The 56,840-nt window shown below is 45.0% G+C and carries 59 protein-coding genes and 2 pseudogenes (1 of these 61 running past the window's edge); 32 read left to right on the top strand and 29 right to left on the bottom strand.

The window, feature by feature from the left end; all coding sequences use genetic code 11:
* The 4 genes from fghA to H6F77_RS16650 all read right to left on the bottom strand — a co-directional run.
* Positions 1-794, bottom strand: partial view of an S-formylglutathione hydrolase gene (gene fghA, locus H6F77_RS16665; protein ID WP_190489672.1) — the 5' portion only. The gene continues 64 nt to the left of window position 1, outside the view; the window shows 794 of its 858 coding nt (coding positions 1-794); the start codon lies at positions 792-794; its stop codon lies beyond the left edge, outside the window.
* Positions 795-842: 48 nt separating this feature from the next.
* Entirely contained in the window at positions 843-1,952 is a 1,110-nt protein-coding gene (locus H6F77_RS16660) for an S-(hydroxymethyl)glutathione dehydrogenase/class III alcohol dehydrogenase (RefSeq protein ID WP_190489747.1), read from the bottom strand.
* A gap of 74 nt (positions 1,953-2,026) precedes the next feature.
* A complete protein-coding gene (locus tag H6F77_RS16655) occupies positions 2,027-3,682 on the bottom strand; it encodes a dynamin family protein (protein WP_190489671.1) in 1,656 nt (551 codons plus the stop codon).
* A gap of 155 nt (positions 3,683-3,837) precedes the next feature.
* Positions 3,838-5,910, bottom strand: coding sequence for a dynamin family protein (locus H6F77_RS16650; RefSeq protein WP_190489670.1), 2,073 nt, complete (start codon positions 5,908-5,910; stop codon positions 3,838-3,840).
* Between the two features lie 120 nt (positions 5,911-6,030).
* Between H6F77_RS16650 and H6F77_RS16645 the strand changes: the two genes are divergently transcribed.
* The 3 genes from H6F77_RS16645 (at position 6,031) to H6F77_RS16635 (ending at position 9,682) form a co-directional block, all read left to right on the top strand.
* Positions 6,031-6,750: a cyclase family protein gene (locus H6F77_RS16645; RefSeq protein WP_190489669.1), complete on the top strand. Its 720-nt coding sequence runs from the start codon at positions 6,031-6,033 to the stop codon at positions 6,748-6,750.
* A 68-nt stretch (positions 6,751-6,818) separates the two neighbouring features.
* Positions 6,819-8,009: a low temperature requirement protein A gene (locus H6F77_RS16640; protein ID WP_190489668.1), complete on the top strand. Its 1,191-nt coding sequence runs from the start codon at positions 6,819-6,821 to the stop codon at positions 8,007-8,009.
* A gap of 203 nt (positions 8,010-8,212) precedes the next feature.
* On the top strand, positions 8,213-9,682 hold the full coding sequence (locus tag H6F77_RS16635) for an RtcB family protein (protein WP_190489667.1): 1,470 nt from the start codon (positions 8,213-8,215) through the stop codon (positions 9,680-9,682).
* Between the two features lie 61 nt (positions 9,683-9,743).
* On the opposite strand, the gene H6F77_RS16630 is transcribed toward H6F77_RS16635, so the two are convergent.
* From H6F77_RS16630 to H6F77_RS16625, 3 genes are all read right to left on the bottom strand, one after another.
* Complete coding sequence (locus H6F77_RS16630) at positions 9,744-11,120, bottom strand: cytochrome P450 (RefSeq protein WP_190489666.1); 1,377 nt, start codon at positions 11,118-11,120, stop codon at positions 9,744-9,746.
* A 244-nt stretch (positions 11,121-11,364) separates the two neighbouring features.
* On the bottom strand, positions 11,365-11,499 hold the full coding sequence (locus H6F77_RS28470; RefSeq protein ID WP_255515777.1) for a hypothetical protein: 135 nt from the start codon (positions 11,497-11,499) through the stop codon (positions 11,365-11,367).
* Positions 11,500-11,527: 28 nt separating this feature from the next.
* Positions 11,528-12,106, bottom strand: coding sequence for a pentapeptide repeat-containing protein (locus H6F77_RS16625; protein WP_190489665.1), 579 nt, complete (start codon positions 12,104-12,106; stop codon positions 11,528-11,530).
* Here H6F77_RS16625 and H6F77_RS28910 point away from each other — a divergent pair.
* From H6F77_RS28910 to H6F77_RS16605, 4 genes are all read left to right on the top strand, one after another.
* Positions 12,069-12,452, top strand: a complete 384-nt coding sequence (locus tag H6F77_RS28910; RefSeq protein ID WP_190489746.1) for a WD40 repeat domain-containing protein — start codon at positions 12,069-12,071, stop codon at positions 12,450-12,452. The two genes, H6F77_RS16625 and H6F77_RS28910, sit on opposite strands and share 38 nt — an antisense overlap.
* Positions 12,453-12,626: 174 nt before the next feature.
* Entirely contained in the window at positions 12,627-12,845 is a 219-nt protein-coding gene (locus tag H6F77_RS16615; protein WP_190489664.1) for a hypothetical protein, read from the top strand.
* A gap of 99 nt (positions 12,846-12,944) precedes the next feature.
* Complete coding sequence (locus H6F77_RS16610; RefSeq protein ID WP_190489663.1) at positions 12,945-13,796, top strand: Npun_R2479 family HD domain-containing metalloprotein; 852 nt, start codon at positions 12,945-12,947, stop codon at positions 13,794-13,796.
* Positions 13,797-14,176: 380 nt separating this feature from the next.
* Positions 14,177-14,896: an SDR family oxidoreductase gene (locus tag H6F77_RS16605; protein WP_190489662.1), complete on the top strand. Its 720-nt coding sequence runs from the start codon at positions 14,177-14,179 to the stop codon at positions 14,894-14,896.
* A gap of 10 nt (positions 14,897-14,906) precedes the next feature.
* On the opposite strand, the gene H6F77_RS16600 is transcribed toward H6F77_RS16605, so the two are convergent.
* Entirely contained in the window at positions 14,907-15,353 is a 447-nt protein-coding gene (locus H6F77_RS16600) for a hypothetical protein (RefSeq protein WP_190489661.1), read from the bottom strand.
* Position 15,354: 1 nt separating this feature from the next.
* Between H6F77_RS16600 and H6F77_RS16595 the strand changes: the two genes are divergently transcribed.
* The 4 genes from H6F77_RS16595 to H6F77_RS16580 all read left to right on the top strand — a co-directional run bounded on the left by H6F77_RS16595 (position 15,355) and on the right by H6F77_RS16580 (position 19,274).
* Positions 15,355-15,549: a hypothetical protein gene (locus H6F77_RS16595; RefSeq protein ID WP_190489660.1), complete on the top strand. Its 195-nt coding sequence runs from the start codon at positions 15,355-15,357 to the stop codon at positions 15,547-15,549.
* A gap of 254 nt (positions 15,550-15,803) precedes the next feature.
* On the top strand, positions 15,804-16,877 hold the full coding sequence (locus H6F77_RS16590) for a threonine aldolase family protein (RefSeq protein ID WP_190489659.1): 1,074 nt from the start codon (positions 15,804-15,806) through the stop codon (positions 16,875-16,877).
* 81 nt (positions 16,878-16,958) lie between these two features.
* Positions 16,959-17,864: a glutaminase A gene (gene glsA, locus H6F77_RS16585; protein ID WP_190489658.1), complete on the top strand. Its 906-nt coding sequence runs from the start codon at positions 16,959-16,961 to the stop codon at positions 17,862-17,864.
* Between the two features lie 180 nt (positions 17,865-18,044).
* Positions 18,045-19,274 (top strand): damage-control phosphatase ARMT1 family protein, encoded by a 1,230-nt coding sequence (locus H6F77_RS16580; RefSeq protein WP_190489657.1) that lies wholly within the window; start codon positions 18,045-18,047, stop codon positions 19,272-19,274.
* Between the two features lie 134 nt (positions 19,275-19,408).
* On the opposite strand, the gene rbp is transcribed toward H6F77_RS16580, so the two are convergent.
* Positions 19,409-19,762, bottom strand: a complete 354-nt coding sequence (gene rbp, locus H6F77_RS16575; RefSeq protein WP_190489656.1) for an RNA-binding regulator — start codon at positions 19,760-19,762, stop codon at positions 19,409-19,411.
* A gap of 251 nt (positions 19,763-20,013) precedes the next feature.
* Between rbp and H6F77_RS16570 the strand changes: the two genes are divergently transcribed.
* Genes H6F77_RS16570 through H6F77_RS16560 form a run of 3 tightly spaced genes read left to right on the top strand, consistent with a single transcriptional unit; the run spans position 20,014 to position 22,552 of the window.
* Positions 20,014-20,631, top strand: a complete 618-nt coding sequence (locus H6F77_RS16570) for a class I SAM-dependent methyltransferase (RefSeq protein WP_190489655.1) — start codon at positions 20,014-20,016, stop codon at positions 20,629-20,631.
* 52 nt (positions 20,632-20,683) lie between these two features.
* Positions 20,684-21,070: a RidA family protein gene (locus H6F77_RS16565; RefSeq protein WP_190489654.1), complete on the top strand. Its 387-nt coding sequence runs from the start codon at positions 20,684-20,686 to the stop codon at positions 21,068-21,070.
* 45 nt (positions 21,071-21,115) lie between these two features.
* Entirely contained in the window at positions 21,116-22,552 is a 1,437-nt protein-coding gene (locus H6F77_RS16560; protein WP_190489653.1) for a bifunctional orotidine-5'-phosphate decarboxylase/orotate phosphoribosyltransferase, read from the top strand.
* Positions 22,553-22,853: 301 nt separating this feature from the next.
* Here the strand turns inward: H6F77_RS16560 and H6F77_RS16555 are convergent, their stop codons facing one another.
* Complete coding sequence (locus tag H6F77_RS16555; protein ID WP_190489652.1) at positions 22,854-23,237, bottom strand: hypothetical protein; 384 nt, start codon at positions 23,235-23,237, stop codon at positions 22,854-22,856.
* 270 nt (positions 23,238-23,507) lie between these two features.
* Between H6F77_RS16555 and H6F77_RS28465 the strand changes: the two genes are divergently transcribed.
* Positions 23,508-23,633 (top strand): hypothetical protein, encoded by a 126-nt coding sequence (locus H6F77_RS28465; protein ID WP_255515775.1) that lies wholly within the window; start codon positions 23,508-23,510, stop codon positions 23,631-23,633.
* 91 nt (positions 23,634-23,724) lie between these two features.
* On the opposite strand, the gene H6F77_RS16550 is transcribed toward H6F77_RS28465, so the two are convergent.
* Positions 23,725-25,191 carry a DHA2 family efflux MFS transporter permease subunit gene (locus H6F77_RS16550; protein ID WP_242022210.1) on the bottom strand — a complete coding sequence of 489 codons (1,467 nt, stop codon included), beginning with the start codon at positions 25,189-25,191 and terminating at the stop codon, positions 23,725-23,727.
* Between the two features lie 564 nt (positions 25,192-25,755).
* Between H6F77_RS16550 and H6F77_RS27955 the strand changes: the two genes are divergently transcribed.
* A complete protein-coding gene (locus H6F77_RS27955; RefSeq protein WP_190489651.1) occupies positions 25,756-28,188 on the top strand; it encodes a sensor histidine kinase in 2,433 nt (810 codons plus the stop codon).
* A 225-nt stretch (positions 28,189-28,413) separates the two neighbouring features.
* On the opposite strand, the gene H6F77_RS16540 is transcribed toward H6F77_RS27955, so the two are convergent.
* From H6F77_RS16540 to H6F77_RS16490, 11 genes are all read right to left on the bottom strand, one after another.
* Positions 28,414-30,891, bottom strand: a complete 2,478-nt coding sequence (locus H6F77_RS16540) for an ATP-dependent Clp protease ATP-binding subunit (RefSeq protein ID WP_190489650.1) — start codon at positions 30,889-30,891, stop codon at positions 28,414-28,416.
* Between the two features lie 163 nt (positions 30,892-31,054).
* On the bottom strand, positions 31,055-31,663 hold the full coding sequence (locus tag H6F77_RS16535; protein ID WP_190489649.1) for a response regulator transcription factor: 609 nt from the start codon (positions 31,661-31,663) through the stop codon (positions 31,055-31,057).
* Between the two features lie 51 nt (positions 31,664-31,714).
* Positions 31,715-32,716, bottom strand: coding sequence for a S1C family serine protease (locus H6F77_RS16530; RefSeq protein WP_190489648.1), 1,002 nt, complete (start codon positions 32,714-32,716; stop codon positions 31,715-31,717).
* 279 nt (positions 32,717-32,995) lie between these two features.
* Positions 32,996-34,336: a TldD/PmbA family protein gene (locus H6F77_RS16525; protein WP_190489647.1), complete on the bottom strand. Its 1,341-nt coding sequence runs from the start codon at positions 34,334-34,336 to the stop codon at positions 32,996-32,998.
* 75 nt (positions 34,337-34,411) lie between these two features.
* A complete protein-coding gene (locus tag H6F77_RS16520) occupies positions 34,412-35,884 on the bottom strand; it encodes a TldD/PmbA family protein (protein ID WP_190489646.1) in 1,473 nt (490 codons plus the stop codon).
* Between the two features lie 264 nt (positions 35,885-36,148).
* Positions 36,149-36,538, bottom strand: coding sequence for a nuclear transport factor 2 family protein (locus H6F77_RS16515; RefSeq protein WP_190489645.1), 390 nt, complete (start codon positions 36,536-36,538; stop codon positions 36,149-36,151).
* A gap of 36 nt (positions 36,539-36,574) precedes the next feature.
* Entirely contained in the window at positions 36,575-37,594 is a 1,020-nt protein-coding gene (locus tag H6F77_RS16510; protein WP_190489644.1) for an aldo/keto reductase, read from the bottom strand.
* A 110-nt stretch (positions 37,595-37,704) separates the two neighbouring features.
* Positions 37,705-39,582, bottom strand: a complete 1,878-nt coding sequence (locus H6F77_RS16505; protein ID WP_190489643.1) for a tetratricopeptide repeat protein — start codon at positions 39,580-39,582, stop codon at positions 37,705-37,707.
* Positions 39,583-39,619: 37 nt separating this feature from the next.
* Entirely contained in the window at positions 39,620-40,585 is a 966-nt protein-coding gene (locus H6F77_RS16500; protein WP_190489642.1) for a coiled-coil domain-containing protein, read from the bottom strand.
* A gap of 69 nt (positions 40,586-40,654) precedes the next feature.
* On the bottom strand, positions 40,655-42,973 hold the full coding sequence (locus tag H6F77_RS16495) for a helicase domain-containing protein (RefSeq protein ID WP_190489641.1): 2,319 nt from the start codon (positions 42,971-42,973) through the stop codon (positions 40,655-40,657).
* A 185-nt stretch (positions 42,974-43,158) separates the two neighbouring features.
* The gene (locus H6F77_RS16490) at positions 43,159-44,556 is read right to left on the bottom strand and encodes a helix-turn-helix domain-containing protein (RefSeq protein ID WP_190489640.1); all 1,398 of its coding nucleotides are present in this window, start codon (positions 44,554-44,556) and stop codon (positions 43,159-43,161) included.
* 256 nt (positions 44,557-44,812) lie between these two features.
* Between H6F77_RS16490 and H6F77_RS16485 the strand changes: the two genes are divergently transcribed.
* Together H6F77_RS16485 and H6F77_RS16480 are read left to right on the top strand one after the other, a co-directional pair.
* On the top strand, positions 44,813-45,322 hold the full coding sequence (locus H6F77_RS16485; protein ID WP_190489639.1) for a hypothetical protein: 510 nt from the start codon (positions 44,813-44,815) through the stop codon (positions 45,320-45,322).
* A gap of 115 nt (positions 45,323-45,437) precedes the next feature.
* Positions 45,438-45,629: a hypothetical protein gene (locus H6F77_RS16480; protein WP_190489638.1), complete on the top strand. Its 192-nt coding sequence runs from the start codon at positions 45,438-45,440 to the stop codon at positions 45,627-45,629.
* 18 nt (positions 45,630-45,647) lie between these two features.
* On the opposite strand, the gene H6F77_RS16475 is transcribed toward H6F77_RS16480, so the two are convergent.
* Complete coding sequence (locus H6F77_RS16475) at positions 45,648-46,034, bottom strand: type II toxin-antitoxin system VapC family toxin (protein ID WP_190489637.1); 387 nt, start codon at positions 46,032-46,034, stop codon at positions 45,648-45,650.
* The gene (locus tag H6F77_RS16470) at positions 46,031-46,276 is read right to left on the bottom strand and encodes a type II toxin-antitoxin system Phd/YefM family antitoxin (RefSeq protein ID WP_190489636.1); all 246 of its coding nucleotides are present in this window, start codon (positions 46,274-46,276) and stop codon (positions 46,031-46,033) included. The genes H6F77_RS16475 and H6F77_RS16470 overlap by 4 nt, the downstream gene beginning before the upstream one ends.
* Before the next feature lie 475 nt (positions 46,277-46,751).
* Here H6F77_RS16470 and H6F77_RS16465 point away from each other — a divergent pair, with 475 nt between their 5' ends.
* Together H6F77_RS16465 and H6F77_RS16460 are read left to right on the top strand one after the other, a co-directional pair.
* Entirely contained in the window at positions 46,752-46,976 is a 225-nt protein-coding gene (locus H6F77_RS16465; RefSeq protein ID WP_190489635.1) for a DUF433 domain-containing protein, read from the top strand.
* Entirely contained in the window at positions 46,973-47,305 is a 333-nt protein-coding gene (locus H6F77_RS16460; protein ID WP_190489634.1) for a DUF5615 family PIN-like protein, read from the top strand. Before H6F77_RS16465 ends, H6F77_RS16460 begins: the two co-directional genes overlap by 4 nt.
* A 182-nt stretch (positions 47,306-47,487) precedes the next feature.
* Here the strand turns inward: H6F77_RS16460 and H6F77_RS16455 are convergent, their stop codons facing one another.
* Positions 47,488-47,835: a DUF5615 family PIN-like protein gene (locus H6F77_RS16455; RefSeq protein WP_190489633.1), complete on the bottom strand. Its 348-nt coding sequence runs from the start codon at positions 47,833-47,835 to the stop codon at positions 47,488-47,490.
* A 3-nt stretch (positions 47,836-47,838) separates the two neighbouring features.
* Positions 47,839-48,180: a DUF433 domain-containing protein gene (locus H6F77_RS16450; RefSeq protein ID WP_190489632.1), complete on the bottom strand. Its 342-nt coding sequence runs from the start codon at positions 48,178-48,180 to the stop codon at positions 47,839-47,841.
* A gap of 139 nt (positions 48,181-48,319) precedes the next feature.
* On the opposite strand from H6F77_RS16450, the gene H6F77_RS16445 reads away from it, so the two are divergent.
* From H6F77_RS16445 to H6F77_RS16410, 7 genes and pseudogenes are all read left to right on the top strand, one after another.
* On the top strand, positions 48,320-48,685 hold the full coding sequence (locus H6F77_RS16445; protein WP_190489631.1) for a helix-turn-helix domain-containing protein: 366 nt from the start codon (positions 48,320-48,322) through the stop codon (positions 48,683-48,685).
* Between the two features lie 25 nt (positions 48,686-48,710).
* Entirely contained in the window at positions 48,711-49,016 is a 306-nt protein-coding gene (locus H6F77_RS16440; protein WP_190489630.1) for a transposase, read from the top strand.
* Complete coding sequence (locus H6F77_RS28905) at positions 48,991-49,224, top strand: transposase (RefSeq protein WP_375335945.1); 234 nt, start codon at positions 48,991-48,993, stop codon at positions 49,222-49,224. The genes H6F77_RS16440 and H6F77_RS28905 overlap by 26 nt, the downstream gene beginning before the upstream one ends.
* 120 nt (positions 49,225-49,344) lie before the next feature.
* Positions 49,345-50,026: pseudogene (locus H6F77_RS16430) on the top strand (IS1 family transposase).
* A gap of 111 nt (positions 50,027-50,137) precedes the next feature.
* Positions 50,138-50,940 (top strand): annotated as a pseudogene (locus H6F77_RS28900) (IS630 family transposase); the annotation flags it as partial.
* A 189-nt stretch (positions 50,941-51,129) separates the two neighbouring features.
* Positions 51,130-52,084, top strand: a protein-coding gene (locus H6F77_RS16415) for an IS630 family transposase (RefSeq protein WP_190489626.1) whose coding sequence is annotated in 2 segments (ribosomal slippage) — positions 51,130-51,473 and positions 51,472-52,084 — 957 coding nt in all. Because the reading frame shifts where the segments join, the coding sequence is not laid out codon by codon here.
* 280 nt (positions 52,085-52,364) lie between these two features.
* On the top strand, positions 52,365-52,814 hold the full coding sequence (locus tag H6F77_RS16410; protein ID WP_199321373.1) for a hypothetical protein: 450 nt from the start codon (positions 52,365-52,367) through the stop codon (positions 52,812-52,814).
* Here the strand turns inward: H6F77_RS16410 and H6F77_RS28895 are convergent.
* The 3 genes from H6F77_RS28895 to H6F77_RS28890 form a co-directional block, all read right to left on the bottom strand.
* A complete protein-coding gene (locus H6F77_RS28895) occupies positions 52,792-53,058 on the bottom strand; it encodes a transposase (protein ID WP_375335947.1) in 267 nt (88 codons plus the stop codon). The genes H6F77_RS16410 and H6F77_RS28895 overlap by 23 nt on opposite strands.
* 75 nt (positions 53,059-53,133) lie before the next feature.
* Positions 53,134-53,280, bottom strand: a complete 147-nt coding sequence (locus tag H6F77_RS27460; protein ID WP_199321372.1) for a hypothetical protein — start codon at positions 53,278-53,280, stop codon at positions 53,134-53,136.
* Entirely contained in the window at positions 53,246-53,596 is a 351-nt protein-coding gene (locus tag H6F77_RS28890) for a transposase (RefSeq protein WP_190489744.1), read from the bottom strand. Before H6F77_RS28890 ends, H6F77_RS27460 begins: the two co-directional genes overlap by 35 nt.
* 134 nt (positions 53,597-53,730) lie before the next feature.
* Between H6F77_RS28890 and H6F77_RS28730 the strand changes: the two genes are divergently transcribed.
* The 5 genes from H6F77_RS28730 to H6F77_RS28445 all read left to right on the top strand — a co-directional run bounded on the left by H6F77_RS28730 (position 53,731) and on the right by H6F77_RS28445 (position 56,723).
* Positions 53,731-54,153 carry a transposase gene (locus H6F77_RS28730; protein WP_309228867.1) on the top strand — a complete coding sequence of 141 codons (423 nt, stop codon included), beginning with the start codon at positions 53,731-53,733 and terminating at the stop codon, positions 54,151-54,153.
* A 161-nt stretch (positions 54,154-54,314) separates the two neighbouring features.
* Positions 54,315-54,641 carry a hypothetical protein gene (locus H6F77_RS16390; RefSeq protein ID WP_190489625.1) on the top strand — a complete coding sequence of 109 codons (327 nt, stop codon included), beginning with the start codon at positions 54,315-54,317 and terminating at the stop codon, positions 54,639-54,641.
* Positions 54,642-54,978: 337 nt separating this feature from the next.
* Positions 54,979-55,182, top strand: a complete 204-nt coding sequence (locus H6F77_RS16385; protein ID WP_190489624.1) for a hypothetical protein — start codon at positions 54,979-54,981, stop codon at positions 55,180-55,182.
* Positions 55,157-56,590 (top strand): P-loop NTPase family protein, encoded by a 1,434-nt coding sequence (locus H6F77_RS16380; RefSeq protein WP_190489623.1) that lies wholly within the window; start codon positions 55,157-55,159, stop codon positions 56,588-56,590. The genes H6F77_RS16385 and H6F77_RS16380 overlap by 26 nt, the downstream gene beginning before the upstream one ends.
* A 4-nt stretch (positions 56,591-56,594) precedes the next feature.
* The gene (locus tag H6F77_RS28445; RefSeq protein WP_255515770.1) at positions 56,595-56,723 is read left to right on the top strand and encodes a hypothetical protein; all 129 of its coding nucleotides are present in this window, start codon (positions 56,595-56,597) and stop codon (positions 56,721-56,723) included.
* The last annotated feature ends 117 nt before the right edge of the window (positions 56,724-56,840 follow it).

The raw sequence follows: 56,840 nt of genomic DNA, 5'->3' as shown, positions 1-56,840 counted from the left end.
ATAAAATAGTAACCGTGATTGTAACCCTCCTGGTAGCGCAAAGTTAGCGGCTGTCCAGCCTTTGCACACGCTTCTTCAAACGCCTCTGGAAGCAGTTGATGGGCTAGAAACTCATCAGCCGTGCCTTGATCGATGAGGATATTACGGTTATATCTGGCACTCAGTACCAATTCGCACGCATCGTATGCACGCCAAGTCTCCTTATTAGTACCGAGGTAATTGGTGAACGCTTTCTGACTCAACCCGCAGCGCATTGGCGCTGCAATGGGTGCAAAGGCTGAAACCGATTTGTACTGTTCGGGGTTTCTCAAGGCACAAACTAGCGCCCCGTGACCGCCCATTGAGTGACCGAAAATACCTTTATTTTCAGGTTGCACGGGGAAATGCTCTGCAATCAAAGCGGGCAACTCGCGGACAACATAGCTATACATTTGATAGCGCGATCGCCAAGGCTCTTCAGTAGCATTGACGTAAAACCCAGCACCAGTACCTAAATCCCAGTCTCGATCCTCACCCTCAATCCCCGTGTTGCGAGGGCTGGTGTCAGGTACTACAAGCATCAAACCGTACTTGGCGGCAAATTGTTGCGCCCCCGCTTTCACCATAAAATTCTCTTCGGTGCAAGTCAAACCAGAGAGATAATAAAGAACTGGAACTGGCTGCGATTTCGCTTGCGGTGGCTGATAGATGGAGAAGCGCATTTCGCCTTTACAACTATCAGATTGATGGCTATAAAATCCGACTTTACCGCCAAAGCAAGAATGTTCAGAAACGAGGTTTGGAGACACTGACATAATATTAATTCCTACTTTGTAGGGTGGGCATCGCCCACCTTACTAATACTAAAATGTGACGACGCTGCGAATAGATTCGCCTTTGTGCATCAAATCTAAAGCATCGTTGATGCGTTCAATGGGCATTACATGAGTAATCATGTCGTCAATATTAATCTTCCCTTCCATATACCAATCAACAATTTTGGGTACATCCGTGCGACCTCTAGCACCGCCGAAAGCCGAACCTTTCCACACGCGCCCGGTGACAAGTTGGAAGGGACGGGTGCTAATTTCTTGACCTGCACCAGCAACGCCGATGATAACACTAACTCCCCAACCTTTATGGCAGCATTCCAAAGCTTGACGCATGATATTAACATTGCCGATGCACTCGAAACTATAATCAGCACCGCCTTTAGTTAAATCGACGAGATAGGCAACTAAATCGCCCTCGACTTCGTTGGGATTTACGAAGTGAGTCATGCCAAACTTTTCAGCAAGCGAGCGCTTGCTGGGATTAATATCAACTCCCACGATCATATTAGCGCCAACCAGCCGCGCCCCCTGGATAACATTAAGCCCAATGCCACCCAATCCAAAAACTACAACATTAGCCCCAGGTTCAACTTTGGCGGTGTTGATGACAGCACCAATACCAGTTGTAACGCCGCAACCGATATAACAAACTTTATCGAAGGGAGCATCTTCACGAATTTTTGCTACAGCAATTTCTGGCAATACCGTATAGTTAGAAAAAGTCGAAGTTCCCATGTAATGATGAATTTTTTGCCCATCAATTGAGAAGCGACTCGTACCATCAGGCATGACGCCGCGTCCTTGGGTTGAACGAATGGCTTGACAAAGATTAGTTTTGCGACTGAGACAATATTCGCATTGGCGACATTCTGGAGTATAGAGAGGAATTACGCGATCGCCCTCTTTCAAACTCGTCACGCCTGCACCAACTTCTACAACAACTCCCGCACCTTCGTGTCCCAAAATTGCTGGGAATAAACCTTCAGGATCGGCACCAGAAAGCGTGTAGGCATCAGTATGGCATACCCCACTCGCCTTAATTTCGATTAATACTTCTCCCTCTTTGGGGCCATCCAAGTGGACCGTTTCAATGCTTAACGGCTGACCCGCCTCAAATGCCACTGCTGCTTTTACTTCCATTACCGCGATTTTGTAGGTTAGGGGGTTCATTGCTCATTGGCTAGAGAACCATGAACAATGAACCATTATATCGCCTACCCTAATTCTGCATTCAAATTATCCAAGCAAGCGTTTAATAAACTCAGACGATGACACTTCTCTGTCACTTCTAATGGCTCTTTAGGTACTTGAAATTTAATTACTTTTTTTGCTTCTTCTTCATATGAATTGAGTTTTGAAATAGCTTGGGCACTGAAGCGATTTAGATAGTCATAAGCCGCTTTAGCATAAGCTTGCGCCACCTGATTTTCATAGGATATTTGCGATGGCTCTTGCTTGTCGTCTTCTGAATCTCGACTTAAAAGATAGCTAGCACCAGCGCCAACTGCTGCTCCTACTGGGCCACCCAACAACCAACCAATTCCAGTTGCTAAAACAGCTTTTTCAGCATTACTGCTGCCACTATCTGAGACTTTTGGTTTCTCTGGCAGTAATACATCTGGCGGACTGGGGAATGTTATTAATAGCCGTTCAGGTTGAGGGCGATCGAAAAATTCACAAGCTTGAATAATCCATTTTACAACTGCCTCTTGAAGATCTGCGATCGCTTGCCTAAAAGCACCATTTTGCCAACTGCTAAATTGATTGTTTTGGAGTGCAGAGGCTACTTCAGAGTGATAGCGTTCTATGAGTTTTGGCTCTTGCAGCCAATTTCGCAATTCAGCAATGCTAGCAGCAAAACCTTGTTTAATTAGTGTCTCGGCTCTTTGTTGGATATCAATTTTAGCTTGGTGCTTGGATTGGGCAGTTTCTAACTCCGTAGCGATCGCGCTTGATTTTACTTGCAAAGCTTGCTTAATTTGCATGGCGATCGCATTCACGCGAGGAAGACGAGTATCCCCCCTCTTTTCCTGTTGAAATGCAGAAATACTTTGCAACGCCGACTCAAAGCTAGAAATTCCTGTAGTTTGTGCAGCCGCCGCATCACCTTTTAGTCTAGCTCTCAAAGCAGGCAGAGCATCAACGCGGTATAAATTACTAATTCCTGGAGGTAAATCTGCGCGGAAACTTTCTGCTACAAACCGCAAGCGATTTTGGACTTCTTTCTGGTCTTCAGGTTCTAATAAATTGACAAAATTGACCACAAATACAATAGTTTTAATCCCGCGATCTAGCAGCCAATCGCGTAATTTTTCCCGTTCAACTAAAGTCATTAACTGACGAGCATCCAATACTTGAACAATAAGATCCGCCGTCAGCAGCTTGTCGCGTACCAAATCATCCTGCGCTTCCCTGTCATTAGTTCCAGGCAAATCTAGCAACTCAACACCATTTTGTAAGAATGGATGAGGGCAAGTTACCTCTACAGAAGCGACATCGCCACGCATGCGGCGATCGCCATCTAAAATAGCAAATTGCTTGAGAACATCAGTGCCAAGTTCATTAATTTCCGTTCCATCCGACATGGTAATGCGGGTTCTTAGCTCCTCACCATATTTGACAGCGATCGCCGCCCCCGTAGTGGGAATAATATCTATTGGTAAGGCACGATTTCCCATCAAAGCATTTAGTAGCGTTGACTTGCCGTAATTAAAAGGGCCAAATACAGCAATGCGAAAAGTAGGATTATCGAAATAGTCGCAGATAGATATTACATCCCGATAAAGTTGCGAATTCTTATCAAGTTCCAGCACGCCTAATGACGACCTAACACTCTTTAAAATACCCGAATAATCTTCACGATCTTTCATACTATTTCCCTACTCATCTATCTTTTTTACATTCTGACCTCTCGTTCCCTGGCTCTGCCAGGGAATGCAGTACGAAAGGGCTGCTGCCTCGATCTTTTTTAAACGAGGCAGAGCCTCGCTCAGGGCATTCCCAGGCTGGAGCCTGGGAACGATACTTAAGGCACAAGCAAACTCTCATAAACAGACTCAACACTCTGCCATTCAGATAAAACATCCCCTTGCAACTGTTTTAATCGCTTTAATTCAGTATCGCGATTAATTTCATGGGACTCCTTTTGCTTCAACAAATTATCTAATTCAGCCTTACGCGCCTCAATATCATCATTCACGCGCAGGCTAACTTCGCGATCGTAAGCATCAAAACACTCTTTCACGCCTTCATAAATCGGCGTCCATTGCTCGTTTGCTACCTGGGGCAGATATTTTATTAGCTCTTTTTTCGCAGCTTTTACCAGTTCTTGTCGCGCTTGATCTGCTTGGAAAACCCCCACGCCTAAACCCAACAGCGCGATACCTATTGGCCCGAGAAAAACACCAGTAACCGTACCAATAATGCCGCTAATTCCAATCACGGTGAAATAGTTTAGGAGGATGTTTTTCCAATCGAAACCTGCTCCAGCCATTGCAAAGCCAGCAAAGTTACCCCCAGTTAATGAAACAAGACCCATCGCCCATTTAGCCCATCCCGGTGAGTTATCTTCAGGCGTGTTGCTTGCAGGAGTTTGTACCTTTTGCCCTGTTAACTTCTCTGTAATTTTATCTGTCACCTGAGTGTAAGAAGCACCATATTGTGCAGCACTCCTTGATAGTTGGGAAAATGCTGCATCTATTTTTTGTTCGGCTTCACGTCCCCACGCGGAAAGTTTATCATTAATATACTGTTCAAAACCTTGTTGGAGCGCCGCATTAAATGCTTCTCGCTTACCCGCGTTTAGGAAATCAAACAAGTTTAATGCAGGCTGATAGCGCAAGAAATCTGTTTCAAACGTGTTTCCCAAGTTAAGAACGTAGCTGCGGAAGTAATCAGCGATCGCTTTAGCTTGATAGTCGCGGGTGTTCCTAATTTCCTCCTTAAATTGATCGCGGATATTCGTTAATTTGACAAATTCCGGTTCAACTGAACTAATCCGGCGCTTTAATTCATTAACATCCTGCTCTAGCAAGGGGATGCGTCGTTCAATTGCTTCTGTTACGCGAGTCGAAGTTTGACGCGCCAAAGTTCTAGCTTGTCGCATTTCTGCGATCGCTCTTTCCTGAGTTAAAAATGTATTCAATGCCCCCATGAATTCTCTAAACCCAGTTCCTTCTAAAGTAGCACTGGGGTTTTTCAGTCGCCGCCGCAGCGCTTTAATTGCCGAAACCTCAAAAACTCGCTCGTCATAAATATCCATCCCATCCACCTGACAATATTCAGATAAATTGGCTTTGAATACTCGACGCACTTTATCTTCCGCTTCTTTCAATTCTTCTTCGTCATCCGGATCGAGCAACCCTTCACGAATTTGATCCCAAGCATTAATCAGAAAGAAAACAGACAAACCCCGGCCTTTGATATAATTTTCTAAATAGCGACGCTCGCCAAGGGTACAAGGCTGCGATGCCCTAAGTACGAAAAGTATTGCATGACAATTATTGATATATCCTAAAGATAGTTCATTCCGCGCTTCTGTATCGTTTAACCCTGGGCTATCCACTATTTCAATTCCCTTTTCCAGAAGTGCTAAGGGATACTCTACGACAGCATAATCAACGCCTGGAAATGCTTCCTTCTTCTCTTGTTCTAGTTTCTTTGCTTCGGCGGGGTCTATAGTGTAACGCTGCTTAAAAGCTGTAAAATCTAAAGTTTCCGGATCTTTCCCATTATTAAAATAAACAGTAACTTGCTTTTCTGGGCCGTAGCGTAAAACAGTTAGCACTGCTGTACAAGGATTAACATCGCTGGGTAACAAATTTTCGCCAATTAAGGCATTAAGGAAAGTGCTTTTACCCCGTTTCATATCGCCTAAAACTAGCAGCCTAAATACACCTTTGCGAAAATTATTACTAGCAATGTTTATATCTTCTATATCTCTATCTAAACCCAATCCCCCAGAAGTAGATTCTCCTTCTGACTCTGCTTCTTTAAGCGTTTCAGCCATGCGGGAGAGAGAACCTGCAACCTGATGACGCGCTTTGACGACTTTATCTAAATCGTTAAGAAAACTTTCAGTTTCAATTTTGTAACTCATGTTTATTTTTCGGTAAATTCTTTACAACCTTAACTTCCTCACCTCGCAACTGCCTAGATAAATGTCTAGAAATTTTGATACCACGCGATCGCACCATAAAAACAAACTCACCCCAAGATAATGCACATACCATCCCAGAAAACCATTACCTACTCGCGGGTCGTTCACCTAAGCCATGTAATTGACCCCAATATCCCACAATGGCCGGGAGATCCGCCTGTAGAATTTGAGACTGTCGCAGAGTTAGATAAAGATGGCTACTATATGCGGCGTTTCTCGTTAGGCGAACACAGCGCCACGCACATGAACGCGCCTAACAGCTTTTATGCTTCTGGTGTAGGGATTGACCAATATTCTGCCGAGTCGCTTGTTGTACCTGCAATAGTGATGGATGTTCGGGAGCAATGTGCAAAGAATGCCGATTATGCACTCGCTATTTCAGATATTTTCGCTTGGGAACACCAACACGGCCAGATTCCTTCTGGCTGCATAGTGCTGCTTTACACGGGATGGCAAGAAAAATGGCAAAACGAAAATGCATTTCTCAACCCGGATGCTGACGGTAACTTACATTTCCCTGGGTTTGGCGAATCCGCCACTCAATTTTTGTTGCGCGATCGCCACATTGCAGGAGTTGGAATCGATACTCACGGCGTAGACTCCGGCATAGATTGTACCTTTGCTACCAACCGCCTGGTATTGCAACAAAATGGCATCGTCCTCGAAAACCTCACCAACTTAGATCGCTTACCGCCGATAGGCACTACATTAATCATCGGTATCCTCCGCCTGCGGGGTGGTTCTGGTTCTCCCGCCGCCGCGATCGCCCTAGTTCCGTGAAATCGACTTTTTGAAGCAATAAATAAATCGCCTACACTACAAATAATTCAATTTCAGGAGTTCCTGAGATGGCAAAAAGTTTGTGGCAACCCCCCCGCCTGCGTACCGCTGAAGAAAATGAAGAAGAAAGACGCGCTACTTGGCTGGAACTATTCTACGACTTGATCTTTGTGGCGGCGATCGCTGAAGTATCTCATTACCTTAACGAGCATGTCTCCCTCGCTGGCTTCTTCGGCTACGTGCTGCTGTTCGTGCCGATTTGGTGGTCTTGGGTTGGGGCAACTTTTTACGCCACTCGCTTCGACACCGACGACTTAGGACACCGACTGCTGACGCTGCTGCAAATGATAGCGATCGCAGTCCTTGCAGTCAACGTGCATCACGGATTAGGAGAAAGTTCCGTTGGCTTCGCCCTCTCCTACGTCACCGTCAGGGCTATTTTGATCGTTCAATATCTCGTTGCTGGCTACCATATACCAGCAGCGCGGGGATTAACAACTTGGTACGCCACAGGTTTTAGCATCGCCGCCGCCATCTGGTTGGTGTCAGCCTTCCTACCACTTCCTTGGCGTTTTGCCGTTTGGTTGTTGGCGTTCATCATCGACTTCGGTACGCCCCTAACAGCAGGCAAATTAGTTGCCCAAATACCCCCCTCCTTTTCCCACATTCCAGAGCGTTTGGGATTATTTACCATCATCGTCTTGGGCGAGGCGGTAATCGCTGTAGTCAGAGGAGTCGCCAAGTTGGAATGGGGTGCCTCATCTGCCATTGTCGCTGTCCTGGGTATGATCGTCGCTTTTAGCCTGTGGTGGATCTACTTCGACAGCGTGGATGGCTCTCCCCTACGGGCTATGGGAGTTGGTCGTATGGGCATCGGTCTAACGTGGCTCTATTCCCATCTACCACTCGCTATTGGTATTGCTGCTGCTGGTGTTGGTGTCGAACATATCATCATCTCTAGCAAAACGGGAATAGCATTACCTGCTACCCAGCGATGGCTGATTTGCAGCGCTGTAGCGATTTGTTTGATTTCCTTGGCAGCTATTCACCTGATCACCTGCACTCTGGGGACAACAAGACGGCGTAAGATTTTAGCCGCCTATCGCGTCGGTTCTGCGGCGTTTATTATGGTTATCGCGATCGCTGGGGGTGCTTTATCATCGATTGCGGTAATAGGCTTGGTGGCTGTAGCCTGTGCCGTACAAGTCGTTCTGGCTCTGATCGCAACCCATCACGCTCAGCCCGAACCAAGCTGCTAACCTCCATACTACATTTATGTTTCGCGTTCCCACGCTTTAGGCTGGGAACGCGAACCGCATTCTCTTGCAAGTTATAAAAGTTGTCGGTTATCTTAAAAACATTAACGAGTCCCTTGGCTCGAACCTAGACTGCGGCTGCTGAACCAAAGTCTCCTAACTAATCGCTTCATGTAGGTCTATCGATGACCTGCAAATAGATATTTATGCAGCAGCCAAAGAATCTTTCTCGGCTTCTCCGGGCGTTGGCTCGTGAGGGTCTTGATGTAACATACGACAATCAAACTTACTCTATCCATCTCAATTCTGGGAGACGCGATAAATCGGCGTCTCTACAAGACCGTGCTACAACAGCAGAAGTCTTGCTACCAGAGAATTTCCCTGTAGAAGCCAAGGCGTTTAAGCAACTGGCAAATTTAGCCCAGATTCGCCATCCTAGCGGCGGTCATGTATGCAAGTGCTGCGCTACTCCCGATTTTCATCCTGGGGATGCTGGGGTTGCAATCGGTTCAATTGTGGAAACCGCAGGGATGCTTATCCCCGCTGCTGTCGGTTCCGATATCAACTGCGGGATGCGATCGCACGTTGTAGATTTGTCGCTAGAGCAGTTTATGGCAAAGCGATCGCGCTTCGTAGAGTTGATGAAAGGCGATTACTTTTTCGGTACTCGCGACGTAACCATGACAGCCAAAACTGCCCGCGCCATGTTTCAGGATGGAATTCCAGGTTGGCTGGATGCTATCCTCGACGCACCAACTGGTAGCGTAGTTAAGTCTGACTTAGATCAGTTAGCCGCTGAGTGGGATCGCGTCTATTTAAACGGTTCCATGAACGGTGACATAAAGTGGGCACCTTCTGAACTCGTTCCCTCAGACGGACTCGTGCGGGACGGTGGACTGGCTACCATAGGTGGAGGCAACCATTTTGTTGAAATTCAGGTAGTTGAGAAGATAGAAGACAAAGCGATCGCCTACGCTTGGGGCGTGCGAGAAGGACAAATCGCCTTCATGGTTCACTCAGGTTCGCGGAACGTAGGTAAATATATAGGAGGGATGTGGCGCGATCGCGCTCAAGCCGCATGGCCTAAACATCTCAAACACCCAGAAGATCGACTTTTCCCTCTCTCATTACAAGCAACGCCAGAATTCGTTATCAGCTACCTGCAAGCCGAAGCCACTGCGGCAAATTACGCCTTTGTGAATCGGCTGCTGTTAGCGGAACTCTTGCGCCTGCGCCTGCGGCAAGTTTATGGAGATTTAGAAGCACCCTTGATTTTCGACTTGCCCCATAATATCACCTTGGCGGAAGGTTCGGGGTGGGTAATTAGAAAAGGCGCTTGTCCCGCACATGTTGGACAACCTGTAATTATCCCCGGTTCTATGGGCGCTACGTCTTATTTGCTGATTGGTAAAGGGAATCAGGAATTTCTCAACTCAGCATCTCACGGTGCGGGGAGAGTGCGTTCTCGTTTCGAGTTGAGTCGCCAGGGTGCAGATAAAAATCAAGACGCCTTGGGTTTAACTGGCGTAGACTGCATAACCCTGCGCGAAGAACGCAGGATCGAAGAAGCGCCAGCCGCTTATAAACCAATCCAGCCTGTAATTGACGCACAGGTAGAGGCTGAAATGGTCGGTGTCGTAGCGCGGTTAAAGCCAGTTTTGACATTCAAAGCATAGGCTATCGTTCTTGTTATTTATTCGTGGTTCATTGCTAATAGGAATGAACCACGAATAATAACTAGCGCGAACCAGTTACAACCATCCGCACGCCGCCATCGGGTGTCGTAGTTATGCCACGACGTACAGCCTTAAGGGGACGATTATCAATTAGAACCAGTTGCTGCGATCGCAGAATTTTTGCCAATACTAACTTCATTTCAAACAACGCAAACGCCATGCCAATACAGCGACGATTGCCGCCACCAAATGATATAAACTCATAAGGTGAAAATTGACGTTCTAAAAAGCGCTCTGGCTTGAAACGTTTTGGCTCTGGGTAAATATCCTCGCGATGGTGGGTCAAATAAACACAGGGAGATAGCATCGTTCCTGCGGGAAATTCGTAGCCCATTAATTGGAACTGCGATTTAACAATCCGGGGGAAAGTAAACAAAGTAACGGGGTAAATTCGCAGAGTTTCCGAGCATACAGCACTCAGATAGGGAAGCCGGAAAACTTTATCTGGATCTGGATTATCGCCCAGAGAATCTAATTCTGCAAGCAGTTTTTCTCGTACTTCTGGCAAATAGTGAATCCAGTACAACGCCCATGCCAAAGCTGTAGCTGTAGTTTCATGTCCCGCAAACAGCAACGTCATCAACTCATCGCGCAATTCTGCATCCGTCATGGGTTCGCCATGTTCATCGCGAGCCGACAACATTAAACTAAGGATGTCTTCGCGTGATAAATCATTAGCAGCCCGTCTTTCGCGAATTTCGGCATATAGAAGTTCATCAATTTGCTGCTTTTGACGGAGAAAACGTCCCCAAGGACTCCAAGGGCCTAAATCTTGTTGAAGGAACTTGAGAAATAGCAAGCTAGAACTCCAAGGAGAATTAAAAGTATCCAGCATAGAACTAAGAGTTTCCCTTAACTGCTGGAACCGCGAATTTTCATCAAGACCAAAAACGGCGCGTAAGATTACTCGCAGCGAGATTTCTTGCATATAAGAGCGAGCTACAAAAGTCTTGCCAATTGTTAGCTGGCTCATCACCTCTTCTGTAATTTGACAAATGATGTCGCCATAGGCTCGCATGCGTTCCCCATGAAAAGGGGGTATAAGCAGCCGCCGCTGACGCTGGTGATAATCGCCGTCGTGCAATAACAGCGAATAATCTCCTGTTATGGGTTGCAAAATTTTGTTTGCTACCCCAGAGTCAAATAGGTTTGGATCTGCCGTAAAAATTTCTTGAATTGCTTGCGGGTTGCTTACGACTACTTGACGAGGAAAGCCAGCAAACTGAGCTGTATAGATATCCCCGTAGTCTTTAGCAGCTTTTTCTATATAAGTGAGGGGAGCTAGAATGGCTCTGATTGTTGCTAGCCATTTGGGAGTCTTAGGCCCATCAGGCATTTTAGCGGCAGGTTTTGTCTTATTTTCTGCAATGACAGTCATATCGATTTTTTATTTTTTATTTTTTATTTTTGATTGACTTTAAACTGCAATTTTGTGTTATTACTCGCATTTTTTAGGCAGTAAATTGACCGCTTACCTATTAGGCAGAGGGAAAATTTAACCCCCAGGCTATTAGCTTGAAGAGGTATTGATTTATCGCACCTAAGTTAAAATTCAAGCGATCGCGCGATTAATTCTCCTGCTAAGAAGCAACTTGCATCTCGGAGGCTACTTGTCTAGAACATTAACCCCAAGAGAGAATCGAAAACAACACAGAACTATTTTGGAGTGGTGTAATCCGCGATCGCTTCACTCCTAATCTTGGATTGTCTTCACCTCTCATGAGTGAAGAGATCGCAGAGGTAGAAAGTTCTAGCATATTTGCTCTCGATAATATTGATTCCTCCTTAATCTCTACTAGGACTACTGACAATACTGCCGTCGGGCATAATGGTGTTCTGGAGAATAACATTATCAATATCAACATAAATATCAACATTGATGGCACCAGTCAAATTAGCGTGCGTCATGTCAGTCCCATCGAAGACGGCACTGTCCAAATCAGCCCCTACAAGGTTAGCATTCCTGAGGATAGCACCCGTAAGGTTTGCGGCGTAGAGGTCAACTCTGTAGAGGTTGGCACCACTGAAGTTAACCCTTTCCAAGTTAGAGGAATCCAACTGAGCACCGCTGAGGTTGGCATTAGTAAGGTTAGCCTCGATCATCTCAACATAATTCAATTGAGCAGCTTCCAAGTTGGCACTTCTCAAGTCGGCACTTCTCAGAACAGCATCATAGAGAATAGCTCCTCTCAGGTTAGCTTCTCTGAGGTCAGCCCCTTTGAGGTTGGCATTACAGAGAATGGCTCCTTCAAGGTCAAGCCCTCTGAGGTTAGCCCCTTGGAGTTGGGCAAATATTCCGAAGTTCTTTTCTCCAGCGGCGTAAAGCCTGAAAAATTCCTCAGCGGTAATTTCCTTCCTTTCCATAACTCAACTCCCACATCCATCTACACCATCAACAATAGGGACTAAGCTGGCTAGCAGCAGTAGTGATGGTACTGTACGCTTTTGGGATGTTAGCAGTGGTGAATGCTGCAAAACTTTGCACGGCGATAGTGGATTCATCTGGTCTGTCGCCTTTAGTCCCGATGGGCAAATTTTAGCTAGTGGCTGCGATGAGGAAACGATTAAGCTTTGGGATGTGAATGCCGGAGAATGCTTGCAAACGTTAAGAAGCGATAGACCCTATGAGGGTATGAATATTGCGGGCGTTACTGGTTTAACCGAAGCGACTGTTGCCACCCTCAAAGCGCTAGGCGCGGTTGACTCTTAGAATGGGTGTGACTGCGGTCACTCTTAGGTAAATATGCGGTCACATTTAAGGCAAAGTTCGAGTCACTAGACCGCAACGCAATTATCACGCTCTACCCCTGTTGCGATCGCGAGAGCTTTTGGAGAAAGGACGGATATTAGATGTATTGAGTTCCTCAAAGAGGATCGAGCAACGATGTCACCAGCAGTCAACCTTCTACCCTCAGCGATCGCAGACTTATTTGCCCAAGTCACCATAAGCGGCAAAATCACCCGCGCCGATCGATATGGCTTAATGGCTGCACTATTGGATGACACTATCGACGCGGAAGAAAAAAGCTCAATTGACCGACTGCTTCACGCTGTTTGCAGAGGAAGACTAAAAGTTGTGAATGAAATCTCTGCTGTGTTATAAAGCAAGGTTTTTAGGTAAATTCTTCACAGGCAAAGCCCGACCGACGCTCTTTCTAAATATCGCAAAATTTGATTCAGGTATACATACAGGGGGCTAAACATGATCAATACAACAGAATTGTTAATAGACGCCTTTGTTGCTGACTTACAAGCAGGATTCCGTCGCACCTACGGAGGAATGAATCCTCACTATGCAGACATCATTACTTGGGCTGGCAATATGGCTTTAGAAAATATCGCCAACAGCGATGCCCTCTATCACAATGTAGAACACACCATTTTAGTGACATTAGTCGGTCAAGAAATCTTGCGAGGCAAGCATATTCGCGAAGGTGGAGTTTCCTGCGAAGACTGGTTGCACTTCATCATCGCGCTGCTATGTCATGATATTGGCTATGTCAAAGGAGTTTGTCTCGACGACCGAGATGGATGGTATGCCACAGGCGATGGCACGCGAGTGCGTCTATCACCTGGTTCTACAGATGCCAGTCTCACCCCTTATCATGTAGACCGGGGAAAACTGTTTATAGACGAGCGTTTTGGCGGTCACAAACTAATTGATGCCGAACAGATTAAACGCAATATTGAACTAACTCGATTCCCCGTGCCAAAATCGATAGATCATCAAGATACAGGTAACTGTCCTGGCTTAGTCCGCGCTGCTGACTTGATAGGTCAACTCAGCGATCCTCGTTACCTGCAAAAAATCAGCGCTTTGTTTTATGAGTTTGAAGAAACAGGCGTAAATAAATCTTTGGGCTATCGAACCCCTGGTGATTTGCGAAAGAACTACCCTAAGTTTTACTGGTACAGCGTTCATCCCTATATTACGGATGCGCTGCAATATCTATCACTCACGCAACAGGGAAAGCAGATTGTTTCCAAGCTCTACGCTAATGTATTTGTGGTAGAACACGAAGAACAGAGGGAACATGAAATGCTATTTGCTTAGTAGTTGAATATACGGATAATTTATAAATTGCCCGTATATCTGGATAGTATGCAATTTAATGATGCTACGCAGGCTCAAACAATCTTTAGGCCATTTTTTGGGATTGCAGACAATCTGAAAAACTTAGTGAAGTAAACGCTCGCCCATGCTATGCTGGCAGGCAATATGACCAAAGATATTATTAGCGGTCGAACAAAGATTATCGCTAATAAAAACCAGGGAATATGGGAGTGATGCGATCGCCCTGCGCTGGCTGCTAAAAATTCTACCCTCCTGGCGTAAAAAACTATGGTGCAACTACAAGCCAAACAAACTATCGTTACTGGTAGCAGCGCTGGTACTGGTGAAAGCATTTTTTAACTGCGAACAGGAGAAAACAGATGAGTGCAAGCAAAAAAATAGCTGTTGTCACTGGTGCCAATCGCGGTTTGGGTTTTGAAACTTGCCGCCAATTAGCAAAACAAGAAATCCAGGTTATTCTTACCAGTCGCGATGAAGCCAAGGGTAATGCTGCCGTTGAAAAGTTGCAAGCTGAAGGATTAGATGTCTTATATCGTTCGCTTGATGTTACTAATGCCGACAGTGTTGAACATCTGGCGCAGTTCATTCGCAATCAGTTTGGCAAACTGGATATCTTAGTTAACAACGCCGGAATAGCTAAAGATTTTTTAGATCCATCAGAAGGTAGCGTATTGAAAACAAAAGTAAGTACGTTGCAAGAAACGATCGAGACAAATTTATACGGGCCATTGCTGCTTTGTCAGGCGTTAATTCCGCTGATGAAAATAAATAATTACGGGCGGGTTGTTAATGTATCTTCTGGCGCGGGTCAATTGGCAGATATGGCTACTGGATTTCCCGCATATAGAATTTCAAAAACGGCACTCAATGCGCTAACTCGGATTGTTGCTAACGAATTAGAAGACACCAATATTTTGGTGAATGCAGTTTGTCCAGGATGGGTTAGAACTGATATGGGTGGCCCAAATGCGCCGCGATCGCTAGAGCAAGGGGTTGATACAATTGTGTGGTTGGCAACGCTTGCTGATGGTGGGCCGACGAGTGGATTTTTCCGCGATCGCCAGCCCATTGATTGGTAAAACTACATTATTAATTACCTACTTCAGATTTTAGGCGCGACACGAGTTGATCGAATGCCATGCGATCGCGGGTGCGATCGCGCCGCAAGGCTGTTCCCGACCACAGGACGCTGTTATCTTTGGTGCTTCTAACTTGCAGTTCGCCACGAAAACCCTGACCTGTCGAACGTCCAGATCCGGTGACAACAGCATCGGCAGATTTTGGCGAGGATACTAGCTGGATGCGGTTCCAGCCGCGCAGCGATCGCATGACATTACTGCGGAAGCCGCCGTCTCTGGCGTTGAATGGCATAACGTACACTCTGCGGATATCGCGCATTGTCGTCGCTTTACTCCTAGCAAGGTTAAATTGCGTCGGAGTCGGCGATCGCTGTTGGGTTTCTGCTGCGAGGGAAGGTTGCAAAGACGCCGACCCTAGAAATAGCAAAATTGAACTGGCAAATATTAGGCGCTTCATTATGGTTGTGAGGTGCGAATATGCATTTATTTTGGCTTATTCCTTGGGGGGAGCGATCGCTAAGATTTACGGGATTTACGCATTCCCACCTTTAGCCAAAAAACCTGGACTTGGGGGGTCTCCCCCCAATCCCCCCGTTGGAGGACGGGTGCGTCCCCCAAACCCCCTCCACATGAAATTTACGCCTGTCGGTTAGCGCTTTTTGCCCAGCCCCAACCTGCAAAGATGGATATGTGGGGATGGACTTTAACTGAAATTATCAAATTTTGTGCCAATCGTGCGTAAGTCTTAATTCAGAAAAATCAGCGTCTAAGCAAGTAAAAAGGCAAAAGAAGAAAAGTTTAGGCTTCAAGACTTTTAGCTCTTGACTATAGGCAAATTAAATATGGAATACCTTAGCTAAATTTAAAATAGAAGTTCAGCCCATCGTTTGACAACAAAACTAGCCCGATGAACTTCTGTAGCGATAATGTAACTGGCGTAGCACCGGAAATCTTGGCAGCATTGACTGCTGCAAATGATGGTGCAGCAATGCCCTACGGTAACGATGAATGTACGCAGCGATTAGAAGCCAAGTTCTCGGAATTATTCGAGACAAGCGTTACAGTTTTTCCAGTTGCTACTGGTTCTGCTGCCAACGCCCTAGCCCTCTCAGTCATCGCTCCCCCCTTTGGTGCAATTTACTGCCATCCCGAATCGCATATCAACGTTGATGAGTGCGGTGCGCCAGAGTTCTACACGGGTGGTGCGAAGTTAGTCACCATTCCTAGTGCTAATGGCAAGATTGGCGCAACTGACTTGGCAGAGGTGCTGAAGAAAGCAGGCGCGGGAGTCGTCCATCGCGTGCAGCCAGCCGCTGTCAGCATTACTCAAGCAACCGAAGCCGGAACTGTTTACACTGCTCTAGAAATCCAGCACGTTGCTGATGTCGCCCATGCTCATAATCTCGGCTTGCATATGGACGGTGCTAGATTTGCCAATGCGGTAGTTAGTTTGGGGTGTACTCCCGCAGATATCACCTGGCGTGCTGGTGTCGATGTCTTGTCGTTTGGCGCTACAAAGAACGGTGCTATGGCGGCTGAAGCAGTCGTGTTTTTTAATTGTGACTTGGCAAAAACGTTTGGTTATCGTCGCAAGCGCAGCGGTCATTTATTCTCAAAAATGCGGTTTTTGTCAGCGCAACTAGAGGCTTATATTACTGATGATTTGTGGTTAAAAAATGCTGCTCATGCTAACCAAATGGCGGCAAAAATAGCAGTGAATCTTACCAATTTGCAAGGGGCGAAACTTTGTCATCCGGTGCAAGCGAATGAAATCTTTATTCAACTTCCCGAAGCAGTTATTGAAGGTCTTCTTGCTGACGGCTTCCAGTTCTACCGCTGGGAGGGTGAAGAATCTACGATAGTAAGGTTAGTAACTGCTTTTAATACCAAGGAGGAAGATGTCACGGCTTTTATAAAATCGGCTGAACGTTATTCGGCTGCCGATTATAATATAGCGTTAGATGAACTGGCTAAAGTTTGAGAGCAAAATTTTATAGCTTTAAATCAATAGTTTTGTCTCAATTTTGTTGCGCGGTTGTTACCTAGTGCGGAAAAATATTAAATGATAAGCTCAACAGGGCTGAGTTCTCTAACTCAAGGCCAGCTTGATGATTGGGTAGCTCAAGCACAAACTCATACACAGGAAGGGAAGCTACCAGGCTATATACCCAGGTTATTTCAAGCTAATCCTAACTCTTCTGCCGTTCAGATACAGTGTATAAATGGCCAGATTTATAGCTATGGCGACATTACTCAGCAGTTTGTGTTGATGAGCGTAATAAAGCCTTTTGTGCTGCTATTTTTGTTAGAGCATATGGGAACAGAAGCTGTGTTTGAACGGGTGGGGATGAAGCCTTCTGACCAAGCTTTTAATTCTTTGGCACAATTGGAAGCGGATGGGGGATGGCCGCGCAATCCTATGATTAATAGCGGCGCGATCGCTCTAGCATCTCTGCTACCCAGTTGCGAACTCTTCTGTGACTGGCTAAATCAATGCTCTAATGCAAGTCTGGTTTTAGATGAGCAAATGCTAGCTTCGGTAATATCAACAGGTAATCAATGCAATCGCTCTATTGCGATGATGCTGGCTCAGTTTGGTCATCTAAACTCTCCAGAAACCGCTTTAGACATCTACAATCGCATCTGCTGCTTGTCTGGAAATGTTGTAGATTTGGCTAAGTTGGGGATGCTATTGGCTGATGGTAGCGAGTTAATTTCGCTGTCACACAGCCGCACGGTAAATGCGTTGATGACTACTTGTGGCTTGTATGAAGCCTCCGGGCGTTTTGCTGTGCGGGTGGGACTTCCTACTAAATCAGGGGTAAGCGGTGCAATGCTATCTATAGTGCCATCTCAGGGCGCGATCGCCTGCTACAGTCCCCCTCTCGATTTGCAAGGTAACTCTGTAGCTGGGTTGTTTTTGTTAGAGCAACTCGCACGCTCTCTAAATTTAAGCGTGTTTAGCTAAAAATTCTCATTTTTCAGCAGTACGATCTATCTCCATAGTTGATGTAGCAATCGTAAATTATCTGTCAAGTCTATCTTATGCTCTTTACTTTACCCTTTTTGCATCTAACAGCTATCGCTTAACGCGCTTGGATAATGCATTTATTTCTATCAGCTTTTCTCACAAGTCACAATTGATAAAATGCTAAACTCAAACAGTCCCGGACCTAAGTTTAACCAACCCCGCTTAACCCTCCCTCCAGCAATTTTAGGTTCGGAAGAAGGCTCTTTTGCCTACTATACAGTTACCGGAAGAATGCCAGCAATTGCTAGGCGTGTTATTGCAGAAAACAAGTTCCCTCCAATCATTATTGAAAACTTGGAAACTCTGGCGACTGAACTGAGCGATGGGAAGGTGCGTCCCCTCAAAGACGACGGTGGCGAGGATGTGGAATCGTGGTCTAAATATGTAGAACCTTGTGCGGGAATGCGCTGGCTGGATGTGCCCTGGTTCTTTGCAGAAACATACTTTTATCGTAGTATCCTTGAGGCAACTAATTACTTTCAACCCGGAGATTGGCAGGGTGTAGATCCATTTGGCTACCAAAAACGCTTGGGTTTGCATGCATCAATGGATGCTATCCCGGCTCTGACAAATTTTCGCATTGAGGGGGATGCGGAGGAAATGAGAAATGATTTTATTAAACTACTTTATTTTGATTTGTGGGGCAATCGAGCTGATTTAAGTTTGTGGCCAGCAGGGGAAAGCGATCGCAGCAACGATCCTCTCCCCGAACAAACTAATATATTAGTAGATCTTTCATCCCAAATCGCCGATAGAGTTGCCAGCTTTGACAAATCACGCATTGATATCGTTGCCGACAATGCGGGTTTTGAACTTGTATGCGATTTGTGTTTAGCCGATTTTTTGCTGACTAACAATGCTGCTGGTACGGTTTATCTGCATCTGAAGTCGCATCCTACTTTTGTATCTGATGCCACGATTAAGGATGTTCATTACACCCTAGAGATTTTAGAGGCTAATAAAAATAAAGAAGTTCTGCGATCGGCTCTGCGATTGCAAGATTATATCGCTCGCGATCGCTTGCGTCTCCAAGACGATTTATTTTGGACATCGCCTCTTGCATTCTGGGAAATGCCCGAATCATTGCAGCAAGATTTATCGCAATCGAGTTTAATATTAGTCAAAGGGGATGCTAACTATCGCCGAATCTTGGGCGATCGCCACTGGCCTTTTACCACCCCTTTTGAAGACATCGCCTGCTACTTCCCTTCTCCGATGGCTGCACTACGCACCCTCAAGTCGGAACTAGCAGCAGGACTCCACCCCAATCAGATAGAAGCGCTCAACCAGCAAGATCTCAACTGGTTGACCAATGGAGAGCGGGGCGTCATCCAGTTTGTTATCTAAATCTTTCAAAACTAAATTTTTTACCAGTGCAAGCACGGGGCGATCGCAGTTAAGCCAGCAAAAAAATCCCAAAAAAAAGTAGGGGCGACGCATGCGTCGCCCCTACTCTAGGCTTCAGGCTTAAATCTCAAAACTTAGTAGCGTCCGCCGCCACCACCACGAGATTCGCGGCGTCCACCGCCGCCGCCACCACCGCCACCGCCCCAACCACCGCCGCCGCCGCCGCCACCAGACGGCTTTCTGTCTTCGCGTGGCTTGGCTTTGTTCACTTTCAGGTCGCGGCCCATCCATTCAGCCCCATCAAGAGCTTCAATGGCAGCAGTTTCTTCAGCGTCGCTTGACATTTCTACAAAACCAAAGCCCCGCATACGACCAGTTTCGCGGTCTGTGGGAAGTTGCACCCGCTTGACAGTGCCATATTCAGCAAAGATATGGGTGAGATCGTCTTGGGTGACTTGGTAGGATAAGTTGCCTACATAAATTGACATGGAATATCTCCAAAGGAGCAGATGGTGTAGAGACTTGAGTTCGGAGAGATGCCTGTCAATGTAACAAACACAAAGTAGGTCGCCGAATTTAATTCTCGTTGCCTATTTTAGCGCATTTAGCGCAAGGCGCATTTTTTCTTAACTTTTGGTTATATTTGCGGCTTGGTGTTGCGGGCAAGGGCGATCGCGTGAGGAAAGCAGTCACACTAAAAGTATGTCTCAATTACCTCTAAAGCTCTATAGCTAATAATATGACTAACGATGCTCTGGATCAAAAAGAGCAATTTTTTGACCGTTGGGCACCGAACTACGATTTCCTCTTCTTATCGGTGTTTTACCAAGCAGTCCACAAACGGTTGCTCGAATACGTCGATTTGCCTCAAACAGCCAACATACTCGATCTCGGTTGCGGTACCGGACGACTGCTCAATCGCCTTGTAACGCACTTCCCGCACCTGCGCGGCACTGGGTTAGACTTATCTGCCTCAATGCTGCGGATTGCACGTCGCCAAAAATGCCCTGGCTCTCGTCTTATCTTCGTCCAGGGTAATGCCGAATCCCTTCCTTTCGCAGATGGACAGTTTGATGCAGTCTTCAACACTCTAAGTTTTCTGCACTACCCCAAACCGAAACAAGTATTTTCTGAAGTCAGCCGAATTTTGCATCCTGGCGGGCATTTCTACTTAGTCGATCCTACTTTCAGAAAACAAACAGCAACTGATGTTGTACCCGTCACCCCTGGAGGAATTAGACTTTACAGCAGGGAAATACGCGAAAAACTAGGTTTGCAAGTTGGACTGAGTTGTAACAATCATCACTATCTTCTCGGTTCGGTGTTGCTAACTATTTTTACAAAATCAGCGAACTAAAAGAGACAGGCTATAACTGTGCGACGATATTGACAGCTAGAGGGAGGCTACCATGCAACGTCGTCGGACATTTTCGGGAGCTGTCTGGGAGTCTAAGGTAGGCTATTGTCGAGCTTTGAGAGCGGGAAACTTTATCTATGTATCGGGTACTGCACCTGTTGACGAACAAGGTGGAGTTTTTGAACCTGGTGATGCCTACGCCCAAACTAAGCGCTGTTTTGAAATTATCCAAAAAGCTTTGCAGGATTTGGGTGCAGACTATGCAGATGTTGTGCGTACTCGCTTATACGTGACTGACATCAGCCGTTGGGCAGAATTTGCTCAGGCTCATCAAGAATGCTTTGGCGAAAATCCCCCTACCACCACAATGGTAGAAGTTAAAGCTTTAGTCGATCCAGCGATGCTAGTTGAAGTTGAGGTTGACGCTATCTGCAACTAGCCACAATGATATAAATCCGAGGCTAATTACCCATTACTCATAAATATGAACTTTTTTGATAAATTGCATGGAGCGATCGCTCGTAATCAAAGCTTACTGTTTGTAGGGCTAGATCCAAATCCAGAGATGATGCCCGCACGCTATGGCTCTAAAGATACAATCGATGGTTTGTGGGATTGGCTGCAATTCATTATTATTGAAACTGCCGATAAGGTTTGCGCCTATAAACCCACTTTAGGGTTTTACCTCGCCTTGGGCGTTCCAGGAATAGAACTGTTGCAGCAAACACTCGCAGCTATCCCCGATCGCATTCCAGTTATTTTAGATGCTAAACACGGCGACATAAATACCAGCACAACTTTTGCCAGAACCGTTTTTGAAGACTGGAAAGTTGATGCAATTACTCTAAGTCCTTATTCAGGACAAGATCATATAGCACCTTTTTTGGTGTATCACCGTAAAGCAGTTTTTGTACTTTGTTCTACTGCTAATCAAGCAGCAGTAGCAGTGCAACAGTATCCCACACCTGAAAACCCGCTTTATTTGCAAATAGTTAACGAAGCAAAAAGCTGGGGAACTCCAGAACAAGTGGGTTTAGAAGTGGGAACCACAAAGCCTGATATTTTAGCAAAAGTTAGAGCGATCGCTCCCGAACGAGTTATCCTAACTCGTAGTATCTGGGCACAAGGCAGCAATATTACCGACATCCTAACAGCAGGTTTGGATGCCTACGGTGAGGGACTGATGCTCCCCGTTCCTCTGGATATGTTAGTTAGCGAAAATCCAGGAGAACAAATCCAGACTTTGCAAAAAGAAATTAATCAAGCAAGAACTGAGCTTGTCCGTGAAGGTGCTACCTGCGAGTTGTGGGTGCCTGATATCTGCTTGTTGAACAAGCACCCTTATTTAGATTTGATTTTACAGCTTTATGACCTCGGCTGCATCATGTTTGGCAACTTTGTACAAGCATCAGGAGCCACTTTCCCCTACTACATAGATCTCCGCAAAATCATCTCTAACCCAAGAGTATTCAATCAGATTCTAGCTGCTTATGCAGATATTTTGAAAGACTTGGAATTTGATAGAATAGCGGGCATTCCATACGGTTCTTTGCCTACAGCGACTGGGTTATCGTTGCGACTGAATCGCCCGATGATTTTTCCCAGAAAAGAAGTGAAAGCGCATGGAACGCGGCGGGTGATTGAGGGTAACTTCAATGCTGGCGAAACTGTTGTCATCGTGGATGACATTCTCATTAGCGGTAAGAGTGCGATGGAAGGTGCAGAAAAATTGAAATCTGCTGGACTAAAGGTAGAGGATATTGTAGTGTTTATAGATCATGAAGAAGGAGTTAAAGACAGGTTACTAGACAATGGTTATCGCGGTCATTCAGTTTTAGGAATATCTGAAATTACAGAAACTCTGTATGAAGCAGGACGAATTAATGAGGAGCAGTTTAAGGCTTTTGCAGAGCCACATTGACAGGCTATATAGCTAAGATTAGGCTCTAAGACAAGATTTAGGTAATTATTAGTAATGTGCAGAGTAGCTTGCTAGCGCCTTTGGATGCAAAAAATCCGCGATCGCGTGAGTGTAAATATTCCAGCAAGCAAAGAATTACAAGTCGGTAGCCCCCGCGATCGCGCAATACAGATATTATCAATTTTCTGAACTTGGAGCCTATATTATTAAGGCGCAGTTATTTAGTTTAATACGATGAAGTTGCCATACGAAAAAGATATCTTTCTCGTATGGCAACTATATTTTAATTATTTAAAATATTTTACCGTTCGTTCAAGGTTTTTTCAGAAATAGGGCGAACCCAAAAACCAGTTGATTTTCTTAAATATGCAGCTAATCGCTGTTGTGCTAAATTATCGCTTGGGTATTTATCTAAATGCTTAAAAAGCTGGTCAAAAATTTTTTTGTTTGGTGAGTAACGATAATGAGGTTGATTTTTCATTATCTTTTCATCTAATTCTTTTAAACCTTCAATGAATTGCTGATGCTTTGCCTCAGCTTCTGGTTGTTTATATAGAATTTCAAGACTTGACAATAACTGTTGCTTTTCAAATTTTCGTACTTCTCTGTTTCCGCTTGCAGACGCTAAGGCACAAGAGATACCGCCTACAAAAAGGGTTACTGTAAATACAAAAGCAATTCCCATAAATATTACATTCCCTTTTTTATTTAAATCTACTTTCTAATAATTTTATTTAGATTACCAACCTTTGGGAATCGGTGTAACCCCTTAACTACTATATGTTGTAACTGTAAACCTCAGTAGTTACACGGGTAAGGAAGAAAAAAAATACCTGTTGATAAGTAATTAATAAAAACTTTACAAAGGCTTTGTAAAGGGTTTACAAAACTCGACTTTGGCGAACAAGATTACAAAGTATCACTAAATAAACACTTAAATAAATGCTTTTAGATATTGCCACTGAAGTTGGAATCTGGTTGCACGCCCTTAAAAATAAGCGCGATCGCCCGTAGGGATATTTTCCTTAGTGGCAAAAAAGCCGCGAAGGTAGCGATCGCGCTCAAGTTTGTGAAGATTTAGTGAAATTACTGGTTATAGTTTGATTGTCATCTCTAGATAAAGAGTTTAGCTGCCGCGATCGCCTGCCAACACATAACCACAACTGCGATCGCTACCTAGAAAGGTGGCGCTGTCTGCTCTCTATCCTCCAGACAAACGCAGTCAGCACAGCAGCCGCACACAGGATCAGCGCCGAAGCGCGAAAAGCGCCCTGCGTCCCATAAACCAACGCCTCAACGGGTGCAGCCGTAACATCGATGTTAGGTGCAAGATTAGCTCTAGTCAGTGTCAACGTCGCAAACAAAGCAGCCAGCAGCGGCAAACCCGCCGTCTGTCCCAACGTGCGCGACAAAGACAGCAAACCCGAAGCAATACCCAGTCTCTCTCTTGGCACTCCTCCCATAATGGCGCTGTTGTTGGGCGACTGGAACATCCCCAGCCCAATTCCAAAAGGCGCAACCCGCAAAATATAACCTAGATCGGTCATCTGGGCATCCAAGGTACTCAGCAAAAAGCACCCAGTTACCATCAACATCAGCCCGATTAAGCTGATGATACGCGGGCCAAAACGGTCGGACAAAGTGCCGGAGATGGGTGCAATAATTCCACCCAAAACAGGCGACACTGCCAGCAGCAAACCTACTTGCTGCGTCGGGTAGTGCTTAACCAACTCTAGGAAGAATGGCAGGATAAAAATTACTCCTGCAATCACAATAAACACCAACAATCCCATCAACAAGCTGAGGCTAAATTGAAGGTTGCGAAAAATCCGCAGGTCAAGTGTGGGCTGTTCTAAGCGGGCTTCTAGTGCTAAAAAAGCTACCAAGGTAATCGCAGTAAAGCCAAGCAGAGTTAGCGTTATTCCACTGCTGAATCCGTGCGTCTGCCCGTAGGTCATGCCAAGCGCGAAAAAAACCAACGTCACAGTTATTAGCAGCGACCCAAGCAAATCAAAGCGTTGTTTGACATTGCTCCTCGCAGATGAAGGTATGACACGGACAATGATGAAACTTGCGATTATACCAAGCGGCACATTAACTAAGAAGATAGTGCGCCAGCCTGATATTCCAATTATTAACCCACCCAATGACGGCCCCAAGGCGATTCCCAGCGAAACGATCGCGCCGATAATTCCTAATGCTCGTCCGCGTTCGGAGTCGGGGAAGACTTCAGTGATAATCGCGGCTCCCAGTGCGGAAATAAATACTGCGCCTAGTCCTTGGAGTGCGCGAAAGCCAATCAGCCAGCCAACAGAGGGTGCAAGTCCGCACAGGAGGGAAGCGATTGTAAATAATATTAAGCCGCCAAGGTATAACCGCTTTTTGCCTAACATATCGCCCAATCTCGCCACACCAAGAACTAAGGCGGTGACAACGAGCAGATAGCTCAATACAACCCATTGGATCGCTGCGAAGGTGGTGTTGAGGGTTTGCACCAAGGTGGGAAGGGCGATGTTGACGATGCTGGTATCGACGGTAAACATTAGTACGCCCAGCCCGATACCCAGCATGGCCAACCATTTGCTGTTTGGCGATCGCGAGGGTTTTGGAGCATTAGATGGCGTTGTGTTGCTTGTCATAGCTGATCTGTAAATTGGCTGATTAAATGCTCAAAAAAGGCGATCGCGCAACTTATACCGCTATACGCGGCTGTTCCATTTCATGAATCCCCAAGACAGGAGCGCATCAACTCCAGCTTTTTCTACGGCTAGCGTATAGATTCCTGAAACCGAACGATCATCCAAAATAGGCGATTGCGTCCTTTGAAATCAACCATCAAAAGCTGCACTTGAACTATTGGTAATTATGCGATCGCTGTTCTCGCCCCATCTCCTCGCATATATCTTTTCTCAGAACAATTCACAATTTGTAATAAATAGATGTAGTTTTAAATACATTTTATTTAACTTAATATATAGACCAAGATAAATATTAATAGAGTGTGTATAGAATATTACTATTTCTTAGCAGTCTTTCAAAAGATGACTCAGATCACAACAACTATAAGGATGATGAATTAGAAAATATGTGAGAACAACTCACGCAACTACATCAGCCCTTAAAAAACTTTGCTACAGCGTAATTAATAGCAACACATGATATTCACCGTGTCACCAAGTCTCTGCATAACAGGAGCATGATGAGTGCGTCTTATCACTAGGTTCTCACACCACTTTAGAGCCAAATTTAGTTTGCTCCGCAGCCTTAGAACCCGCTTGGGGCTAGCAATTGGGGGGATTGCGCTCGTACTTTCATTATTTGCAAGTTTAATTGTTGGACACACAGTAAGCGATCAGCTCAAAGTTAATGTAGGCGATGACCTGGCAGACGTGGCCTACCAAATGACCGATAAACTAGATCGGGGGATGTTCGAGCGCTACCGGGATATTCAAATTATCAGTACGCTTAACGCCATCCGCGATCCCAAATCATCGGTTTCCGAGCAGCGATCGCTCTTAGAAAAGCTGCAAAGCACTTATACCGACTATGCGTGGATAGGGTTTACCGATAACCAGGGCGTTGTCCGAGCCAGTACCGGGACATTGCTCGAAGGCAAAAGTGTCTCTCAACGTGAATGGTTCATCAAAGGGCAAAAAGCTCCCTATGTAGGCGATGTGCATGACGCGGTAAAACTGGCGAAGTTACTACCCAACACATCTGGCGAACCCCTGCGCTTTGTAGATGTAGCCGTCCCGGTGATGGATCTTGAAAACAAGCCACAAGGGGTACTAGGTGCCCATCTAAGCTGGAAATGGTCTAATGAAATTAAGGAATCGTTGTTGCGGCAGCGAACAGGTAGCTCTAAAACCGCATTTAATCTAATCCCTAACGAGGAGATGTTTATTCTCAGGGAAGATGGCGAGCAGTTGTTGGGGCCACCAGGGTTTAATGCTCAACCGCAAGCCTCTGCTTTGCCAGCAAAGTCTCTATCCCTCGCCAGTGTTAAAGCAGCTCAACGAGGGTTGAACAGCTATATGATTGAAACTTGGCCAGATGGTAACACCTATTTGACTGGCTTTGCCCGGAGTGCTGGCTATCGTAATTACCCTGGATTGGGGTGGTTGGTGCTAGTGCGGCAGAAAATAGATGTTGCTTTTGCTCCAGCTCAGCAGATCCAACAGCAGATATTAGCTGTAAACCTAACTTTGGGCGCGTTGTTTGCTGTCTTGGGATGGGTCGTTGCGGCTGAAATTACTAACCCCATGTTGGCGATCGCGGCGGCGGCTGAGAAAATTAGACTCGGTAACACAGGCGTTAAAATTCCGGTTTTGCAAGGCAAAGATGAAATCGCCAATCTCTCCAAGTCGCTCAACAGGCTAGTTCATACACTGATAGGGCAAGAACAAGAACTCAAAGCAAGTAACGAGCAATTGCAACTCGAACTCGTAGAACGCCAGCGTGCAGAAGAATCATTACGTCAAAGTGAAGAGAAATTTCGCCAACTTGCAGAACACATCCAAGAAGTTTTTTGGATTAGCGATCCTCAAGCCAACGAAATTCTCTATATCAGTCCTGCATATGAGCAAATATGGGGTAGCCCCTGCGAGAGCGTATACGCTAACCCGGAGTCTTGGTTAGATGCCGTACATCCAGAGGACCGGGAGTGCGCGAATGCAATTCAATTGGGCTTTAGTAAAGGTAGCCTGGAAAAAATCAATCCACAAATCTACAATATCGAGTATCGAATTATCCACCCTGATGGCTCGGTGCGCTGGATCTGGTCTCGCGCCTTTCCTGTAAAAAACGCGATGGGAGAAGTCTACCGCCAGGTTGGGGTTGCCCAAGATATCACCGAGCGCAAAGTTGCAGAAGAAACGCGCAAGGCGCTGGAACAAGAAAAACAACTCAGCGAACTTAAATCTCGGTTTATTGCGATCGCATCCCACGAGTTCAGGACTCCCCTAACTGCCATTTTGATGGTTACAGGGATGCTAGAAAAGTACAGCGAAAAACTATCTGAGGATAAAAAACATCAATATTTTTCTCAACTTAGATCTGCTATTAAACGTATAACTCACTTATTAGATGATATCCTCATACTCGGTAGAGCAGAAGCAGGCAAATTAGAATTTAATCCCGCACCCATGGATGTGGTAAATTTCTGCAAAGAAATAGTTGAAGATTTGCAATTTGCTGCGGGCGAGAAGTATCAGCTTAATTTTGTTGCTCAGTGCGTAGGCGCTGAATACCCTTCAGCAACTCATACTTGCTTAGATGAAAATTTACTGCGACACATCCTCACAAATTTACTCTCAAATGCTATTAAATATTCCCCCGAAGGCGGTAATGTTCAATTCGATTTAATTTGTGACTATAAAAGCGCGACGTTCCGCATTCAAGATCGAGGTATTGGTATTCCAGCAGCAGACAAAGCAAAGCTATTTACTTCCTTCTATAGGTGTAGCAATACAGGGAAAATTTCTGGAACCGGACTTGGGCTAAATATTGTGAAAGAAGCAGTTGAACTACACGGCGGTCAAATTACAGTAGAAAGCGAAGTTGGATTTGGTACTACGTTTATTGTCACGCTCCCGTTGCAATCTTACACTAAAGGATTAAGTGAAGGCAGGAACTAGCTAAAAGTTAGCTAGATGTAGACTATTAGAGCAAAATATTCCAAAACGCGATGCTCTATTAACGATAATTGTAGATTTGATTTAACGCTTACGATAACCAACAAATGCTTATAATAGTTTGGGTTTCGTTCTTCAACCCAAACTACACGGTATTTCCCATAAAAAAAACCTGGCAGAAATGCCAGGTTTTCAAATTGCTAAATCTTAGCTAAACAGTCCCGTAGCTTAGGCTACTGAAAGTATTAACTCTTCCTTTTCAGCTTTCGTTACTCGAACTTTACCCTCGTCATCGACATCAACAATGGCTGTGTCACCATCTTTGACTTGACCGGATAGCATTGCTTCAGCTAGGCTATCTTCCAAGAGTCGCATAATTGCTCGACGCAGCGATCGCGCTCCATAAGCAGGACTGTATCCCTCTTCGACTACGCGATCTTTAAATCTTTCCGTCACTTCTAGCTTAATTCCCTGTTCGGTTAAGCGATTGGCAATCTCGCGCACCATGATGTCGGAAATTTGCTTAACTTCATCCTTGTTTAACTGACGGAAGACGATGATATCGTCGAGGCGATTTAAGAACTCAGGACGGAAGAATTGCTTCAGATCTTCGTTCACCATTGTGCGAACGCGGTTGTACTGAGACTCCGCCAGATTGTCTGAGAATTCAAAACCCAGACCTGCGGCGCCTTTCTCAATAACCCTAGAACCGATGTTCGATGTCATGATCAACAACGTGTTCTTGAAGTCTACTGTACGACCTTGGGCATCAGTCAGACGACCGTCATCCAAGAGTTGCAGCATCATATTAAAGACATCGGGGTGTGCTTTTTCGATTTCGTCGAACAGCACGACGGTATAAGGCTTGCGACGCACCGCTTCTGTTAGTTGCCCGCCTTCGTCATAACCAACGTAACCCGGAGGCGAACCAATCAGCTTGGAGACGGTGTGGCGTTCCATGAATTCCGACATATCTAGCCGAATCATGGCTTCTTCAGAACCGAAGTAGTAAGCAGCTAATGCTTTAGCTAATTCAGTCTTGCCAACTCCAGTCGGGCCGGAGAAGATAAAGCTAGCAATCGGGCGATTGGGGTTCTTTAAGCCGACTCGTGCGCGTCGGAGAGCCTTGGAGACTGCTGTTACGGCTTCTTCTTGACCGATGAGACGCTGGTGCAGAGTATCTTCCATGTGCAACAGCAGTTCGGATTCAGATTCAGTAAGTTTAGTGACAGCTACTCCAGTCCAAGATGCAACGATTTGAGCGATGTCTTCTTCGTCAACAATTGGAGAGGTTGTGGCTACTTCGGGCTGATTTTTATTTTCAGCGATCGCTTTGAGTTCTTTTTCAATTTCTAACTCGCGATCGCGTAACTTGCCTGCATTGTCAAAGTCTTGATCCTTGACAGCTTGCTCTTTATTTTTGATAACCCCACGCATTTCGCGCTTCAGTTCCCCAGCCGCAGAAGGCTGAGTATTCATCAAGCGGACGCGAGAACCAGCTTCATCAATTAGGTCAATTGCTTTATCTGGCAAATACCTATCTGAAATGTAGCGGTCTGACAGCGTAGCGGCTGCTTGTAGGGCATTATCAGAAATTGTGACTTTGTGGTGTTGCTCGTAGCGATCGCGCAAGCCAAACAAAATCTCAACTGTCTCGCTGACTGTCGGTTCGCCTACCATTATCGGTTGGAAGCGACGCTCTAAAGCTGCATCTTTCTCGATGTGCTGGCGGTATTCATCCAGGGTTGTCATTCCCATGCACTGCAATTCGCCTCTAGCCAATGCAGGCTTAAGCATATTAGCAGCATCCATGCTACCCCCGGTTGCTCCCGCACCAACTAAGGTGTGGACTTCATCAATTACCAGGATGATATTTCCGGCTTTACGAATTTCATCGACAATTGTCTTGAGGCGTTCTTCAAATTCACCCCGGAATTTAGTGCCTGCAATTAGCGAACCCATATCCAGGCTGATGACTTGCTTGTCTTCTAAGATATCGGGGACATCTTTGGTAACAATGCGCTGCGCTAAACCTTCAGCGATCGCAGTTTTACCAACTCCTGGCTCCCCAATCAAGACTGGGTTGTTCTTAGTGCGGCGACCTAAAATCTGGATGGTGCGTTCAATTTCTTTCTCGCGTCCCACAACTGGATCGAGCTTGCCTTCTGCTGCCATTTTGGTCAGATTAGTGCCAAACTCGTCTAACGTTGCTGTCTTAACTGCGGCACGCTTACTCCCACCAACCTTGTTGCTACCAGAGGAAACACCTACACCCTCTCCCAGCATCTCCATCACGGCGGTGCGGACATCATCCGGGCTAATTCCCAGGTTTTCCAGCACTTTTGCGGCGACGCCTTCGCCTTCCTGGATTAAGCCTAGCAGCAAGTGTTCCGGGCCAATGTACTTGTGCCCCATTTTACGAGCTTGTTCAAAGGCTTGCTCGAAAACTCTTTTGGCTTTAGGGGTGAAGGGAATTTCCGCCGGAACGAAGCCAGTACCCCGACCTATAATATTTTCTACCTCTTTTCTGGCATCTTTAAGAGTGACGCCCATTTCTGTCAGCACTTTTGCAGCCACTCCCGTGCCTTCTCCGATCAACCCCAAGAGAACCTGCTCGGTGCCCACGAAGTTGTGACCCAGGCGACGTGCTTCTTCCTGGGATAGCATTATTGCCTTTACTGCTTTGTCTGTTAAATGTTCAAACATATAGCGGCTTCTCTCACTGCTGCGCTTTTGGGCTTTTGGGTGAAACTACCATCACCCTGACGTAAACTTTTATTTCCTTGTTATTAATAATGTATCTCTCCTAAACTGATGCGGCGGTGGGCAGAGCCGTAAAATCTAAGGTGTGGTAGCCGCCTTGCCATTGTCACAGCAAAATTAAACCCAACCTCGCGCCTAGCAGAGCCGCCTCGGTGCGGCTAGATGCGTTTAGTTTCTGAAAGATGGAACTGACGTGGAACTTGACGGTATGCTCGGAGATGCTCAAGCGCCGCGCTATAGTTTTATTGCCCAGCCCTTCGGCAAGCATCCCCAGCACCTCAATTTCGCGTGCAGTTAGTGCCTGAGTTGGGGAACTAGGCAGCGTCCTTGAGGTAATGGGAGGCAGTAGAACATCAATGACATCGGGATGCAGCACTATTAGTCCGGCGGCAGCAGCTTCGACTGTTGCTAGAATTTCGTCTGGTGTGGCAGAGCGTGGCAATACTGCCCGTACTCCAGAACGCAACGCAGATTCGGCTAAATCGTTGTGCAAGTTGTCAGTTAAGATGACGATCGCTGGGGGTGGTGCAAGAGCGCTATAGAGCAGATCCGACAGATTTTCGTAGTCCTGGGCGCTATGCTGTAGCAACAGCACGTCAGGGGCATAATCTTCACCTTGACTGGTTATAACTGCAATATCGGGATGCGATCGCAGTATGCTCTCTAACCCGGCACGCACAATTAAGTCGGGACTGCTCACCGCTACGGAAATCATGCTGCCTCCGCGCCTTCATTGCCGCCTGGGAAACAAACACTGCAAGTCATCTTATCTCCCTCTGTGCCTGTGTCCGCGTCTCCCTCTGTGTCTACCTCCGCGTCTACCAGTATCCTCATCTTCATCTGTGCTGCTGGGACGTTCGCCTACTGCGATCGCTACTTCACGAATAGCACCACCGCGAATAATCTCCACTGATATTGTCGTGCCTATAGTTTCTGGGCCTAACATCCCCAGCACGTCACTCGTATCGCTGACCGGGATGCGATTCATTGCTACAAGTATGTCGCCCATAAGCAAACCAGCGCGATCCGCAGGGCCATTTTGCTCGATGGCGATCGCAATAACCGCACCATTATTAGATAAATTCAGGCTAGTTTTGAGAGAATCGGGCAACATCACTGGCTGCATCCCTACGCCAATGTATCCCCGTGCAATGCGTCCCTTTGAGAGCAATTGGTCAACGGTGCGGTTAACCGTAGAAGTAGGAATAGTCAAAACTATGTTGCGCGGGCCAGGTGTATTCATTCCTACAACGTTGCCATAAGTATCCACTAGGGGGCCACCAGGGAAACCGGGGTAAAGGGTCAAATCCAGGCGCACGAGTTGGTCAATTTGACCGCCGGACTGACTGCGCCACGCACCACCCAAAACGCTGACAACACCCATGCTAGCGCTGACGCCGCTTTCAGCAGAACGCCCTAGAGCGAGTACGATATTACCAACCTTAAGCGATGACGTATCGCCAATCCTTGCGGCGGGTAGATCCACATCTTGCAACGTGATGACGGCTACATCAGTACCGGGGTCGCGTCCTGCAAGTAGCGCGGAAACGGTGCGATTATCGGGAAGCGTGACAGCGAGATCCTCATCGTGCCTCAACATACTATCAGAGGTGACGATTACCCCAGGTCGCCAGATAATGCCGCTAGAGGAGAAACGCGATCGCCCATTTATTGCCACAACAGCCGAACCAGCTTGCTCTACAGCGTCGGCTAAATTATTAGACAGGGCGAGTAATGTACTATTACTCTCATTTGATGACGAAGACATTTAATTAGTCCACCAATTTACAACTAGGCGGGACGTAGCAATTTTGTATTTTTACAGCCCCCCTTGTTAAGGGGGGTTGGGGGGATCTCACCCCAATCCAAAATTGTCTTGTCCCGGATGTTTTAATCTTGTCGCGTTGTAGGGATGAGCGACATCGGTGGAATGGGTAGGAAGTTACCTAGAAAAATGGCTAGTTCTAACACAGACGCGATAAATCGGCGTCTCTAAAAGAAAATAGCCAAGGGTGATAACCCCTGGCTATTCGTGGAGAAATAGATATTACTCTCCAGTAATGGACAAGCCCTCAACCCATACTCTGGGACACACACCACCAGGAGTAAGTTCAGGCTCTTTCTCGACAAAGACAATCGACTTTAAGACTTCTAAAAAGTCTCCAGCCACCGTTGCCGATTCGATACTCGTCTTCTTTCCGTTCTCAATTATCCACCCATCAAATGGCAGAGAGAACGAGCCTTGCAACGCTTGTACGCCTGCATGGAGAGCCTGGAGGTCATCTATTAAAATGACATTTTCGGCATTATCAAGACTGTACTCTTTTTCAGCAGGAGTTGCTGAAAACACATGATAAAAGTGCGGACTGACAGTTACTTTAGCGCCAATATTCGCGTGTCCTGTCGGGTTTTGCCCCATTCTTTTAGCCGTTCCCGCACTGTGGATAAATCCGCTTAAAGAGCCATTTGTAATTAACTCAATTCGGCGGGTTGGAGTTCCTTCGCCATCAAATGTTTCTGCCCCAATATTACTGGAATGCAGCGCATCGTCGGCTACTGAAAGCAGGGGAGAAGCAATTTGCTTGCCTAAAGACTCAGGGGTTGAGAGACTTTGATTATCCAGAATATTCTGAGCATTGAACAGGTTGGAAAATGCACCAAGTAGGCTCAGGAACGCTTCTGCTGAAAACACAACTAGATATTTACCAGACTTGACTTTTTCATAGTTCAAGTGACTGATTGTTTTTTCTGCTGTCTCTTTCAAGCAACCATTAATATCTAGCTCATCGAGACTGCGGCTAATTCTAAAAGCTCCAGCGCTGCGGGGTTTTTTGCCTTCTTCCTCAGTTTTGCTGTAAAGATAGATTGAGGTGTAGGAACCGCCTTCAGTTCTCATGGCGCCGTCGCTGTTGAGGTAGAATTTGTCTAGATCTCGTTGAGATAGACCGTTATAAGGAACGCCCGCGATCGCTGGATGAGCGTCGAGCAATTCTTTCTCAACTTTTATCAAGCTTTCTATCAGCGTTGAAACAGGCGCAGGCGGTGTTTTTTCCTCAGATTTGCGTTCAATTGGCGCAGTAGCTTCCGGACTAAAATCAGGAACATTTTCTTTAACACCAAAAAAACTGGCTTCGTAAGCAGTTTTTAATGCTAATTCTAATCCCTTTGGATCTACATCTGTAGTGCTGGTGATGCCCATTGTAGAGTCTTCATTCCAGACACGAACAGTTACGCTAGAACGATTCGAGGCTTTGACTTGTTTAGGTTCGCCTCGATCTACTTGAACGCTGGTTTCATCTACAGATGCACCATAGATGTCGAACTTTTTGATGCCAAGCTGATTAGCACTCGTTTTGGCATAATTGGCAATCTCGTTGATATTAGGCATGAGCGATTTTGAATTTTAGATTTTAGATTTTTTCTCGTTCCCAGGCGGAGCTTGAGAACGAGAGATGGAAATTGTTTATCTTCCGCCGACGGTAATAGAATCGACTTTGATATGCGGCTGTCCTACTGTCACATAGACGCTACCGCTGACGGAGCCGCAGAAGCCTGCTGCAAGTCCCAAATCTTGCGAACACATGGAAATTTTGTTCATGATTTCTTTAGCTTCACCGATGAGCGTAGCTCCCTTCAACGGCTTTGTTAGTTTGCCATTTTCAATTAGATAAGCTTCGTCTACGGCAAAGTTAAATTGACCTGTAGCGCCTACGCTACCGCCGCCCATTTTCTTGCAGTAAATGCCTTTATCTACAGATGCGAATAAATCTTCATTGGAATAATCTCCGGTTCCAATGTAAGTATTTCGCATCCTAGAAGCAGCAGCAAAGGTATAGTTTTGACGGCGACCGCTACCAGTTCTGGGGTGTCCGGTTCGCAGGGAACCCGCTCTATCTGCTATGAAGTTTTTGAGGATGCCTTTCTCAATTAAGAGCGTTCTTTGGGCGGGCATTCCTTCATCGTCCATGTCGATTGTACCGAAGGCGCTGGTAGAACGTCCTTCATCCCATGCTGTTAGATTTTCGTGGGCAATTTTTTCGCCTTTTTTATCAGCAAAGGGAGTGGTATCGCGTTCGATTTGAGTGGTTTCTAGCAGGTGTCCGCAGGCTTCGTGGAATATTACCCCGCCGAAGTGATTCGCCATGATGATGGGGTAAGTGCCGGATTCTACATAATCAGCGTAGAGCATTTTACCAGCAGCGATCGCTACTTCTTCAGCTGACGATTCATAATCCCATCCTCTCAAAAATTCTGGGTTGCTAGTATCTCCATCGCGCTTACCAATGGATGAACGATTAGCACCATCAGCACACAACAAGTTATATCCAACAGACTGAGTAAGGCGAATATCGCGGGCAAAAGTGCCATCGCTGGATGCTACTAAAACTTCTTGCCAATCGCGGAAATAAACAGCGCGTCTCGATTGTGCGTGGCTTGCTTTTTGCTTCAAATTCCCATTAGCATCTAGCAAAACTTCTCCCATTTCTCGCATCGAGCTACATTCAGGAAGCCACGCTTCTTTGCCTTTGAGGATGGCGTAGTCTCGCAGCGGCTCTAAGTTGATTTCTGGGATATAAGAATTGGCAGCAGGGAGTTGCAATCCCAGAATTGAAAGACCTTTTTCTAAAGCGGATTTCAGTCCTGAAAATGTAAGATCGTTAGTGCTGACATAAGCATCAGCTTTACCTAAAAATACTCTTACACCAGCGCCTGTTGAAAGACGCGGTGAAATGCTGGTTATGGTGTCGTCTTCCGCCAGACAGCTAATATAATTGACACGTTCCAAGAAGAATTCAATGAAGCCAGCACCAGCGGCGCGTCCTAATCCCAGGAGGGTTGCCAGGGGTGCTTCCCAGCTTGCATCGAATCGCTCTGTTGTAGAGGTGTATTTTAGGGTGGGGAGTTCTTTCGAGAGGAGAAGGGTACTTGGATGCATGGAGAGCCTCATTTGCTGCCGTCTTTCGGCTGGTTGACTGACAAATCTTGCGCTTATTTAGTCTAACAAACAGCTAAAAGAGGCGACTGTGCTGTAATGGGTGTGGAAATCTCTCCACGCCACCTAATTACATTTTGGATTTTAGATTTTATATTTTGGATTATGCAAGCCTTGCCCGCAGGTAATTAAAAAATTCCAAGGTCGCCCGAATCAAATCAGCAGATAGGGCATAATATTCCTCGGCACTAGCTAAAGATAACTTTTTTACCTCATCACCGGGCTACCGTGATGATTGACTAAATACCACTTCCCAGCCATTCGCTCAAAGATATTCGTCGCCATCGATTGTCCCTTTACTCTTCTACCACCCATAACTTGAAAGACATTCTCTACCAGAACAACATAGGCGAGATTGTCCCTAACCTCGGTGGCGATAATATCTGTCTCAATTTCAATATAGTTTGTGTTTTTAAAAATCATTTCCCAAGAGGAGCGAATATCTTTCCACCCGCGCAGCACATCGCGTCCGGGATGAATGCAAAGGCTGCCTGTTCCTTGCGACCAAACGGCAGTCATGGCTTCGATATTCTTTTTCTCAAATGCTCTATAAAAAGCTTCGTTTGCTGCTAATAATTCACTACGTTCTTCACTCATATTAGTTTTAGTAGCACGGCAGTGCCCACGCTAATGTTATCGCCGATATTCATCGCCGCAGTCACCGATGATTTGATACAAATCCCGCGAGTTATCCACTACAGCATTAATTTGGTCATAATCTTCTGCGTCTAATACCAAATTAAACACTTTGGCATTGTCTTCAATATGCTCGGATACTCCTAGCCTAGCGCCCGCGATCGCGCCCCCAACTGCTGGTCGATCTAAAATATATCTTACGGCTACATTGGAAATACTCACCCCATGCTTTGAAGCAATCTGCTTTAGCGCATTTAGCAACTCTTGAAATAAGCTCCAACCTCCCCACGCATCCACCATATTCTTATATTTTCTCAAGCTAGCCGTCGCCAGTTCTCCCCCTCGTGGTTCCGGTTTTCCCAAATACTTTTCTGACAACAAACCGCCGCACAGCGTTCCATAAGCGAACAGTTTAATATCGTGTTCCTCGCAAAACTTCGCCATATTTACTAACGGACGGCGGTCAACTAGAGAAAACTGGACTTGATTGGATACTATCTTGATGCCACTGTCAACAATAATTTTTAAATGTTCAGTATCAAAGTTAGTCAAAGCTAGGTGTTTAATCTTCCCCTCAGCCTGAAGTTCCGACATATACTTGAGGGCATCCAGGTAATTTGTATCCTGATACTCCCACCAATGGAATTGCATTAAGTCGAGGCTTTCCACTCCCATTCTTTTCAGGGAAATATTAATATTATCCTCAACCAACCGACGAGTCATTTTATTCGGTCTTGGCACCCATTTGGTGAATGCTTGGAGGTTGGATAAAGCCTCTTCACCTCTCGTTGCAACAAGTTGTTTTCTGAACTCGCCAATAAAGTCTTCTGCTGGGCCATAATGGTCTGCAAGATCCCAAGTTGTAAAACCCGCATCCATGTATTTAAACATACTCTGGATAGCGGATTTTGCATCTATGCGTCCGTGAGCGCCAGACACCTGCCACATCCCATTTAATACGCGGCAAATGTTTAAATCGGGAGTAAATTGCAGTCGGCTGGATGCGGGTAAATTCATATTTAAGGTTCGTTATTAAATGGGTCGTTCGTTAATCGAGGCTCTGCCTCGATCTTCTCGTTCCCAGGCTCTAGCCTGGGAACGAAGGCTGGGAGGGCTGCTACCTCCTATTATTCTATTGAGCGCTGATATTGTTCCAACAATTGCATAATGTGGTCATAGCCATCCACGCCAATTATAGGAATGATTTGAGAGCGAGTATTCTCCATTGCAAGTTGAAATTCTACTCCCATCTGTCCCTGCAAAATTGTTAGCAATCCCGCTGGTTGACGCCACTCATTAGAAGCAATCTGCTCTAAAAAATACATTCCCAAGCAACCAGCAAAGATTGCTGGCTTTTTGTTTTGTAAATTATAGTGAGCTTCAGCTAAGTTAGCCAAGTTTAATCCTTGCAGGTACAAATCGCCGGAAAATTGCGCTGCTTGTACGCCAGCTTCCAGATATTTAATCGCTTCTTGGGGTTTTTCAACTACTAAAAGTGCAATTCCGAGGCTGCTGCAACAAAGAGATTGACTTTGACCGTCGCCTAATCTTTCCGACAACTGCAAACCTTGTTCTAAATAATTGATAGCTGACTCATAAACTTCTGGTTCCACCTGCTCCAATTGCCGCGCCTGGAATACTTCGCTATATCCCAAATTAGCCAGCGCGTTGGCTTCTCCCAAACGTTCCCCACTTTGGCGAGAAAGTATTAACGCCCGTTGACTGTAACTAATAGCTGATTCATAATTTTTTTGAGCAACATAAGTACGGCTCAGGTGATTAAGATTGGCAATTTCACAAGGCACATCTTTGGCGGTGCGTGCGATTTCCAATGCTTGCTCGTGGAACGCGATCGCCTCCTTATATAGCCCTACAACTCTGTGCGAAAATCCTAACAATGTCAAAATCCGCGCTTTCTCCTGCGTTCCCTCGACTCGCCGCAACGGTTCATCTAAATAACTTAGAGCATTCCGCAGATAATCCCCGCTCAACAACGCAAAAATACCGCCGTACAAGGGAAAGTATGGTTGCTGGGAAAATGTTCTCAGAATCTGTAGCGTTACTTGAAAACAACCATTCTTCAAACGTTCCCTAGAACTAGAAGTAAGGACTACAGATTGATTAAATGCATCGGCTAACTGCGACCAAATCGCCGCAAAAGTAAGAAATGTGGAAATAGATAATTTTGGCCCCGCTTGGGTATCGTAAGCTTGTTTTTCAAACCAAGTTACTAACCCACGTTGTAAGTATTGCAAAATTACAGCTAATTCTACCCAAGCGCTAATGGTAATATCCCGCTGGCGACCAATTACTTCAACTACAGACTGATTTAAAGCTAATGCTTTAAATAATGCCTGCGGTACAGGACTATTTACCTGTTTTGCCCACAAACTCCAAGGGCCGCGTTGTTCTGGCGTACCCGCAAATCCGAGTGGCCCCCGGCTTTGTTCGTACATCCAGCTAACTAAATGATCTTGCAGTCTAATCCATGCGCCGACACCATTTGTTAAGCCTTCCGATAGTTGTTCTAGTTCGCGCTTAATATCAGAATCGCTATTTATTTGTGCCTGTTGCTGGAGGTCTTTTGCTAACTGTTGTAAATTTAATGGTTGGGGTTGATTTGGGTCGATAGTTCGCAATAAAGCTGCGAGACGCTCGGCGGGTTCAGCCGTAATAATTGTTTGAATACCCTTCGCGATCGCTCCAGAAACTCGTTTTTCTTGAGCAGCGCGTTCCCATTCTCCCCGAATCGTTTGTATCGCTCTGAGAATGCGGGTTGCTTTTGCCTGCTTTAGTTCGTCCCCTCGGTTGCTCGCGTCTTGCTGGGTGGCGCTAAATCTTTCATCCAGACAAAGTTCAAAGATTTCCCCCGTACCAGGGCTAACGCCTTGCAAGAGCATTTGATAGACTTGCTCTTTCGAGCGAATCTGCCCTTTTAGGGTAGTTTGCACAATTTCGTCGATTAATTGCAAGTAGCGATCGCGCAGTGATGTAGAGTCGGACATATTATTGGCGGGATTGTCTGGGTCGCGTGAAGCAATCTTAGCGCAATCTGAGCAGCGCGATCGCAATTGCCAGCGCTAAACCTACACCAAATGTTACGCCTAACAACCAATTACGAAAATACTTCTGTCTTTTTTCTATAATTTCTAATTTTTTACTTAGCTGAATAATAGCCCCTTCTTCCTGCGATCGCGCCTGCGTAACCAGTGTCTCAATTTGATTAATTTGACTTCTAATTAATTCCGTCTTTACCTCGGCAATTTTACCCTCCATTTCATTATTAACGGTTGTCAAAGTAGAATTTAATCTATCTATGGCATTGGCTACTTCTTGTTGAAAAGCTTCGATTCTTTGTTCTGTGGCGGTCAAATTTGCTTGTAGTTGTACCTCAAAAATACTATACCTCTGCTCAATTCGTATTTCATTTTGTTGGACTTCCGACCAAATATCTTCTTGCAACTGCACTATATCCGAGCGCACCTGCAAAACTTCATTAGCTTTGTCCGCTGTTTTTTGCGCTAACTGAAAAACTGTATTTTTATTGCTTTCTATTTGCGTAGCAACTTCCTGCGATCGCATCTCCAATCCCTGCAATAACTCCTCAGCTTGTTCGAGTTGCATTTTAGCCTCAATTAATCTAGTCCGAGCCGAGCTAATTTCTTCCTTCAGTGCTGACAAAATTTCTATGCCGCCGATTTCTGCTACAGAGGATATTATTTCATTGCGAAACTGTTCCGCAGTTTGTACCTTTTCTGCAACAGCAACCTGTAATTGCCAAAGTGTTTCTACACTCACTTCGACTTGTTGAGCAATTTCTGAAATTTCTAATTTGGTTGTTTCCGCCCCAGCTACTATATTTTCTACTATCGTGCGATATTCTAAAACTTCCGCCTCAACTGCACGCGATCGCTCTAAAAGCTCAAGAGCGCGATTAGTCCCCTTTACGATCGTGTTCCAGAGTTCTTCGAGTTGCCGTGCTATTTCCTCATCTGTATATTTAGTCATATCCCGTCAGCTTGATTACTCCTCTTTAGATTATTCATGGTTGGGGCAATTTCTTTAACCAATTACCCATTAGCCATTGAAATATTGCAGAAAATTGTCAAGCCGAGATGTAAATGCTCCGCAGAGCAATGTTACAAGAGGTTGGGATTGATTAGACGCGATACTAACTTCTTTCCAGAAAGGAAGATTAATTGATGACTCTCCATCAGCCAAAAGCAAACGCACTCTCCCCCCTTCATAGGGAAGATTTTTCAATTCTAAATCTTTAGCAATCCTTTCTATTAAGCGTTCGTACTCCTGGCGATCGCTCTTTTTTAATTGTTCAGCTTCTGCAACTGCTTCCCAAGAACAACCCAGCGATCGCAATAATAAACACCGCAGGAAAATATTCTGCGTTTTTTGCAATTCACCCTCTAAATGGCTGGTAGAATGCTGACTTAGTAGAGAAATTGCCTCTTGTTCCCATTCGTAAAGGCGCTTTTCTTCAATTCCTGCCAATTGCAAAGCTAAGTAACTATCCCAATACGGATATCCGCTCCTGCACCTTTCCAACAAACGTCTTTCCACATCATCAGTAATCCGATTCAAATCGACATCGCTAGCAACTTCCGTAATCCAACTTATAGCTCTATCTGCATCAATAAATTCACAACCTGCAAAGTATTTTCGACCAATTCTTTCTATTTCTTCCGTCGTCGCCACCACCAGCAAACGCGAACGGGCGCGAGTCAACATTGTATACCATTGAAAACTGTCTTCTAATGACGGTTTACCAGTTCCTTGGAATATACAAAAAGCCACACAGGCTTCAAATTCTCTTCCCTTTGCCCCAGCAGCATTCAGAAGCACCAAATTAGGGTAATCTTCCCTTAAAGATGAAAAGATTACCTTGACTGAATTTGCTAACTCGTGTAGTAAATAACGCCTATCTTCTGTACGCCCAGACTCCCGATCTAATTGCTTCAAAAAATCATGCGCTTCTGTAATAGACGCGCATTCTAGCAATAGCACTGGTTCGCCATTTTCAAGAGCATACTCTGGGTTTGCAGGTTCGGGTAAATCTTTTCCCCTACCTTTGAGCCTAGAATTTTCTTGCTTGGCGAACTCCCAAAATTGGTTAGCAAATTCTAGAATATGACGAGAGTTACGGTAATTTCGCTGAAGCGTAAGTGGCTCTCCTAAATGCAACTGTCCCCAAATAAAGTCTGTTGGTTGAATCCTTTGATTTAAGTCTCCTAATACCCATAAATAGGTGGGATGTCCCTGCTTCGCCCAGGCTTCAAATACAGCAATAATAGCCTGTAGCTCTGATAGCATAAAGTCTTGAGCTTCATCAATAATTAAAAGCGTTCTATCAGCATTAATTGGAAATTTAGGCAAATTCGATTTAAGATGATTGGCAGCATCTAAGCGGCAGATATTACCCAGTTTAGATAAAGCTTCTTTCCAAAATCTTTGTTCAATCTGCTTTAGTGCTTCGATGCGTCCTTTCTCTACGTTCACTCTATAAATTGCATTGCGTTGCTTGCCATTTGCCTCATCTAAGACAAAAACTTGGTAAAGTAAAACATCGGTTGTAGTGATATCTTGCGCTTTAGGGCTGCGTTTTCCGCTCAGGCGAGCCATCCTGGTTGCTTCTTGCAAAGCTAGAAATTCTTGCTCTGGTTTGGCAAGGCTAGCACCCAGTTGAGGATCTACAAAAGACAGCCACTCTCGAAATGTACCCAGCCAAAAGCCTTTTTGTTTCTGTGCTTGTTTGACTTCAGAGTATTGTGCTATATCTCTACGGAGTGCTTCTGGTACGATGAGCATTGTGTTCCAGCGACACTCACCAAGGGAGTGTATTTCACACGCCAGTAGAGTTGCACATAGCGTTTTACCCGTTCCTGGAGCGCTCTGAACTATCCAAGCTTTGGTATCTGAGGTTGCTGATGCGATCGCCAACAGTTCATTAAATTCTGTTCTCTGGTGCGTCGTCAGTATAGGCGAATACCTATAACCGCCATAGACAAATTTATACCAGTCTTCATCTTTTTCGTGATTCCACTGATATGCTGGAATCTCTGCTAATGACGCCGCCGGGGTATCGATAACTTCTGACCAAACTTGCAGTTCACCCCTATGCCGTCCTTTAATGTCGCCTCTGTAAACATCTTTCCGCCATCCCGCCTTGACGATTAAGACATCTCCTTCTTTATCCCATTGCCAAATTACTCGCAGCCTGTCCAGTTCCGTTCGCAGCAGTTCGTCATATCCCTCTAAGAATTTGGTGTTTCTGTAGTCGGCTTGACTCAAACGGCGCATAATTTCGCGCACCTTATTGAGGGCAAAAGGAGAGAGTTGTTGGATTTCGCGGAAAGCTGCCCGAATAATTTTGATTTTCGGCATAAACTGCTTCCTGTCCACATTAGGCGTGAGTTATATAATTTTCATTATTTCACTTCAGAACAAACGCAGACTTGGCTTATCCGTAATTCCACTTAAGCTTGCAAGTATCCAATTTTACTATTTATTTATTCGTTTAGCAGTAAATTTATACCAAAATGCCTATATTGGTGAATTATTTGTTTGGTCTATAACCCTTTGATATACTGCTTCACTACTGGTAGAAGCGTGTAAAAATTTGCTTGTTGTTCTATTAAGCAGCGCCGGGATAAAGATTGCAGCGCGTTTGGTAAATCTGATGAGGGAATTATACTATTTTCTAACAATTTTGCCAGGTTGATTGCATCGCTTTCTCTAGCCAATAAAGACATAACTTGTTTTTCTATTTCAGATAGGCGATCGCACTGCTGCTGTAAAACATCTTTTAAATCTTCTGGCAACAATATAATATCATCTGTTAATAACTCAGTTACGCATCCTCCCAACTCAAGAATCAGACTCGCCACGCTTTTCAACCATAAAGGGTTGCCTTGGTAGCGGTGAATGAGTGCTGAGTAGCTCTCGATTTCTTCTAACCCGTAATTCCTCAGTATTTCTCGTCCCGCTGCAATATCTAAACCAGTGAGTTTTAAAGTACGAATGGGAGTATTTTGGCTTTTAACTTGAGTAACTTCTCTCGGTTGCTCCCAACCGATTAACAGAAAGCAACTTTGATGGGATAGTTTTTCTATCTGTTTGAATAAAGAGCGGTAGTCTTCGTATCCTGGTTTATACTTTCCTGCCAATTCGCCGCTACAGAAAAGGTTGTGAACGTCATCTAACACTACCAAACAGCGATGCTTTTGTAAATATTTAATTAGCGGTAAGGGTTTTTGCTTAGTTGCAGGTGAATCTTGCTTTTCCGACTGCGAGAAAAACTGTATTAGTTTATGTTGAAATTCGTCTATGGTGTAGGATGCGTCTAGACTGCACCAAATTACATAATCAAACTCATCTTTTATTTGTTGTACGAGTTGCACTGCTAATGTTGTTTTGCCGATACCGCTGATACCCGTAAGCGAAATTAGGCGACAGCGTTGTTCTAAAATCCAGGTTTTGAGGGTTTCCAGTTCGCGAGTGCGTGAAGCGTAGCTATCGCCGCTAGGCGAATCGTAGAAAGCACCCAACTCTGGCATTTCGCTTAAATCTTGATGCGATGTTTTAGTTTGCTTTGAGTTAGATGTTTCCTCATTATGTAAGTTTGGTAGATCTGGCGAGTGTCTACTTTCTCCACAAAAGTTAATTTTACCAACTCGAACATGATCTTGTACAACATTTGAAAATAAGGAAAATTGCAACCTTTCTATTGCTGCCCGAAAATTTGATTTACTAACATCTTCCCCTAACTCTTCTGAAAGTATCTGCCATAATTTTGCTCCCACATCTCTAACACGACTTTCAGAACAGCCAAAATCCTTAGCTATTTGCTTATATGTCTCACGTTGTAGAGTTCCTCTCAGTACCGCTTCTTGTAAATCATCAAGGTGCTGACCCGTTTTGGAAAATACTATCTCATCAGCGATCTTTAACACTTCTTTAAGATTCATCCGAGCTGCGAGATGTGAACATTTTGTGCATTATAACTCACACTTTCCAGCTTTTTAGGACATTTTAGTACATTTTACTACAAAGCTAGCTTCCAGAGAGTGAAATCCGGGGTTAACTTGTCTGCAAAATTGAACATTTTTTGACTAGACAGAGCTTTGTTTTCTAAGCAATGATGGCAGAAGTATAAAGCGTCGATTTAGGGAAAAATATCTAATGCTTTTCAATATGGCAAAAGTAATTGATCGGACCAATAGGTTGACGAAATTTTCTAAAAGCCTTGTTTTAGCATCAATGGTTTTACTTTTTGCAGAGCTTCCTGGGGCAGCTTCTCGCAACTATCAAGAACGAGATGGAATCTATGGTGAGATAAAATTTGCTGAATTCTGTAATATGCATAATGGTTTGAGGTACAGAGTTATTGCCGAAGCGGGTAGTAGAGATTCAAGAGTTTCAAGGGTCGAGTTTAAAATTTACACCAGATACAGTATAGGTGTAAATATAGCAGGACAACAATTTGGTTTGCCTAGTGGTGAGAACTGGCGAAATTTGAGGGGGGAAATGTATAATAACAAATGGGGTGATAAAAGATTCTACGACACAGGTGTACTCTTTTCCCCACTAATATCAATTATTGACTCACCCGTCAAATTTTCGATTCACGTTAACCATACTAGAGGTAAAACAATTGACCTGGGAGGCATTGTTGATATGGGAAAAATTGAACAAGGAAAGTGCAGAGTATATGATGATGGTAACTTCAGGTAGCCTTATGGTTGTTCTTATGAACTGAATTAAAAATCGCTGTTAGGTTGGGTTGACGCAAGGAAACCTAACCTCTTTTTATACTTACAATCTTATCCATTTCCACCATGACAATGCGATGATTGCACTCTTAGCGATCGCTCTATCAAAACAAATAGCGAGCGCCCCTTATCAGGGAATAGCATTGAGATCGTTGGCGGTAGCGATCGCCTCACCAAAAGAAAGAGCGATCGCCTTTTTCTTGAGCGAACGTCTATGCGATATGCCTACGGCACGCACTCGCGTAGCACCATGTAACCTGGGGAATTAAATTTCACGAATTAGCTGCCTAAAGAAGGGAAATATCGCTGTATTGCTTGAAGATTGGATCGGCACTCACAAGCGTCATGCCCTCCATTTGAGCTTGGGCAATCAGCATTCGATCGAAAGGATCTCGATGATGTAATGGTAACGCAGCAGCTCGCAAGGCATGACCTGCTGTAATTTCTAGAGAGCGCATATCTAACTGCACTATGCGCGTCGAAATGTAGCTATCTATCGGTTCTGGCAGCGGCAACTTTCCAATCGCCACTTTGATGCCCATTTCCCAGATACTAGCAACAGAGAACCACAATTCGTTGCTTTCATCGGCAATGTGTGCGATCTTCTCCTCACTCAATCGCTCTGGTTGGGCAAACCACCACAACCAGTACTGGGTATCGAGCAACAGTTTCACTTTTCATCGCCCTCGAATGCTGCCAAAATCTCTTTTGGCAAAGGCTCGTTAAAGTCCTCTGGCACGATAAATCTCCCTCGATCTTGCCCTAAACTAGCTCGTCGATTGGATGAGGTACGAAACGGAACCAACTTCGCAATTGGGATGCCTCGGTTTGAAATAATGATTTCTTCTCCAAGTTTCACACGGGACAATAGTCGTGAGAGATCCGTTTTAGCTTGATGGATATTTACAGTTTCCATGCTGGTTGATAAACTAAGTCCATAAACTAAGTTTAATTTGATTCTGATGGTTGTGCAAGAACGAGTTCATAAGCGATTGCCTACGGCACGCACTCGCGTAGCACAACCAAAAAAAAGAGCGATAATGCTACGCATCGCACCGTTTGGTCTTTGCCCCAGGTGCGATCGCCCTTCCTTTTAGTTTGGGTTAACACAATAAAAACCATTTTTTTCCACTCACAATCTTCTCCTTTTTCATCATTTTAATGTGATGATTGGACGGATAACGATCGCCCCATCAAAAGAAACAGCATCGCACCTCTTACAATTACCAAAGAGAGCGATGTTTGCACAGATAGCGATCGCACCATCAATCATAAAGAGCGATCGCCTTTTTTATTGCTCGATTGTCTATGTTAAATTATCTTGACGATGATAGTGTAGTTCAAGGCAAATATTACCTATTATAGATTTAAGCAATTATTTTCAAAAACCTATGGACTACCATGAGAGCATCACGATTGAACCTGGAAAACGCAGCGGCAAGCCGTGTATTCGGGGAATGCGAATCACTGTGTACGATATCCTAGAGTATCTGGCAGGTGGTATGACAGAGGCAGAAGTTCTAGAAGATTTTTCGGAACTCACTTCGGAAGACATCAAAGCTTGTCTTGCCTTTGCAGCCGATCGTGAGAAAAAATTATTTGTGGCATCCTTGTGAAACTGCTACTGGATGAAAACCTATCAGACCGGATTATTCATAAGATTATCGATTTGTATCCCGATTCCGCTCATGTCAAAACCTTGGCACTTACAAATACTGATGATTTAGTGATTTGGGAATATGCAAAGGCGAATGATTTCGTGATTATTTCCAAGGATTCTGATTTTCATCAACGCAGTTTGCTCTACGGTCATCCGCCCAAATTTATCTACCTTCGCATTGGGAACAGTCCAACGTCCAAGATTGTTCAGATATTGAGAGATAATTTTGACACTATAATTCAATTTTGCAATAGCGAACTAGAAAGCATCTTGGTATTGGCGTAGTGCGTTCGCGAAGCGTGCCGTAGGCATTCGCCGATCTTGTAGGTTGGGTTGATGCAAGGAAACCCAACATTTTTTTCTAATCACAACCTTATCCATTTTACCTATTCCAGTGCGATGCTTATACAGATAGCGATCGCTCCATTAAAAGAAACAGCGATCGCCTATTTGTAACTTGCCTGACTCTAGGGTGACACAGCAGGACGCACAACGCGAATCAGTTTCCCTTGTAAAGATTCTTCTGCGGTAATTGCCGTGTGGATTCGGTTAGCCAAAGCTTCCCAATCGCGATCGTTTGTACAGGCGATAATGCCAGCATGACCTGGCTGTATGCGGTGCAACCGAATGAAATCTTTACGATTTTGGGTAATGACAGCACGGTTCTGGCTAGTTGCGAAACTTAATACCTCTGGATCGGGAATTCCCTGATTTGCTCTGCCTGCTTCTTGAACAGTTAAAACATCATGTCCCAAAGCTCGCAGGAATTCTACAACAGGATATGGGTATTGCTCATCGGCATAGAGACGCGCCATGAGCTACAAATCCTCATGCATCACTTCATCGTTTTCCCGAATTTCTGTTTCAATTTCGTCGGGAAAAGCTTCAGCATATGCCCATGCGTTGGCAATATCAGTAGCAGATAGTGATGAATAACTTGTCAGTAAGTCAGCTTCGCTATAGCCAATACGACGCGCTTCTACAAGTCCCCAAACGGTGATGCGAGTTCCCGCAATACAAGCACTTCCACCGCAAACGCCAGGCGTTTTTTTAATACCACGCCCTAGAGTGATTTTACCTTGGGATAGGAGTTGAACAACTTGAGCTTTTTCGTCGTTAGAGAGTGCCAGCAGTTGAGGCTCTAATTCTTTCAGCGTCATGGCAAACAAAGAAAAGGGTTACTTTCTATGTTACCAAACTAATTTTGGGAATATCAATTGGATACTACAGCAATTTGAGATCAAACCAGCCACAAATATCCTAAACTTGAAAGATGGAAAAAAAGAAAATTATTAAGAAATGGCAGCATATTCAATCGACTTACGAAAGAAGATATTAAGTGCGTGGCAAAACAAAGAAGGCACGCAGAGAGACTTAGCAAAACGATTTAAAGTTAGTTTATCATTCATCCGTGACTTCTTGCGTCGGTATCGAGAGACGGGGGAGATAACTGCTAGACCTCAAGGAGGATATCGGCGCTCAAAGCTGAAAGAAAAAGAGCAAGAATTATTAAAGATAATGGTGACAGAGCAAAGTGATATATATTTGCGAGAAATTCAAGAAGCAATCAAAGAACAGAAAGGAATAGAAGTAAGTATATCAAGCTTGTCCCGGACTCTTAACCGCTTAAAATTAAAGCGCAAAAAAAACTTTAGTCGCAACTGAGCAAGGTACAGAACGAGTCAAAGAATTGCGCTATGAATTTCGGCTTGGCGTAGATACTATAGATATCAAAAACCTTATATTCATCGATGAAACAGGTATAAAGAAGGCACTGACAAGACATTATGGCATCTGTGTTGATGGCGGAAGAGTCTATGATGAACGACCGGGTAATAAAGGCAAAAATATCACTGTAATTGGAGCTATGAGTGATGAGGGCTTAATTGCCACTATGACTTGGGCGGGTAGTTTGAATACGGCTAGTTTTTTAGTTTTCATGTCCGCAAATATTACTACCTCAGTTGTGGATGGGAGCAATTGTAGTTATGGATAATTTACCTGTACATTATGCTAATCCGGCAAAAGCCATCATAGAATCTGTTGGAGCTAAAACTAAGTTTTTGCCTCCATACTCTCCTGATTTATCGCCCATTGAGTTATGTTGGTCAAAGTTAAAAGAAATTCTTCGTTCTGCTTCTTCTCGCACATCCGATGCTCTAGATGTTGCAATCACTATGGCTATTAATGCTATAAAGGCATGAAAATTCTCTCAATTGGTTTCATCATTGTGGTCTGTTTTTTGAGCCGATTAGATAGCTTTCTATGTAGCGGGTTTGTTCACAAATTGCTGTAAGACATAGGGGTTGCACAATAGAGGTATGATGCCATGTTCTTACTGTCAATCAAACCAAACGGTCAAAAACGGACGCCGCAATGGAATCCAAAGTTATCTGTGTCGCCAGTGCGGTCGTCAATTTCGGGAAACTCAACAATCAACTTGGCTACCCCTGGGTGGTCAAAGAACACTGCCTGAAACTCTATCTTAATGGCATGGGCTTCCGGGCAATTGAGCGGGTGACAGGGGTCAACCACAATACCGTGATCAACTGGGTGAAACAAGCCAATCAAGTGTTGCCGGATGAGGATTACGAAATTCCCGAAACGTCTCAAGTCGATGAATTACAGACGTTTGTTGGCTCAAAAAAGTCAAACTCTGGGTTTGGATTGTCGTAAATTCCAAAATCCCAGGAATTCTTAAGTGGGTGGTCGGCGATCACTCTCTTGCCACCTTTCGACTGCTCTGGTTGACAATCAGAGGCTGGTGTTGCTTCTTGTACATTACTGATGGCTATCCAGTTTATCCGTGTTTGATTGACGATAGCGACCATTTGGTGAGCAAGACTGCCATGACTCGGTTTGAGGGAGAAAACAGTCGCTTGCGGCACTACGCAGGCACGCTTGCATCGCAAGACGTTTTGCTATTCCAAGTCCATTGAGATGCTCAAAGCGTCAATTCGTTTGTTGATTTACTACCTCAAGCATCGACAAGTGCCTGCATTTTGATAAATCATTCATCTTCTGTGCAACGCCAAGACATAAGTTATAAATTGATGGTGTTCGTTACGGCGTAATAGTGATGGCGAAACCCTATAGTAAGGAGTTTCGGCAAAAGGTGAGGCAAGTCAACTATTTAATATCAGTAGCAACACGATTAACTTGTGGTGTTAACGTAAAGCCGAAACAGGAGATATCAAGGCAAAGCCGAAACAAGGGTGTCAAAACCGGGGAAAAATTACCGATTGGGAAAAATTTAGAGCATTTGTGAAAGAGCATGGAGATAAAACCCAAGCTCAAATGGCACAACTATGGGAGGGACAGATCAGCCAGCGCACGATGTCACGAGCCTTGCAGAAGATAGGGTTCACTCGTAAAAAAAAACTTATGGCTACTGCCAACGAGATGAAGCCAAACGAGCAGCCTTTTTAAGGCAAGTAGAAGATCCAAAAGCACCTCATTTGGTATATGTTGATGAGTCCGGCATGGATGAGCGAGATGATTATAGCTACGGGTACTCAAAAGCTGGGGAACGATTTTACGCGCTCAAATCTGGTCGTCGCCAAGGTCGAATCAACATGATTGCTGGCTACCGGGATAGTCAATTGATTGCGCCTTTTACCGTTGAAGGCTCTTGTAACCGCACTGTCTTTGAGACTTGGCTAGTCAACTGCTTAATTCCTGTTCTCCATCCGGGTGATTGGGTAATTCTGGACAATGCTACTTTTCCGGAATGGTGGTCAGATTGCCCAATTAATTCAATCCGCCGGATGTCAGGTACTTTACTTGCCTCCCTATTCGCCAATCTGAATCGGATTGAACACTGGTGGGCTTGGTTGAAACATCGAATTCGCAACCAGTTACATAATTGTGACAATTTACGGTATGCGATTGAATTCGTTCTCCAGCAAGCAGTGTCCTAACTGAAGTGGCTAGAGCTATAGGACGAAACACTCTCACAACTGTGAAGAGTAATTTTTGTCCATCACTATACCCCACCCATAGTCTTCAAGAGGCCCCTCCTTAATGTCAATATCCACTTTTCGTGCCCAAGTATAGCGTTTCTCACATAAGTGAGATACAATAACCAACATTGAGTAAAAGAATTTAGGATGAGAGCATATTCAATTGATTTACGGAAAAAGATCGTTGAGGTTCATGAAAGGGAGAAAATTTCTCAACGTCAATTAGCTCGACACTTCGGTGTAGCTCTCAGTTTTATCGTCAAGTTACTTAAGCAATATCGTCAGACAAGAGAACTATCACCAAAACCTTTCAATGGGGGAGTGAAGCTCAAATTAACTCCAGACAATTTGCAGGTGCTGGCAGACTTAATCGAAGAAAACAATGATGCGACTCTCCAGGAACTGTGTTTGATGCTGGAGGAAAAAACGGGTATTAGTATTAGTCGTGCCACCATGGGGCGAATGAGTCAAAGACTTAAACTAACAGTAAAAAAAAACTCTACACCCCAGTGAAAAAGATACTGAAAGAGTGCAAAAGCTTAGACAAGATTTCTGGTCAAAAATCCGGGATGTTCCCGTAGAAGACCTGATTTTTTTGGATGAAGCTGGAGTGAACTTAGCTTTTGTCAGATTATATGCTCGGGCGCTGCGAGGTCAAAGAGATTATGGGACTCGCCCCCAAAAACGAGGTAAAAATGTCTCGATGATTGCAGCGATTTCACTCAAAGGCATTGTAGCATCCATCAATATTTTAGGAGCAACCGACGGCTTAACTTTTGAAGCGTTTGTCAGACAAAAACTTGTTCCTAATCTCTGGAATGGAGCAACTGTTGTTTGGGATAATAGCACTATTCACAAAGGTAAACAACTTGAACAAGCTCTGCAAGAAGTTGGAGCCAAATTAATTTATCTACCTCCTTATTCTCCAGACTTTAACCCGATTGAAAACTTTTGGTCGAAAGTCAAAAACACGCTTCGTTCTTTAGGCCCAAGAACTTATCAAGCTCTAGATTTAGCGATTAGTCATGCTATTAGTCAAGTCTCCCTTAAAGACATTTGTAATTGGTTTACTCACTCCTGCTACTGTACCTCATTTATTTGAGAAACGCTATATAAGCATCTGCTCTTGAAGATGCTTTCCGTCAGACGCTTTGCGCTTTTCACTTTCCACGGCCAACTGTCCATTAAAGAATTATTTGTCAGTTTTAAAGAATTAGTGCCTCCCTGTGTCAGAAGCTAAAAGCCTTATAGATAAGGAGATAAGCGGCTTGGCACAGCTTTTTATTCTTCAGGGGTTTTTAAATAGATATATGCCTTTTATTGAAAGAATCACCCGAATAGGCTTAAATAATTAAATGCCTTTTATGGTAAAAGTTAGACGAATGCCAGTTGAACATAATGTGCCAACCCCAAATACTGAGTTAATGGCTGCTACTCAGCCAGGTCATTTTATTTGGATTGAGCAGATTGAGGACGCCCAGACTCAAAGAGAAATCCTCCTGAAAATGGAAGCGATAGAGGATATCCGCAATGCTGCTGAAGGCAGCAAACAAGAACGTGTCAAACAGTGGGCGCAAAAGTTAGGGAAGCATCCTCGAACTATCACCCGAATGTTGTCCAAAGCTCAGAAAGAAGGATTAGCAGCCATAGCAAAAGCTGGGCGTTCAGATGCTGGTAAGCATCGGGGGAAAAGGCAGTGGCAGCCTAGCGTCAAGTATTGGATAGATTTTATTGAAAAAACCTACACTGACGGCAATAAACATAGCCGTCGCATGAATCGCAGCCAAGAACCTATCCCACTAATAGGATTCAAAGAATCCAAATATGTATAGTAGCAAGGTCAAGAAATGCATCAAAATATACTTTACGTCGTTCCCAGCGGACAACCAAACGACGATATTTCCTTTGATACCAAGCAAAACAACGCTCTTGCTGAAATCTTGGAGCAGAAATTTTGATGGGTCTGCCTCTGTTTTTCTTTGTTTTCCAAGCTCGTTTTGGTATTTGAGGTCGAATGCCCCGTTTACGTAAATTGGCACGTTGTTGTTTGGAGTCGTAACCTTTATCAGCAGCCAGTACCTTGAGCCGTTTGCGTGGTCTACCGCGCTTTAAAGTTTTTAGTTTTACCTTATCTAACAGAGGTAGTACCTGCTATCTCTCGTTACCATTGGCTGGAGTCGTAGAATTAGAAAGAGGCATTCCATTCCCCTCTGTAAGCGTGTGTATTAAAATACCCTTTCCTTTGCCACCATAAGCAACTTCTTCACCCCCGCCTTTCCCAGGGGGAAAAAGACCCATCAACCGCTCCAAACTGCCAGTTTATGAGTCCTTTTTCGTCTGCGATCGCTAATATACGCGCTTGTAAATGTTCAAATGTCCCATCAGTACGCCATTGCTTTAACCATCGGTGCAACGAGCTTTTTGATGCCCAGATTTGTCCACGTGGTATATCACACCATCGACATCCAGTAATCAGAATGTACAATAGACTATTTAATACATGACGATATGGTGCATGAGGCATTCCCTTACCACGCTTGGATACCTCATAAGGAAATATATCCTCAAATAACTTCCATTCAAGGTCACTTAATCCCTCAAAACGTCCCGCCATCAACTAATACACCCCACTCCACTCAAAATTAGATTACCATAATTTGGTATTAGTGGGATAGGTTCATGAACAAGTGCGTGAGCAGGTAAAAAAAGCCCAAGTGGACAACGTTAATCATCATTGACTCCCAAGCTGTGAAAAATACTTGCAATACGAGCGTGGACTCGAAGGGGTTTTGTTTCTACAAAGCAACCAATGGGATTAAAAGGCATCTAGCCGTTGATACGCTTGGGTTTCCCTTCTTCACTCACTGCACAAAAGCCAATGTTTCAGATGATGCGGGATTGCTTGAGATGCTGACGCTCAACATTGATTATTTCCAATCAAAACCCGTCAATATTCCCAAAATTACCATCCTGCTAGATCGCGGCTATCACATTGACTATTTGATTGAAGCATTGCAGAAGGTTTATCCTCAGATCATGACGAAAATCAGGTTTGAGTTTTCGACAAAGCCCTCGAAACAACAGAAGGCAGCGCAAGGCAAATCTGGATTTGTGCCAGTGGTGGCTCGATGGGTGATAGAACGCTCCAATGCGCGGGATGGAGCGTTGTAAAAGTCTAGTCAAGAACTTTGAGCGAACTCTATCTCATGCAACAACTAAGATTAACCTCTGCTTTGTTAGGCTAATGCTTAAGCGGCTAGCAGCCAATTCCTGAGATCTCAAATGGGTTCTATAAGCAACTACCAGCCGCAGCAATTCGCCACATCAAAAAAATGGTAGTTGAAAGCAACCCCACCGAATCGCCAAAAGACACAAGCAGCAACGCCTCTCCCACCCCCTCAACAGGAGATATTGCTCGGATAGGGGGACAGATATGCGAATGGAACGGGCAGATGTGGGACCCTATACCAGAGTATGAAAACCTACCCGAACAGTGGTTAAAGAAACCCGACCAAAAAGCGGTTTCCCCCAAAATTGTTAATCGCTATCGGTTATCCGTGCTAATTGCTGCTGTGACCCTGTTGGGGATTGGGACAAGTTTATGGATGAATCCGCCCTACAGGGAAAGGATTAGTCCTTCAGAACGCACCAGACCCTAACGCTAGCGCCAGTCCTACACCCGCACTCAGTCCGACCGAACCATTACCCATTCAAATTGATTCAGCGATCGCTGCTCGTAACGATGCATTAGACAAATCGCTAACTGAGGTTTCCAAACAACAACAAGCCATCGACAACAGCCGTCGCGACTACTTATTAGATAAAGCTTATGCCCAAGTCAAGAAAAATGGGACTCCAGTAGAAATCAGCTTACTTAGAGAACTAAATCGACAAATTGCCACCCTGCGTCGCGTAGTCGGTAGTGGTGGGGAATGGACAGGAACCCCTGCCCAAATTGCCGACGCGAGAGCCTTAGTTGGGGATGCCAAAGCTGTCTTGGACGCACTACAAGCCGTTTATTCTGACCCCAATGCAGCACCTCTTCGCAGCCGAATTGCTCCTGCTGTTCTGACCAAAAATCTAATTGAACTCTCCTCCATGAGCGAATTGGTGAGAAGCGCTGAGTACGAACAGATACTACGCAATCAGCAACAACAGCCGAAGGAGGGGGAAGGTGAAACGCTTCCTACCAACCCTTAAACCCAGGCATATCGGCGTAACGGGTGCTGGCGTGCTGCTGGGTGCTGCTGCTCTATGGCTCGCTTCTATGCAGAGTACGGAACTCGTAGCCGGGTTTAAGCCAGTGCTGCTGCAACAAGGCGGTGCTGGGTATGCCGTTGAACGCTGGCAGATACCTACACAACATCGTTGGTTTTATCTCGGTGGCATGACTTTGTGTTTGATTGGTGCTGGGAGTCTAGCGGTAGTGAAAGTAGGGGATGAAACCTTACTCAACATTGAAACCTTACCTGATGACATTCCAGAAACGATTCAGGTTATTACTGCCCACACTAATCAACTATTGAGCGATGGTATCGGTACAGCTTTAAGTTGGGCGTTGCTTAGTGGCAAAAAGACAGCACGCCTAGTCTACTTGCGGACAGCACCTGTTCCTATCAAAGATGCAATTGCACAACTTAAAGCTGAAAAGACTTGGTTCAAACGCTTCCTCGCCGCACCCCATAACTGGGTAGTTGGAGAGACACGCGCTGGCAAGTCCTACTTAGTCTGCAAGCTTTTAATTGTCTTCTTTGAGTCGAACCCAGATGGAATTATCACCATCTGCGACATCAACTATGGAAAGCCCACCAATACAGGAGAATTGAGCGACTGGTTAGGTATTCCCCCTACTTATATTCGCTCTGACTTTGCAGAAATCAGTGCCGCTGTTGCTGCTGAAGTTGAGGAATTAGAACGCCGTCGCCAAGTTTGCAAAGATGCGGCTACAGCAGGAAAGCGAGTTACAGAAGACTTTCAACCTCGCTTGTTGATTGTCGATGAACTGGATGTCACCGCTGATGAACTGGGCGGTAAGGATGGGGAATTTATTGCAGGAATCCGCAGGCTGCTGAAGATGGGTGCGGGCTATGGGATGAAAATTTTGCTGTGCGGACAATCCCTAGCGGTGGGAGAGACATCGATATCGGAAGCGTTGCGGTCACAAATGGCGATCGCTCTCGTAATTAGGAAAAGCATTAAACGCAACGAAGTTAGCAAACTCAAAGCTAACGATACAGACGCACTAATTGAGCGAGCGCGACAAATTATCAACCGAGGTTATAGAGCAGCCATTGTGCAACTAGAATTCGCCGACCCGGTGGTTTCTATTGTTCCAGACCTTTCAGAAATAAAAAATACCAGATTTATTGTCGAAAGTCCCACCGACCCAGATGCTACTTGGTGGGTATCTGTCTACACGCAAGAAACACAAGCTTGGCTACAAGACTTGGCGCATCGATACACGCAGGGTGAGATTAAATCCCCGGTCAAGTCAGAAATAGCCCCCAAGTTTGGGGTACGAGTGCGCTCTGACGATACTCGTTACCTCAGATTCGTCAAACCAGCGTGGTCAACTGCGCTGGAGAAATCCAAACCCAAAGGAGAGTGACTTTATGAATTTAGGAAATGCCGCTTCATGGCTTGCTGGCGTTGCTGCTGGCGCTATGGTGGTCTGCTGGATGGTGATTCCCGGGATGGTGGGGTTAGGTCAATACTTCTCGGTTAAGCCCAAAATCAGGTAAATTAATACCATTTCACTAAATTCCTGATACAGATAAAGCTTCCAGAATAAAATCCCATCCCGTCACCGAAGCAATTACTGTTTGGCTAAGTTGGGCAAGAATTTCTTCCACAGCAAC

The organism is Microcoleus sp. FACHB-831, assembly GCF_014695585.1.
Taxonomy (GTDB): Bacteria; Cyanobacteriota; Cyanobacteriia; order Cyanobacteriales; family FACHB-T130; genus FACHB-831.
Note: the sequence above shows the minus strand (reverse complement) of the source record. Positions and strands in the feature narration are given on the sequence as shown.

Bases quoted from the DNA above. Each gene is read 5' to 3' on its own strand.
- H6F77_RS28470 (WP_255515777.1), bottom strand. From the start codon at position 11,499: ATGCTAGAACTTTCTACCTCTGCGATCTCTTCACTCATGAGAGGTGAA.
- H6F77_RS16470 (WP_190489636.1), bottom strand. From the start codon at position 46,276: ATGGAAACTGTAAATATCCATCAAGCTAAAACGGATCTCTCACGACTA.
- H6F77_RS16600 (WP_190489661.1), bottom strand. From the start codon at position 15,353: ATGAAGCGCCTAATATTTGCCAGTTCAATTTTGCTATTTCTAGGGTCG.
- H6F77_RS16510 (WP_190489644.1), bottom strand. From the start codon at position 37,594: ATGAATTTACCCGCATCCAGCCGACTGCAATTTACTCCCGATTTAAAC.
- H6F77_RS16525 (WP_190489647.1), bottom strand. From the start codon at position 34,336: ATGCCTAATATCAACGAGATTGCCAATTATGCCAAAACGAGTGCTAAT.
- H6F77_RS16590 (WP_190489659.1), top strand. From the start codon at position 15,804: ATGAACTTCTGTAGCGATAATGTAACTGGCGTAGCACCGGAAATCTTG.
- H6F77_RS16630 (WP_190489666.1), bottom strand. From the start codon at position 11,120: ATGACTGTCATTGCAGAAAATAAGACAAAACCTGCCGCTAAAATGCCT.
- H6F77_RS16555 (WP_190489652.1), bottom strand. From the start codon at position 23,237: ATGGGAATTGCTTTTGTATTTACAGTAACCCTTTTTGTAGGCGGTATC.
- H6F77_RS16580 (WP_190489657.1), top strand. From the start codon at position 18,045: ATGCTAAACTCAAACAGTCCCGGACCTAAGTTTAACCAACCCCGCTTA.
- H6F77_RS16500 (WP_190489642.1), bottom strand. From the start codon at position 40,585: ATGACTAAATATACAGATGAGGAAATAGCACGGCAACTCGAAGAACTC.
- H6F77_RS16550 (WP_242022210.1), bottom strand. From the start codon at position 25,191: ATGACAAGCAACACAACGCCATCTAATGCTCCAAAACCCTCGCGATCG.
- H6F77_RS16610 (WP_190489663.1), top strand. From the start codon at position 12,945: ATGATCAATACAACAGAATTGTTAATAGACGCCTTTGTTGCTGACTTA.
- rbp (WP_190489656.1), bottom strand. From the start codon at position 19,762: ATGTCAATTTATGTAGGCAACTTATCCTACCAAGTCACCCAAGACGAT.
- H6F77_RS16595 (WP_190489660.1), top strand. From the start codon at position 15,355: ATGGTTGTGAGGTGCGAATATGCATTTATTTTGGCTTATTCCTTGGGG.
- H6F77_RS16520 (WP_190489646.1), bottom strand. From the start codon at position 35,884: ATGCATCCAAGTACCCTTCTCCTCTCGAAAGAACTCCCCACCCTAAAA.
- H6F77_RS16645 (WP_190489669.1), top strand. From the start codon at position 6,031: ATGCACATACCATCCCAGAAAACCATTACCTACTCGCGGGTCGTTCAC.
- H6F77_RS16615 (WP_190489664.1), top strand. From the start codon at position 12,627: ATGTCACCAGCAGTCAACCTTCTACCCTCAGCGATCGCAGACTTATTT.
- H6F77_RS16635 (WP_190489667.1), top strand. From the start codon at position 8,213: ATGCAGCAGCCAAAGAATCTTTCTCGGCTTCTCCGGGCGTTGGCTCGT.
- H6F77_RS16565 (WP_190489654.1), top strand. From the start codon at position 20,684: ATGCAACGTCGTCGGACATTTTCGGGAGCTGTCTGGGAGTCTAAGGTA.
- H6F77_RS16660 (WP_190489747.1), bottom strand. From the start codon at position 1,952: ATGGAAGTAAAAGCAGCAGTGGCATTTGAGGCGGGTCAGCCGTTAAGC.
- H6F77_RS16445 (WP_190489631.1), top strand. From the start codon at position 48,320: ATGGCAGCATATTCAATCGACTTACGAAAGAAGATATTAAGTGCGTGG.
- H6F77_RS16490 (WP_190489640.1), bottom strand. From the start codon at position 44,556: ATGAATCTTAAAGAAGTGTTAAAGATCGCTGATGAGATAGTATTTTCC.
- H6F77_RS16515 (WP_190489645.1), bottom strand. From the start codon at position 36,538: ATGAGTGAAGAACGTAGTGAATTATTAGCAGCAAACGAAGCTTTTTAT.
- H6F77_RS16655 (WP_190489671.1), bottom strand. From the start codon at position 3,682: ATGAAAGATCGTGAAGATTATTCGGGTATTTTAAAGAGTGTTAGGTCG.
- H6F77_RS16560 (WP_190489653.1), top strand. From the start codon at position 21,116: ATGAACTTTTTTGATAAATTGCATGGAGCGATCGCTCGTAATCAAAGC.
- H6F77_RS16410 (WP_199321373.1), top strand. From the start codon at position 52,365: ATGCCAGTTGAACATAATGTGCCAACCCCAAATACTGAGTTAATGGCT.
- H6F77_RS16540 (WP_190489650.1), bottom strand. From the start codon at position 30,891: ATGTTTGAACATTTAACAGACAAAGCAGTAAAGGCAATAATGCTATCC.
- H6F77_RS16650 (WP_190489670.1), bottom strand. From the start codon at position 5,910: ATGAGTTACAAAATTGAAACTGAAAGTTTTCTTAACGATTTAGATAAA.
- H6F77_RS16625 (WP_190489665.1), bottom strand. From the start codon at position 12,106: ATGGAAAGGAAGGAAATTACCGCTGAGGAATTTTTCAGGCTTTACGCC.
- H6F77_RS16465 (WP_190489635.1), top strand. From the start codon at position 46,752: ATGGACTACCATGAGAGCATCACGATTGAACCTGGAAAACGCAGCGGC.
- H6F77_RS16480 (WP_190489638.1), top strand. From the start codon at position 45,438: ATGATTGCACTCTTAGCGATCGCTCTATCAAAACAAATAGCGAGCGCC.
- H6F77_RS16640 (WP_190489668.1), top strand. From the start codon at position 6,819: ATGGCAAAAAGTTTGTGGCAACCCCCCCGCCTGCGTACCGCTGAAGAA.
- H6F77_RS28890 (WP_190489744.1), bottom strand. From the start codon at position 53,596: ATGGCGGGACGTTTTGAGGGATTAAGTGACCTTGAATGGAAGTTATTT.
- H6F77_RS16390 (WP_190489625.1), top strand. From the start codon at position 54,315: ATGGTAGTTGAAAGCAACCCCACCGAATCGCCAAAAGACACAAGCAGC.
- H6F77_RS28905 (WP_375335945.1), top strand. From the start codon at position 48,991: ATGGGAGCAATTGTAGTTATGGATAATTTACCTGTACATTATGCTAAT.
- H6F77_RS16605 (WP_190489662.1), top strand. From the start codon at position 14,177: ATGAGTGCAAGCAAAAAAATAGCTGTTGTCACTGGTGCCAATCGCGGT.
- H6F77_RS27460 (WP_199321372.1), bottom strand. From the start codon at position 53,280: ATGGGTCTTTTTCCCCCTGGGAAAGGCGGGGGTGAAGAAGTTGCTTAT.
- H6F77_RS28445 (WP_255515770.1), top strand. From the start codon at position 56,595: ATGAATTTAGGAAATGCCGCTTCATGGCTTGCTGGCGTTGCTGCTGGC.
- H6F77_RS16570 (WP_190489655.1), top strand. From the start codon at position 20,014: ATGACTAACGATGCTCTGGATCAAAAAGAGCAATTTTTTGACCGTTGG.
- H6F77_RS16505 (WP_190489643.1), bottom strand. From the start codon at position 39,582: ATGTCCGACTCTACATCACTGCGCGATCGCTACTTGCAATTAATCGAC.
- H6F77_RS16530 (WP_190489648.1), bottom strand. From the start codon at position 32,716: ATGTCTTCGTCATCAAATGAGAGTAATAGTACATTACTCGCCCTGTCT.
- glsA (WP_190489658.1), top strand. From the start codon at position 16,959: ATGATAAGCTCAACAGGGCTGAGTTCTCTAACTCAAGGCCAGCTTGAT.
- H6F77_RS16450 (WP_190489632.1), bottom strand. From the start codon at position 48,180: ATGACGCTGAAAGAATTAGAGCCTCAACTGCTGGCACTCTCTAACGAC.
- H6F77_RS16495 (WP_190489641.1), bottom strand. From the start codon at position 42,973: ATGCCGAAAATCAAAATTATTCGGGCAGCTTTCCGCGAAATCCAACAA.
- H6F77_RS16535 (WP_190489649.1), bottom strand. From the start codon at position 31,663: ATGATTTCCGTAGCGGTGAGCAGTCCCGACTTAATTGTGCGTGCCGGG.
- H6F77_RS16455 (WP_190489633.1), bottom strand. From the start codon at position 47,835: ATGGCGCGTCTCTATGCCGATGAGCAATACCCATATCCTGTTGTAGAA.